The 51458-nt window shown below is 72.0% G+C and carries 44 protein-coding genes; 13 read left to right on the top strand and 31 right to left on the bottom strand.

What is annotated here, in order from left to right:
* From ACIPUC_RS36390 to ACIPUC_RS36405, 4 genes are all read right to left on the bottom strand, one after another.
* Positions 1 to 308 (bottom strand): antibiotic biosynthesis monooxygenase family protein (locus tag ACIPUC_RS36390; protein ID WP_446594675.1); only part of this gene is annotated, 308 nt, incomplete at its 3' end.
* A gap of 58 nt (positions 309 to 366) precedes the next feature.
* Complete coding sequence (locus tag ACIPUC_RS36395; RefSeq protein ID WP_446594676.1) at positions 367 to 693, bottom strand: antibiotic biosynthesis monooxygenase family protein; 327 nt, start codon at positions 691 to 693, stop codon at positions 367 to 369.
* Positions 694 to 745: 52 nt separating this feature from the next.
* Entirely contained in the window at positions 746 to 1060 is a 315-nt protein-coding gene (locus ACIPUC_RS36400) for an antibiotic biosynthesis monooxygenase family protein (protein ID WP_446594677.1), read from the bottom strand.
* 67 nt (positions 1061 to 1127) lie between these two features.
* Complete coding sequence (locus ACIPUC_RS36405) at positions 1128 to 2753, bottom strand: class I adenylate-forming enzyme family protein (protein WP_446594678.1); 1626 nt, start codon at positions 2751 to 2753, stop codon at positions 1128 to 1130.
* A gap of 444 nt (positions 2754 to 3197) precedes the next feature.
* Between ACIPUC_RS36405 and ACIPUC_RS36410 the strand changes: the two genes are divergently transcribed.
* Positions 3198 to 4613 carry a condensation domain-containing protein gene (locus ACIPUC_RS36410; RefSeq protein WP_446594679.1) on the top strand — a complete coding sequence of 472 codons (1416 nt, stop codon included), beginning with the start codon at positions 3198 to 3200 and terminating at the stop codon, positions 4611 to 4613.
* Between the two features lie 22 nt (positions 4614 to 4635).
* Here ACIPUC_RS36410 and ACIPUC_RS36415 read toward each other — a convergent pair whose 3' ends face one another.
* The 4 genes from ACIPUC_RS36415 to ACIPUC_RS36430 all read right to left on the bottom strand — a co-directional run bounded on the left by ACIPUC_RS36415 (position 4636) and on the right by ACIPUC_RS36430 (position 8954).
* Positions 4636 to 5919 (bottom strand): FAD-dependent monooxygenase, encoded by a 1284-nt coding sequence (locus tag ACIPUC_RS36415; protein WP_446594680.1) that lies wholly within the window; start codon positions 5917 to 5919, stop codon positions 4636 to 4638.
* A 78-nt stretch (positions 5920 to 5997) separates the two neighbouring features.
* A complete protein-coding gene (locus ACIPUC_RS36420; protein ID WP_446594681.1) occupies positions 5998 to 7257 on the bottom strand; it encodes a beta-ketoacyl-[acyl-carrier-protein] synthase family protein in 1260 nt (419 codons plus the stop codon).
* The gene (locus ACIPUC_RS36425) at positions 7254 to 7985 is read right to left on the bottom strand and encodes a thioesterase II family protein (RefSeq protein WP_446594682.1); all 732 of its coding nucleotides are present in this window, start codon (positions 7983 to 7985) and stop codon (positions 7254 to 7256) included. The genes ACIPUC_RS36420 and ACIPUC_RS36425 overlap by 4 nt, the downstream gene beginning before the upstream one ends.
* 147 nt (positions 7986 to 8132) lie before the next feature.
* Complete coding sequence (locus ACIPUC_RS36430; protein WP_446594683.1) at positions 8133 to 8954, bottom strand: AfsR/SARP family transcriptional regulator; 822 nt, start codon at positions 8952 to 8954, stop codon at positions 8133 to 8135.
* 245 nt (positions 8955 to 9199) lie between these two features.
* On the opposite strand from ACIPUC_RS36430, the gene ACIPUC_RS36435 reads away from it, so the two are divergent.
* Complete coding sequence (locus ACIPUC_RS36435) at positions 9200 to 10195, top strand: AfsR/SARP family transcriptional regulator (protein ID WP_446594684.1); 996 nt, start codon at positions 9200 to 9202, stop codon at positions 10193 to 10195.
* A 128-nt stretch (positions 10196 to 10323) separates the two neighbouring features.
* Here the strand turns inward: ACIPUC_RS36435 and ACIPUC_RS36440 are convergent, their stop codons facing one another.
* The 8 genes from ACIPUC_RS36440 to ACIPUC_RS36475 form a co-directional block, all read right to left on the bottom strand.
* Positions 10324 to 11184 (bottom strand): 4'-phosphopantetheinyl transferase family protein, encoded by an 861-nt coding sequence (locus ACIPUC_RS36440; RefSeq protein ID WP_446594685.1) that lies wholly within the window; start codon positions 11182 to 11184, stop codon positions 10324 to 10326.
* The gene (locus tag ACIPUC_RS36445) at positions 11181 to 13043 is read right to left on the bottom strand and encodes a beta-ketoacyl [acyl carrier protein] synthase domain-containing protein (RefSeq protein WP_446594686.1); all 1863 of its coding nucleotides are present in this window, start codon (positions 13041 to 13043) and stop codon (positions 11181 to 11183) included. The genes ACIPUC_RS36440 and ACIPUC_RS36445 overlap by 4 nt, the downstream gene beginning before the upstream one ends.
* A gap of 33 nt (positions 13044 to 13076) precedes the next feature.
* Positions 13077 to 13874, bottom strand: coding sequence for a phosphopantetheine-binding protein (locus tag ACIPUC_RS36450; protein WP_446594687.1), 798 nt, complete (start codon positions 13872 to 13874; stop codon positions 13077 to 13079).
* 19 nt (positions 13875 to 13893) lie between these two features.
* Positions 13894 to 14574, bottom strand: coding sequence for a ScbR family autoregulator-binding transcription factor (locus tag ACIPUC_RS36455; RefSeq protein WP_446594688.1), 681 nt, complete (start codon positions 14572 to 14574; stop codon positions 13894 to 13896).
* 91 nt (positions 14575 to 14665) lie between these two features.
* A complete protein-coding gene (locus tag ACIPUC_RS36460; RefSeq protein ID WP_257559680.1) occupies positions 14666 to 15505 on the bottom strand; it encodes an AfsR/SARP family transcriptional regulator in 840 nt (279 codons plus the stop codon).
* Positions 15506 to 15783: 278 nt separating this feature from the next.
* Positions 15784 to 16404 (bottom strand): ScbR family autoregulator-binding transcription factor, encoded by a 621-nt coding sequence (locus ACIPUC_RS36465; RefSeq protein WP_446594689.1) that lies wholly within the window; start codon positions 16402 to 16404, stop codon positions 15784 to 15786.
* 569 nt (positions 16405 to 16973) lie between these two features.
* Entirely contained in the window at positions 16974 to 18203 is a 1230-nt protein-coding gene (locus ACIPUC_RS36470) for a cytochrome P450 family protein (RefSeq protein WP_446594690.1), read from the bottom strand.
* Positions 18204 to 18304: 101 nt separating this feature from the next.
* The gene (locus ACIPUC_RS36475) at positions 18305 to 18997 is read right to left on the bottom strand and encodes a ScbR family autoregulator-binding transcription factor (RefSeq protein ID WP_446594691.1); all 693 of its coding nucleotides are present in this window, start codon (positions 18995 to 18997) and stop codon (positions 18305 to 18307) included.
* 268 nt (positions 18998 to 19265) lie between these two features.
* On the opposite strand from ACIPUC_RS36475, the gene ACIPUC_RS36480 reads away from it, so the two are divergent.
* On the top strand, positions 19266 to 21164 hold the full coding sequence (locus ACIPUC_RS36480) for an acyl-CoA dehydrogenase family protein (RefSeq protein WP_446594692.1): 1899 nt from the start codon (positions 19266 to 19268) through the stop codon (positions 21162 to 21164).
* Positions 21165 to 21303: 139 nt separating this feature from the next.
* Here ACIPUC_RS36480 and ACIPUC_RS36485 read toward each other — a convergent pair whose 3' ends face one another.
* From ACIPUC_RS36485 to ACIPUC_RS36500, 4 genes are all read right to left on the bottom strand, one after another.
* On the bottom strand, positions 21304 to 21693 hold the full coding sequence (locus ACIPUC_RS36485) for a DUF6009 family protein (RefSeq protein ID WP_446594693.1): 390 nt from the start codon (positions 21691 to 21693) through the stop codon (positions 21304 to 21306).
* Entirely contained in the window at positions 21690 to 23252 is a 1563-nt protein-coding gene (locus ACIPUC_RS36490) for a DNA primase family protein (RefSeq protein ID WP_446594694.1), read from the bottom strand. Before ACIPUC_RS36490 ends, ACIPUC_RS36485 begins: the two co-directional genes overlap by 4 nt.
* Positions 23249 to 24379, bottom strand: coding sequence for a bifunctional DNA primase/polymerase (locus ACIPUC_RS36495; protein WP_446594695.1), 1131 nt, complete (start codon positions 24377 to 24379; stop codon positions 23249 to 23251). The genes ACIPUC_RS36490 and ACIPUC_RS36495 overlap by 4 nt, the downstream gene beginning before the upstream one ends.
* Before the next feature lie 519 nt (positions 24380 to 24898).
* Positions 24899 to 26254, bottom strand: a complete 1356-nt coding sequence (locus tag ACIPUC_RS36500) for an AMP-binding protein (RefSeq protein WP_446594728.1) — start codon at positions 26252 to 26254, stop codon at positions 24899 to 24901.
* A gap of 201 nt (positions 26255 to 26455) precedes the next feature.
* On the opposite strand from ACIPUC_RS36500, the gene ACIPUC_RS36505 reads away from it, so the two are divergent.
* Together ACIPUC_RS36505 and ACIPUC_RS36510 are read left to right on the top strand one after the other, a co-directional pair.
* Positions 26456 to 26929, top strand: a complete 474-nt coding sequence (locus tag ACIPUC_RS36505; protein ID WP_446594696.1) for an anthrone oxygenase family protein — start codon at positions 26456 to 26458, stop codon at positions 26927 to 26929.
* Between the two features lie 189 nt (positions 26930 to 27118).
* Entirely contained in the window at positions 27119 to 27592 is a 474-nt protein-coding gene (locus tag ACIPUC_RS36510; RefSeq protein WP_446594729.1) for a GNAT family N-acetyltransferase, read from the top strand.
* Here ACIPUC_RS36510 and ACIPUC_RS36515 read toward each other — a convergent pair.
* The 3 genes from ACIPUC_RS36515 to ACIPUC_RS36525 form a co-directional block, all read right to left on the bottom strand.
* A complete protein-coding gene (locus tag ACIPUC_RS36515) occupies positions 27589 to 28602 on the bottom strand; it encodes an AraC family transcriptional regulator (protein ID WP_446594697.1) in 1014 nt (337 codons plus the stop codon). The two genes, ACIPUC_RS36510 and ACIPUC_RS36515, sit on opposite strands and share 4 nt — an antisense overlap.
* A gap of 1 nt (position 28603) precedes the next feature.
* Complete coding sequence (locus ACIPUC_RS36520) at positions 28604 to 29455, bottom strand: NAD(P)H-binding protein (protein ID WP_446594698.1); 852 nt, start codon at positions 29453 to 29455, stop codon at positions 28604 to 28606.
* A gap of 122 nt (positions 29456 to 29577) precedes the next feature.
* The gene (locus ACIPUC_RS36525; protein ID WP_446594700.1) at positions 29578 to 30129 is read right to left on the bottom strand and encodes a dihydrofolate reductase family protein; all 552 of its coding nucleotides are present in this window, start codon (positions 30127 to 30129) and stop codon (positions 29578 to 29580) included.
* Positions 30130 to 30455: 326 nt separating this feature from the next.
* Here ACIPUC_RS36525 and ACIPUC_RS36530 point away from each other — a divergent pair, with 326 nt between their 5' ends.
* Positions 30456 to 31007, top strand: a complete 552-nt coding sequence (locus ACIPUC_RS36530; RefSeq protein WP_446594701.1) for a flavoprotein — start codon at positions 30456 to 30458, stop codon at positions 31005 to 31007.
* A gap of 65 nt (positions 31008 to 31072) precedes the next feature.
* On the opposite strand, the gene ACIPUC_RS36535 is transcribed toward ACIPUC_RS36530, so the two are convergent.
* Both ACIPUC_RS36535 and ACIPUC_RS36540 read right to left on the bottom strand, forming a co-directional pair.
* The gene (locus ACIPUC_RS36535) at positions 31073 to 32239 is read right to left on the bottom strand and encodes an epoxide hydrolase family protein (RefSeq protein WP_446594703.1); all 1167 of its coding nucleotides are present in this window, start codon (positions 32237 to 32239) and stop codon (positions 31073 to 31075) included.
* Between the two features lie 267 nt (positions 32240 to 32506).
* Positions 32507 to 33271 (bottom strand): TetR/AcrR family transcriptional regulator, encoded by a 765-nt coding sequence (locus ACIPUC_RS36540; RefSeq protein WP_446594705.1) that lies wholly within the window; start codon positions 33269 to 33271, stop codon positions 32507 to 32509.
* Positions 33272 to 33361: 90 nt separating this feature from the next.
* Between ACIPUC_RS36540 and ACIPUC_RS36545 the strand changes: the two genes are divergently transcribed.
* The 6 genes from ACIPUC_RS36545 to tpg all read left to right on the top strand — a co-directional run bounded on the left by ACIPUC_RS36545 (position 33362) and on the right by tpg (position 40705).
* Entirely contained in the window at positions 33362 to 34633 is a 1272-nt protein-coding gene (locus tag ACIPUC_RS36545; RefSeq protein WP_446594707.1) for an FAD-dependent monooxygenase, read from the top strand.
* 166 nt (positions 34634 to 34799) lie between these two features.
* The gene (locus ACIPUC_RS36550) at positions 34800 to 35447 is read left to right on the top strand and encodes a ScbR family autoregulator-binding transcription factor (protein ID WP_446594708.1); all 648 of its coding nucleotides are present in this window, start codon (positions 34800 to 34802) and stop codon (positions 35445 to 35447) included.
* Positions 35448 to 35617: 170 nt separating this feature from the next.
* Positions 35618 to 36874, top strand: coding sequence for a ParA family protein (locus ACIPUC_RS36555; protein WP_446594710.1), 1257 nt, complete (start codon positions 35618 to 35620; stop codon positions 36872 to 36874).
* Complete coding sequence (locus ACIPUC_RS36560) at positions 36871 to 37800, top strand: ParB/RepB/Spo0J family partition protein (RefSeq protein WP_446594711.1); 930 nt, start codon at positions 36871 to 36873, stop codon at positions 37798 to 37800. The genes ACIPUC_RS36555 and ACIPUC_RS36560 overlap by 4 nt, the downstream gene beginning before the upstream one ends.
* A 136-nt stretch (positions 37801 to 37936) precedes the next feature.
* Entirely contained in the window at positions 37937 to 40147 is a 2211-nt protein-coding gene (gene tap, locus ACIPUC_RS36565; protein ID WP_446594713.1) for a telomere-associated protein Tap, read from the top strand.
* Positions 40148 to 40150: 3 nt separating this feature from the next.
* Positions 40151 to 40705: a telomere-protecting terminal protein Tpg gene (gene tpg, locus ACIPUC_RS36570; protein ID WP_446594715.1), complete on the top strand. Its 555-nt coding sequence runs from the start codon at positions 40151 to 40153 to the stop codon at positions 40703 to 40705.
* A gap of 226 nt (positions 40706 to 40931) precedes the next feature.
* Here the strand turns inward: tpg and ACIPUC_RS36575 are convergent, their stop codons facing one another.
* From ACIPUC_RS36575 to ACIPUC_RS36600, 6 genes are all read right to left on the bottom strand, one after another.
* The gene (locus ACIPUC_RS36575; RefSeq protein ID WP_257559655.1) at positions 40932 to 41309 is read right to left on the bottom strand and encodes a DUF6009 family protein; all 378 of its coding nucleotides are present in this window, start codon (positions 41307 to 41309) and stop codon (positions 40932 to 40934) included.
* A gap of 180 nt (positions 41310 to 41489) precedes the next feature.
* A complete protein-coding gene (locus ACIPUC_RS36580; protein ID WP_446594717.1) occupies positions 41490 to 43082 on the bottom strand; it encodes a DNA primase family protein in 1593 nt (530 codons plus the stop codon).
* Complete coding sequence (locus ACIPUC_RS36585; protein ID WP_446594718.1) at positions 43079 to 44173, bottom strand: bifunctional DNA primase/polymerase; 1095 nt, start codon at positions 44171 to 44173, stop codon at positions 43079 to 43081. Before ACIPUC_RS36585 ends, ACIPUC_RS36580 begins: the two co-directional genes overlap by 4 nt.
* A gap of 824 nt (positions 44174 to 44997) precedes the next feature.
* Positions 44998 to 45633: an alpha/beta hydrolase gene (locus ACIPUC_RS36590; RefSeq protein WP_446594720.1), complete on the bottom strand. Its 636-nt coding sequence runs from the start codon at positions 45631 to 45633 to the stop codon at positions 44998 to 45000.
* Positions 45633 to 46601 (bottom strand): alpha/beta fold hydrolase, encoded by a 969-nt coding sequence (locus ACIPUC_RS36595; RefSeq protein ID WP_446594722.1) that lies wholly within the window; start codon positions 46599 to 46601, stop codon positions 45633 to 45635. The genes ACIPUC_RS36590 and ACIPUC_RS36595 overlap by 1 nt, the downstream gene beginning before the upstream one ends.
* Before the next feature lie 2750 nt (positions 46602 to 49351).
* Entirely contained in the window at positions 49352 to 49843 is a 492-nt protein-coding gene (locus ACIPUC_RS36600) for a hypothetical protein (RefSeq protein ID WP_446594724.1), read from the bottom strand.
* Between the two features lie 800 nt (positions 49844 to 50643).
* Between ACIPUC_RS36600 and ACIPUC_RS36605 the strand changes: the two genes are divergently transcribed.
* Positions 50644 to 51120 (top strand): hypothetical protein, encoded by a 477-nt coding sequence (locus ACIPUC_RS36605; protein ID WP_446594726.1) that lies wholly within the window; start codon positions 50644 to 50646, stop codon positions 51118 to 51120.
* Positions 51121 to 51458 lie beyond the last annotated feature (338 nt).

A 51458-nucleotide genomic window follows, 5' to 3' on the forward strand; every position in this document is an offset into this window, starting at 1 on the left:
TAGGTGCCGTCCGCCTGCAGGCGCTCGCCCTCGGGGAGGGTCGTCCACGTGGCCGGCTCGGACTTCACCAGCGCGGCCAGCGGCGCGGCCAGGGCGCTGTACTCCTCGCTGCCCACGGCGGCCTCGAAGGCCTCCTTGTCGTCCCAGTGCGCGATGTAGATGAAGACGTTCGGCTCACCCAGGTTGCGCAGGGTCCGGCTGCCCACGTGCTTGGCCGTGCCGCCCAGGTACGCCGTCACCGGCTCCTTCGCGGCCAGGAACTCGTTGACGTCACCGAGCACGGTCATCTTGTTGATGAAGGTCAGCATGGCGGTCTCTCCTCAGATCAGGGGGTGGCGGGGTGGAGAACGGCGGACGGTCCGCGGATCAGGCAGCGGCCGGGGCGTAGGTGCCGTCCGCCTGCAGGCGCTCGCCCTCGGGGAGCGTCGTCCACAGGGCCGGCTCCGGCTTGGCGAGCGCGACCAGCGGGGCGACGAGGGCGCGGAACTCCGCGCTGCCCACGACGGCCTGGTGGGCGGCGTGGTCGTCCCAGTGGGCGATCTCGATGAAGACGTTGGGCTCATCGAGGTTGCGCAGGGTGCGGTTGCCGACGTGGCCGGGCTGGGCGCTCATGAAGGCCGTGAGCGGCTCCTTGGCGGCCAGGAACTCGTTGACGTCGCCGAACACGGTCAGCTTGTTGATGAAGGTCACCATGGTGGTCTCTCCTCGGGTCGGGGGGGCGCAGCGGCGGGGATGAAGACGGCGATCAGGCGTAGGTGCCGTCCGCCTGCAGGCGCTCGCCCTCGGGGAGGGTCGTCCACGTGGCCGGCTCGGACTTCACCAGCGCGGCCAGCGGCGCGGCCAGGGCGCTGTACTCCTCGCTGCCCACGGCGGCCTCGAAGGCCTCCTTGTCGTCCCAGTGCGCGATGTAGATGAAGACGTTCGGCTCACCCAGGTTGCGCAGGGTCCGGCTGCCCACGTGCTTGGCCGTGCCGCCCAGGTACGCCGTCACCGGCTCCTTCGCGGCCAGGAACTCGTTGACGTCACCGAGCACGGTCATCTTGTTGATGAAGGTCAGCATGGCGGTCTCTCCTCAGATCAGGGGATGCGGATGGGGACGGGATTGAAAACGAAGGACGGCTCGGGGATCAGGCGGCGGCCTCGGCCGCGGCCCGTGCGTGGAGGGTGCGGCGCAGGCCGCGGCGCTCCGGCTTGCCGACGGGGGTGCGCGGAACGGAGTCGATGACCTCGACGCGGCGGATCTGCTCGAAGGGCGCGAGCCGCTCGTTGGCCCGCACCACGATCGAGTCGACGAGGTCGAGCAGTCCCGGGGCGGTCGGCTCGCGCAGCACGATCCCCGCCCACACCAGGGCCCCGTGGACCGGGTCGGGCCAGCCCACGACCACGCAATCGGCGACGCGCGGGTCGTCGGCGAGGATCCGCTCGACGGCGGTCGGGGAGACGAGTTCGTTGTCGTACTTGAAGACGTCGCCGAGCCGGTCCACCAGGAACAGCACCCCGTCGGGGGTGACGTAGCCGACGTCGCCGGTGGAGAACCAGCCCTGGGCGTCCAGGTGCCCCTGGCCGTCGTCGCCGAGGTATCCGGTCATCACCTGCGGTCCGCGGACCTGGACCTCCCCGGTGCTGTACACGTCGACCGGCTCCCGGGCGGCGAGGTCGACGATCCGGCACTCGGTCCCGGCGACGGGGGCGCCGACCGAGCCGGTCAGCGGGTGCTCGGGGTCCTGGCTGTGGGCGAGCGGGGACAGTTCGGCCATCCCGTAGCCCTGGACGACGGGGACGCCGAGCCAGTCCTGGAGCTGCCGGGTGGCGGCGGGGGCCAGCGCGGTGCCGCCGGACAGGACGGCCTGCAGCCGCAGCCCGGCGGGCGGGGCGGGCAGGTCGGCGCCGTCCTGCCCGCCGGCGCGGACGGCGGCGGCGAGCTGGTGCAGGCGGGCCGGCAGCCCGTAGAAGTGCGTGGCTCCGGACCCGGCGGCCAGCTCGAGCGCGGCCGTCGGCGCCGGGTCGTTGCACAGCACCTGGCGGGCTCCCGCATAGATCGCCGAGTTGAGGTGCATGACGTGGAAGAGCGGCAGGTGGTTCAGGGTCACGCTGTCGCTGCCCAGGCCGTGCGCGTGGGCGGTCTGGGCGGCGTTGGCCACCAGGTTGCGGTGGCTGAGGCGGACTCCGCGGGGCAGGCCCGTGGTGCCCGTCGTGAACTGGATGCAGGCGTCGGCGGCCAGATCGGCGCTGCCGGCGCCGGCTGCGCCGGACCCGGGCGCGGCGGTGGGACGGCTCTCGGCCACCCGGTCCAGGGCGACGGCCAGCGGCACGGTGTCCGCGGGCACCACCCCGTCGGGCGCGTCGGTCACGATGATCTCGGCGAGGGCGGGCAGCCGTTCGCGCGCCTTGACGAGCAGTTCGGCCGTCGCCGTCGGGACCAGGGCCAGCTCCACCTCGGCCGTGGCGCAGACGTGCACCAGCCCGGCCTCCTTGATCAGCGGGTTGACCAGGACGACCGTGTTGCCGCTGCGGACGGTGCCGTAGTACGCGGCGGCGAAGTCCGCGTCCAGGACGTTGGCGACGCCCACGCGGGCGCCGCGGCGGCCGAGCCGCTGCTCCAGGCAGGCCGCGTAGCGGTCGGCCCGGTCGTCGAGCTCGGCGAAGGTGACCGCGCCCGAGGCCGCGGTGATGGCGCAGCCGCCGGGGTCGCGGACGGCGGCCCGGCGCAGCAGGGCGTCCAGCGGGAGTTCGGGATACGTGAATCGCGGCACGGCTTTCCTCACTGGTCGGGCGGCTGACGGTCGGATCGGTCCGGGGCGGGCGGCCGGCGGTGGGGCGGCCGGGTGGGCCGGGGGGCTTCTGCGGGAGGGTCGGGTACCACCGTCGGCATTCGTGCTCGAAGGAGCTTCGAAGCGTGCTCAAGCCGCGCCACAGGACGCGTCGGGATGGTTGTCGCGCGGTGATCGCAATCGACGACCGCCACGCGTGCGATCGACGGGCGCTCGAGGAATCGGGCCACTGCCCGCGGCTCGCCCTACCGTTCGCGTGACCTCGCACTACCCGGACCCCCGCCGGGGGTGCCGCGCCCGGCTCGCCGGGAAGGAAGGCGGCCGCTGCCGTGGCCTGGAAGGTCTGCCGGGGGTCGTGACCCCGGTGAACCCTCCCGGCCGCAGCACCGGCCCCACGGCGCTGATCGCCGAGGAGGCGTTGAACCGATGGTGACGACGGTACTCATGGACGAAGCCGGGGCCCCGGCCCCGCTGACGGCGGACGCCGATCCCGAGCACAGACCCAGACCGCAGCCGGAGCCGGACGCCCTCCCCCGGCTGCCCCGTCCGGCCGGCCCGGGCCCCTTGCGCTTCGCTGCCTCGCCCGGCCAGGAGGCGCTCTGGGCCGGCCTCCCGCACCGGACCCGCCCCCCGGTGGTGACGGGCACGCTCCGGCTGACGGGACAACTGGACGCCCAGGCCCTGGCGGCCGCCTGGCGGGCCGTCGCCGGCCGGCACGAGATCCTGCGCAGCCACTACCTGGTGCACGACGGCCGGCTCACCCAGGTCGTCGCGGCGCCGGACGAACTGCCCGTACCCGTCTCGCTGGCGGAGGTCCGGCCCTCGCAGGTACCCGCGGCCGTCACGGCGGAGCGGGAGCGGGCGTTCGACCCGGCGCGCGAACCGCTGGCCCGGCTGCGGCTGCTGCGCCAGGGCCCGGGCGACCACGTGGCCGTCTTCGTCCTGCACGAGCTGATCGCCGACTCCTGCGCGCTCGGTGTGCTCGTCGCGGAACTCGCCGCCGCCTACCGCGGTGTGCCGGCGGACCGCCCGGCCGCCCAGTACGCCGACCTCGCCGCCTGGCAGCAACAGCGCGCGGCGCAGGGACGCGTCGACGAGAGCACCGAGTACTGGCTGCGCCGGCTCAACGGCGCGGAACCGGCCGTCCTGCCCTGGGACCTCGGCGCGCCCGGTGCGCCCGGGCGCACCCCGGGCCCCGGGCGGGCGCTGTCCTTCCCGCTGCCGCAGGAGCTGTCCGCGAAGATCGCGGAGGCCGCGCGCCGGCACCGGGCCGGTGTGCAGGTGGTGGGCCTGGCCGCCTTCCAGCTGCTGCTGGCCTGCTGGTCGGGCCAGCGGGACATCACCGTCCGCGGGCCGGTCCCCGAGCGCGCGCGGGACGGGGAGCAGCGCATGCTGGGCCCGCTGTCCCACGCGGTGGCGCTGCGGGCCGATCTGACCGGCGCGCCCTCCTTCGGCGAGGTCGTCGACCGGGTCCGGCTCACCAGCGCGTGGGACTTCGCGCACCACGAGGTGCCGCTGGAGCCGGTCGCCGCGCAGTTGCGCCGGCCGCGGCTGGTGGAGCAGCTGGACGAGGTGCGGTTCGGCGCCGGACCGGCCGCCGGCGGGCCCCGGTGGGGTACGGCCTCCTGGGGCGGCCGGCTGCGCGCCGAGCCGTTCACGTCCGCTCCCGCCCCGGCGGCCCGTCCCCTGACCCTGCAGCTGCGGCACGACGAGCGCGCCGCGCACTGCGTGTTCACGTACGACCCGTCCGTGTTCTCCGAGGCCCGCATCCGCCAGCTGCGCGCCGACTACTTCGGGCTGCTCGGCGATGTCGCCGACCACCCCAAGGCCCGCTTCCGCTGAGCCCCGGGGCCTGTCTTTCGGGTCAGGCCGGGCGGTGCGCCGCCGACGCGGTGAACAGATCGGTGCGCACCGCCACCGGATCGGTCCCGAACGCGACCTTGCGCGTGATCTTCCCCCCGATGGGGGTGCGCGTGACCAGCCCGGCGGCGCGGGCCAGCGCGAACCGGGCGAACGCCCCGTCCGCCCCGAACATCGCGCGCGCCTGCATCCGCTGCATCCGGTGGACGGCCGCGGCCGCCGCCGCCCGGCGCCGGTCGTACGGTTCCAGGTCCGCCGCCGTGACCGCTCCCCGGCCCAGCGCCTCCACGAGCACGGGATGCAGGGCGGCGGCGTCCTGGAGCGCGAGGTTGATGCCCTGGGCGCCGATCGGGCCGTGCGTGTGCGCGCTGTCCCCGATCAGGACGAGGCCGTCGCGGGTCCACTGCTCGGCGTGCGAGGCGAAGACGTCGAGCAGGGTGAGCTGGTTCAGCGAGGTGAGCTGCTCGTGCAGAAGGTCGGCGAACTGCGGGAGCACCCGCGCCAGTTCGCCGCGGATCTCCTCGATCCCGCGGCCCGGCCGGCTCCATCCGCCGTGCGGCAGGGTCCAGCCGATCCGCAGCCGGTCGGGGTGGCTGTCCTGGACCAGGACGGCGCTGCCGCCGGCCCGGTGCACCCGGACCTTCCCGGTGGCCCGGCCGGGCGCGTGCAGCGAGAACCACACCACGTCGTGGGCGAAGGAGTCCGAGCGGCCGGCCCCGATCCCGGCCAGCGCCCGGGTCTTGGAGAACCGGCCGTCCGCGCCCACCACGGCCAGGGCGCGTACGGTGACGGGCTCGCGGTCGGGTCCCCGCGCGACGACCCCGGTGCAGGGGCTGCCGGGCCGCGTCTCCAGCAGGGCCGACACGCGGTGGCCCTCCAGGTGGGTGAAGCCGGGCAGCTCCCGGCAGGCGCCCAGGAGTTCGGCCAGCAGATGCGGCTGCGGCAGGGCCAGCAGGTGGTCGTACGGGGCGGGCAGCCGCCCGTAGTCGATGTCGAGCAGCACCCGGCCCTCGTCCAGCACCTGGAAGCCGGTCAGGGCGAGCGAGCCGCGGGCCCGCGCCGGTCCCAGGACGCCCAGCTCGTCGAGGATGCGCTGGCCGCCCGGCTGGAGGACCTCGCCGTGGAACTCCCGGCGCAGGGCGGTGGACCGCTCGATCAGCGTCACGCGGACGCCGGAGCGCAGCAGCATGAGGGTCAGTGCCAGCCCGGCGGGTCCGGCGCCGACGACGCACACGTCGGTCCCGGTCTCGGCGGCGGTGGTCGCGGGGCACGGATCGGGGTGGTCCATGGGGTGTCCCTCCGTCGTGGGTCGGTCCGGGCGGTCGGCCAGTGCTGTGGCCGGAAGGGTCTGCCGGCCGGCGACGGCCTAGGCGAGTGAGTCCGGACGGGTCAGCACGAGCGCGCTCTGGAACCCGCCGAATCCGCTGCCGAGGGCCAGCACCGCGCTCGTGTGCTGGTGACGGGCGGTCCCGGGGACGTAGTCGAGATCGCACTCCGGATCGGGCACCCGCAGGTGGGCGGTGGGCGGCACCGTTCCGTACTCGATCGCCAGGGCCCCGGCGGCGGCCTGGAAGGCACCGACCGCGCCGAGGGGGTACCCGGTCATCGAGGCGATCGCGCTGACGGGCACGTGGCGGGCGTGCCGGCCGAGCGCGCGCTTGATGGCCGCGGTCTCGTGCCGGTCGCTTTGCCGGGTGGCCGAGCCGTGCGCGCTGACGTACTCGACGGCGGACGGGTCGAGGCGGGCCTCGTCGAGCGCGGCGCCGATGGCCGCGGCCAGCTCCGCACCGTCCGGGCTCAGCCCCGTCATGTGCTGGGCGGCGGCCCGGCTCGCGTAGCCGGAGAGCTCCGCGTAGACCCGGGCGCCGCGGCGGCGGGCCCGCTCCCGCTCCTCCAGGACCAGGACGGCCGCGCCCTCGCCGAGCACGAACCCGTCCCGGGTCCGGTCGAAGGGCCGGGCGGCGCTCGCGGGCTCGGCGTTGCGCCGCGAGGTGATGCGGACGGTGTCGCAACAGGCCATGACCACGGGCGAGATCGGGGCCTCGGCCGCTCCGGCGAGCACCACGTCGGCGCTGCCCTCGCGGATCAGTTCGGCCGCATGGCCCAGCGAGTCCAGGCCGGCCGTGCAGCCGCCGGCGACGAACGAGACGGGTCCCTGCGCCCCCGCGTCCCGGGCCACTTCGGCGGCCAGCGAACCCGGTACGAAGTAGTCGTACAGCTGGGGCACCGCCCGGGTGTGGTCGACCAGCCAGCGGGCGCCGACGTGGCTGGCCACGGCGTACTCCAGGCTCAGCTCGGAGGCGCAGCCCAGCGCGCTGCCCAGGGCGACCCCGGTGCGCAGCGGGTCGAGCGTCGGCGCCGCCCCGCTGTCGGCGAGCGCCTCGCGGGCGCCGGCCAGCGCGAACTGCGTCACGCGGGCGAGGTCGAGGGCCTGCGCCGCGCTCAGCCCGTGCTCCAGGGGGTCGAAGTCGATTTCGGCGGCGACGCGCGAACGCAACGGCCGCGCGTCGAAGGAGGTGACCGCGCGGGTGGCGGAGCGCCCGGCGGTCAGCATCGACCAGAAGCCCTTGGTGCCGCCACCGCCCGGGGCGACCACCCCGATACCGGTGATGACCACGCGTTTCAACGCCCGGACCGCCCCACCGTCCGGCAGACCTGCCCCAGCAGTCTCGGCAGTTCGCCGTCGCGTACGAAGAAGTGTCCGCCGGGCACGGTGCGCAACTCGAAGCGCCCGGTGGTCCACTTGCTCCAGCCCTGGAGCACTTCGGGGGGTCCCACCGGGTCCTCGCTGCCGGCGACGGCCAGCAGCGGGACGGACACCGGGCCGCCGGCGACCGGATCCAGGGCGGCGGCGCGCAGCGAGGCGGCCAGCCGCAGGTCGTCGCGGAGCACGGGGAAGACGAAGCGGTGCCACACGCCGGGATCGATGCCGGCGGGCACGCCGTCGAAGCTTTCGAGGATGCGCATCAGTTCGTCGTCGGGCGCGTCGGCGGCGAAGGCCGCTCCCGCGAACACGTCGGGCGGCGGTACGGCGCCTATCACCAGCAGCTCGGGCAGCGGCAGTCCCGCGTCGTCGAGCGCGCGGGTCAGCGTGTAGGCGATCAGCCCGCCGAGACTGTGCCCGTACAGGACGTACGGGCCGGGCGGCTGCTCCTTGAACAGCTCGCGCAAGTCGTCGAGGAGCGCCTCGCGGGTGGTCACCCGCGCCTCGCGGCGCCGCCCGTCACGGCCCGGCAGCAGCTGGGGCTCGGGGGTCGCTCCGGGGCCGAGCAGATCGCTCCAGCGGTGGAAGGCCGAGGTCCCGGCTCCCGCGTGCGCGAAGCACACCAGCCGCACGTCCTGTTCCCGTGCCATGCCCCGTCCTTCCTCGGCCACCGTATCCACCCCACCCTGACCAGCCCCGCTCGAGGGAGGCTCGAGCACTCCCCGGATCCGGGTCACGCCACCGCGGACCGCGGCCTTCGGCCACCGTCCGCGGTCCCGGCGTCCCCGTGCCGCATCTCAGGCCGCGTACAGGTCGAACGTGGACCCCCGGCGCGGGCCGGCCGGCACGTCCAGCGCCGGATCCACCGTCAGCATCGCCTGGTGCAGGCGCTGCAGCTGCGGTGAGGGTTCGACCCCGAGGTCCTCGATGAGGCGCATCCGGAGCCTGCGGTAGACGTCGAGCGCCGTGGCCTGCCGGCCGGAGCGGTAGAGCGCCACCATCGCCTGCGAGTGCAGGCCCTCGTGCTGCGGGTGCCGGGCGATCAGCTCGGAGAGCTCGGCGATGAGCTCGGTGTGCCGGCCGAGCCGCAGGTCCACGTCGATGCGCCGCTCGACGGTCACCAGCCGGCTCTCCTCCAGGCGCATGACCTCGATCTCGAGGATCGGCCCCACGCGTACGTCGACCAGCGCCGGGCCCTGCCACAGGGCCAGCGCCTGCCGCAGCTTGGCGGCGGTGCGCTCGTCGTCGCCCTCCTCGAAGGCGCTCTGCCCGTCGGCCACCAGGCGCTCGTACTCGTGGACGTCCACGCTCTCCGGGGCGATCTGGAGCAGGTATCCGCCGTGCCGCGTGGCCAGCACCTCCTTGGCCCCGCCCGGGTCGCCCGGCCCCATGGCCGTACCGAGCCGCCTGCGCAGCTGGAGTATGTAGGTCTGCAGGGTAGTGAGCGCGCTCTGCGGCAGGTCGGTGCCCCACACCTCCTCCATCAGGGTCGGTACGGGCATCACCCGCCCCGGGTAGAGCGCGAGCAGCGCCAGAATCTGGCGCGGCTTGCCGGCCGTCGGAACAATCGAGCCCCCGTTGACTTCGGCACTCAACGGACCCAGAACCTGAATCTTCACGGTTTCCTCCGCACGTCGTCGAGTTCCCATCGATTTCAAGCCTTCGACTGAGGCACAGTAGCGGGACCCAGGGCAACACCCCTCAATTTCTTGAGTGCTTGTCGACCGCACCTCCAACTTCGGCGTTTGCGCACTTCAGTCAAACTGTTAGATTCCCTTGCGGGATGACTGCCGGAACGTAATTCAACGACCGTCCGTACAGGTCTTTTCCGCGATTCCCACCGGATCGCTGGGAGGAGTGACCGATGGAATGGGACGTACGTCAGAGCGACGGCCTGGACTTCCGCGTCCTGGGCCCCGTCGAGGTGCACGACCACCGGTCGGGCACCTCGATCGCGCCGTCCGGCGCCAAGCAGCGCGCCCTTCTCGCGGCCCTGGTCGTACGGGCCGGAGAGGTGCTCTCCACCGACCGGCTCATCGACGAGCTGTGGGGGGACCGCCCGCCCGCGGGCGCGGCCAACGCGCTCCAGGCCCATGTGGCCCGGCTGCGCCGGCTGCTGGCGCCCGCCGTCCTGCCCGGCCCCGGCCGGGGCGGTGCCGGCCAGGACGACCCCGACCGGGCCCTGATCACCACGCACCCGCTCGGCTACCTGCTGCGGCTCGGATCGGCCCGTACGGACGCCCAGCGCTTCCACCGGCTCTCCGCTCAGGGCCGGGCGGCGGTCGTGGCCGACCCCGCGCACGCCGCCGACCTGCTGCACCGGGCCCTGGAGCTGTGGCGCGGGCCCGCGCTGGAAGGCAGCGGACGGGGCCAGATCTGCGCTCGGGAGGCGGAGCGGCTCGAGGAGAGCCGGCTGACCGCCCTGGAGACGTACTACGAGGCGAAGCTGCGCGGCGCGCGGCACGAAGAGGTCACCGGGGAGCTGGAGCGGCTCACGGCGTCCCATCCCACCCGGGAGCGCTTCTACGACCTGCTGATGCTCGCCCTGTACCGGTGCGGCCGCAGGTCCGAGGCCCTGGGCGTGTACGAGCGGGCCCGGCAGCGGCTGCTCGGCGAGCTCGGCGTCGGGCCCGGGCCGGCCCTGCGGGACCGGATGGAGTCCGTCCTGCTGCGGGAGCCGGGGCTGGACTGCGCCGGGCCGCCGGCCGCCGCGGGCCTGGACGCGGCCGTACTGGGCCTGGGCGGGGAAATCGCCCGCCTCCGGGCCCGCATCGACGACATCGGCCGCGAACAGGAAGAACTCGTACGCCGTTTCACACTCCTGTCCGAAGGCGTCCGGCAAGCCTCGCCCGTCCTCTGACCGAATCGGAACGGCAGCCGCGCCACCCGGAATTCGGCTCGAGATATTCTCCACCGATATTCCAGCGGCCGCGGATATCCGCGGCCGGGGATTTCTCGAGAACGCGACGGCCGATTTCACGCACGAGGTCATACTCCGGCGAGTTCCGGCAGCACCAGTCGGCGCGGTGCGGCGCGCCCCCAGGGGAATCCGTGGTGCAGGTGGACCGCCGGCGGCCGGGCGGCGTCGACCTCCACCGCCACCGCAGCCAGCACCTCCGGCACCGGCTCGACCTCGAGGAAGCGCCAGCGCCTCGCCGAGTCGTCGGCGGGCGGCCGGAAGGCGAGGACGCCCTGGTCCTCGGCCAGGGTGAAGGCGAAGGAGTCGAAGGGCAGGGCGAGCCCCAGGCCGCGGGCCTTGGAGTAGGCCTCCTTCAGCGTCCACAGGCGCAGCGCCCGCCGGTCGCGCGGCCGCCCGGGTGCGGCGCGGGCGATCCACTCCTGCTCCTGGGGGGAGAACGTCGCGATGATGTTCTCCAGGCCGCGCTCGCCCCGGTCCAGCCGCTCGACGTCCACACCGATGCGGTGCTCGCGGGACACGCCCATCAGGTTGTACGCGTGGGCGTGCGAGAGGTTGAAGTCCAGCGTGTCCGCGCCGCGCGGCAGTCCTCCGGCGGGCAGCTGGAGGAACGGCCGCCCGCGCGAGGAGCGCCAGATGATCGCCTCGGCCTCGGGGATGCCGGTCTCCAGGGCCAGCACCCGGCGCACCAGGGCGTGGGCGACGAGGTACTGGCGGCGGTCGCGTTCGAAGAGGAAGCGCCCGGCGATCTCCTGCTCGTGCTCGTCCAGCCAGTACGAGGCCAGGGTGGCGGCGATCCCGGGGGCGAGGTCCTCGTTGGGACAGAACCACAGGTTGACCGGGCCGGGTCTGTTCCCGTCCGGCCCCGGGGGCCCGGCGGACGGCCCGGCGGACCCGGCGGGCCCGGCAGGCCCGGAAGTCAGCATGGTCATGCCCGTTCCTCCTCGCCGCCCAGCCACGACGGGGTGCGCAGGAACGCGGACGCGGGCAGCGGCACGGCCACGGCGCCCGCCCCGTGGGCCCGCTCCAGCGCGGCCCAGTCGACGTCCAGTCCGGCCAGCCACAGGCTCCTGACCTGGTGCAGGTGCCCGGCCCGCCACAGCGCGGCGAGGTAGTCGGCCGTTTCGGGCACGGCGCCCATGTCCAGCGGGTCGGCGCCGCCGTCCCGCAGGTCGGCGTACGGGCCGCCGTCCGCCAGGAACCGCTCCAAGGCCGCCGCGAGTTCCGCGGTGTCGCCGACGACGGCCGCGAACCGGCAGTCCATCGCGGCGCGCCCGGTGCGCAGGGCGCGGGCGAGCACGCCCAGCGCCGGCACCGGGCCCGCACCGCCCAGCAGCTCGGCGAACCGGCGTGCGGTGGCGGCGAGATGGGCCGGGGTGGGCGCGGACAGCACGAACAGCTCGGCTCCCCCGGCGGCCCCCGCGGCTTCGGCGGGCGCGTCGGCCCCGGCGGCGGGGAGGTACTCCTCCAGGATCACGTGCGCGGCACAGCCGCCGGCCCCGTGCGCCCCGACGGACGCCTGGCGCGGCGCCGACTCCCCGCCCTCCCAGGCCTGCGCCTCGGCCCTGCCCGGACCGGGCACCAGCACCCGGTGGCTGAGCTGGAGCACGGCCCGGGTCAGCGCGGCCGCCCCGGTCACGGCCCCGGCCTCGCCCACGAACGCCCGTACGGAATCGGTGTCCTCGTGGACGGCGACGGTGGAGGCGTCCACCCCGGCCGCCCGCAGCGCCGCGCGCGGCACCCGCCGCCCGTCGGCCGCCTCGTCACCGGCGGCCCGGGAGCCGCGGCCCGGTCCGGCGGCCGAGAAGCCCGGTGCGGTGTGGCCGACGGCGCTGCCGCGGATCACGCAGTGGACGGTGTCCCCGTCGGCCAGGGCCCGCTCCAGGGGCTTGAGCAGCAGCGCGCCGACGCCCTCGCCCGCGCCGGGACGGCGGCTGGCGGGGTGCAGCAGCAGCTGGACGCCGCCCACGAGCGCCGCGGCGCACTCTCCGGCGCGCAGGGCGGCCGCCGCCAGGTGGAGGGCGACGAGCACGGAGGACTCGGCGGAGTCGACCGACTGGCTGGGGCCGGTGAGGCCGGCCAGGGCCGAGAACCGGTTGGGCAGGCTCCAGTGGCCGCCGCGGGGCAGCCGCACGGGCCGCTCGCGCGTCCAGGTCCGGGCCGCGAGCAGTGCGTAGTCCGCGGTCCCGGCGCAGGTGAACACCCCGACGCTGCGCGGGGTCCCGTCCGCGGAGGTGAGGGCGTCCAGGCGGCCGCCGGTGCATCCGGCGTCCTCGAGGGCTTCCCACGCCGTCTCCAGGAAGAGCCGTTCCTGGGGGTCGATCAGGGCGGCTTCGGACCCGTCGATCCCGAAGAACTCCGCGTCGAAGTCCTGGACGCGCTCCAGGTAGTGGCCCCGCTCGTCACCGGGCCGCCCGGACGGCGGCGCTCCGGCGCTGCCGTGCCCCTCGCGCGCCTGCCGCCAGAACGAGGCGAGGTCGGGCGCGCCCGGGTAGCGTCCGGCCATCCCGACCACGGCGATCCGCTCGGTGGAGGACGGCCCCTGCGCGGCGCGCTCCCGCGCGGTGTCCGGCCGCGGGAAGGCCACGGGCACCGGAACCGTGCCGCCGGCGGCGAGGCCCATGCCCACGCCCGCGCCCATGCCGGTCCCGGCACCGGTCCCGGTGCCGCTCCCGGGGCCCGTACCGCCGCGGGTACGCGGGCCGGCGCCGGTGCCGGTCAGCAGCGCGGCCGCCTGTGCCCGGTCCAGATGGCCGTTCTTGAACCGGGTCAGGACTTCCTTCTCGTCCATCTGGACGCGCTCCTTCTGGAGAGAGAGACGGCTTCAGCCGCGTCGGGCGAGCAGCACCAGCGCCTCGTCCACGCTGAGCCGGTCCTCGCGGACCGCGTCCAGCAGGACGTCGAGGTCGCCCCGGGCCGCCGGGCGGAAGGCGAGCTCGGGCACCCGGGCGGGGGCCGCCTCGTGCCCGGAGGCTCCGGTGCGCACGGCGATGTAGGCGGCCATGGCTGCGAGATTGGGGTGTTCGTAGAGCAGGACGGACCGCTCCTTCATGCCGAAGGTGCGGTTGACGGTGGCGATGAACTCGGCGCCCACGACGGAGTCGACGCCCAGCACGTTGAACGGGGCCGTGGTGTCGATGTCCCAGGCGTCGCAGCACAGGATCGCCGCGAGCTGCTCGCGCAGCACCTCCGCGATCTGCTGCGCCGCGGGCGCGGCCGCGGGCGCCGCCGCGGGTTCCGGTGCGCGGACGGGGTCCACGGCGGGAGCGGCAGGAGCGGCAGGAGCGATCGCGACGGCGGGCGCCATCGGCGCGGCGGGCGCGGTCTCGGCGCCGGCCCCGGTGAACGCGGTGGCGGCCGGGCGGGCCTCTCCGCTGTTCATCGCCCGCTTGACCTCCCGTGCGAAGGACGCCGGGGTCGGGTAGTCGTACAGGTCGGTCGCCCGCACCCGCAGTCCGTACCGGCTGTTGACGACGGCCACGAACTCCACGACCAGCAGGGAGTCGAGCCCCAGGGTCCGGAAGGTCTGCTCGGGGTCGATCTTCTCCGCTTTGATCCGCAGAACGTCGCCGAGCACTCCGACGAGGTCGCTCAGCACGTCAGCAGGATGGTCGTTCGTCATCGATTGCTCCTCCAAGCCTTCAGTGGCACACGGTCCGGTATCGGTGGTCCGGCGCGCCGCCCGCGGGGCAGGCCGGGAGTTCGGGCGCCGGCACTTCGGAGCGGAACTCCTCCGCCGCGCCCTCGGGCACCAGCATCGGCAGCAGCAGCGACCACAGTCCGGAGACCCGGCGCTGCAGCTCGGCGTAGGGCATCGCGGTGCCGGCCATCGCCTCGATCCCGCAGGCCGCCGCGGCGACCAGCGATTCGACGCTCTCCCAGCGGCCCTCGGCGCGCAGTTCGCCCGCGTCGCGGGCCTGCCGCAGCAGCCCGCAGACCGCCGCGAGCCAGATCTGGTGGAAGTCGGCGACGGCCTGGGGAAGGCCCGCGCACTCCTTGGTGAGCCGGAAGCTCGCCGGGATCGCCGGCTCCTCCCGCAGGGTGCGGGCCATCCAGTGCGTGGTGTCGACCAGTGTCTGGAGCGGGGAGAGCCCGGCTTCGAGCCGTTCGCGCACCGACTCGTCCAGCAGGGCGCACCCGCGCTGCTGGACCGCCTCGGCCAGTTCGTCCTTGGAGGCGAAGTGGAAGTACAGCGCCCCCTTGGTCACTCCGGCGAACGCGGCGATCCCTCCGAGGGTGGCGTTCGCGTATCCGTTGCGGTGGAACATCTCGGCCCCCGCGTGCACCAGCTTCCTGCGGGTCCGCTCCGACCTCTCCTGCACCGCGGTTCCTCCTCGGCGACCTGTGGCTGTCCGGTCGCGCGGCCGCACCTCCGGGCCGTCCGCGGCGTGCCGGATGTGGTGTGCGGGCATCTCAGCCCACGCGTACGAGACGCTCGTTGCCGGTTTCCGCCACCCCCGCGGGGCTTTCGGGGCCCGCCATGAGGATCGAGCGCTGCAGCCGGCGCAGGGCGGCCGACGGCTCGAGCCCGAGCTCGCGCACGAGGACTCCGCGCAGCCGCTGGTAGACGTCGAGCGCCTCGCCCCGGCGGCCGGACCGGTGCAGGGCCAGCATGAACTGGCCGTGCAGGTTCTCGTGCGTGCGGTACCGGCTGGCCAGTACGGTCAGTTCGGCGAGCAGCTCGCGGTGCCGTCCGATCCGCAGGTCGGCCTCGATGCGCTGGTCGAGGGCGCACAGCCGGGTCTCCTCCAGCCGACGGGTCTCCATGTCGAGCTGTATGCCGCCCTGCACGTCGGCGAAGGCCGGCCCCGACCACAGGGACAGCGCCTCGCGCAGCAGCCGGGCCGCGCCCGGGAAGTCGCCCGCGTCCATGGCCCGGTAGCCCATGCCGGCGAGCCGGTCGAACTCGCGGACGTCGCTGGTACCGCCGCCGCTGTTGAGCAGGTAGCCGCCGGGCAGTGTGACGAGCACGTCCTTGGCCGTACGCCGGCCTTCACCGCCTTCACCCCCCTCGCCCTGCTCCAGGGCCGTCGCGATGAGGGTCCGCAGCTGCAGTACGTAGGTCTGCAGCGTGGTGCGGGCGCTGCGCGGCGGCGTCCCCGCCCACAACTCCTCGATGAGGGCCGACACCGGGACGACCTGGTCTGCGTGCAGGGCCAGCAGTGCCAGCACCTGTCGCGGCTTGGGGGCGGTCGGCGTTACGGAGACTCCTTGTTCCCGCACCGCCAGTGTGCCCAGTACTTCGATGTCCACGCCGTACTCCCCTGTCCGTGGATGAGCCTGACTCAGTAAAAAACAGGACTGGCGGTTTGTCAATACGAAACCGACCGCGCTGTTTTTATTTCTTAGCCCACCTAATGAGCCGTCTGACCTGCGCAAACGCGGGCCCGAGCCGCAGTGGGGCCGCCTCATGAGCCGCTCCACCTCCCCTCTAGAACGAGCTGAGAGGGAAGTCAAACAAACCGAGCGGTCTTGAACACCGAGAAGCCCCGGTCTTCCTGCGTGCGCAGGAAGACCGGGGCTCAGGGCCCCTACGGCGGGCAGCTCCCTTCGGAGTCGAGGTCCGAGAGAAGGGCCGCCTGTACGACCGTCGGCAGCAGCAGCCGCCAGAACCGGGTGACGGTGGAGGCGGAAAGCCACTCCGCCTCCCGCACCCCCAGCACCTCGAAGCCCACGGTGGCGGCCACGACAGCGCTCACCACGTCCGAAGCAGTGACATCCGGCCGCAATTCACCCTCGGCGTCTGCCTGTTTGAGCGTCTCCTCGACCCAACGCCGCCAGCACTCGCGCAGATCGACATGCGGCGGCCGGGACATCTCACCGCTCAGCTCGAACCCGGCCCGCAGCACCACGTCCCCGCGCAGCGCCGCCGCCAGCCGGTGGGTCACGTCGACCAGGAGCTGCATGCGGCTCGCCCCGACCCGGAGCACGGGCTCGGTGACGGCCAGCAGCCGGGCGAGCGCCGCCTCCTCGACCGCGTCGGTCAGCACGGCCTTGCTGGTGAAGTGGTGGTGCAGCGCGCCGTTGCTCACCCCGGCCAGCGTACTGATCGCGGTGAGTGACGCCACCGCGAACCCCTCCCGGTCGAAGATCTCGGCCGCGGACCGGATCAGGGTGTCACGCGTACGCAACGCGCGTTCCTGTTTGACCATCAACTACTCCGTCATTGCGAGGGGTTGCCACGCCTGCGGAAGGGCAGGCGGCGAGGGAGGCTGCCACGGAGTCAGCCGGGGAGCTGGACTCGCTGGCGCCCCCGGCACCACCGCTCACAGTCACACCAGGCCGCTCCCCACGATGCAGCGAGCCCCACTACTCGAGAGTCTAACAAACCGCTTGTGCGGTTTTAATGGCTTGGCAGAGCCGAACACACAGTTCAGCCGCAGTAGCGCTCCAAGCTCGGGCATGCGCATGCCCGACCGGGCTGCGCCTGCGACGCGCGCCCGGCCGGGCGGCAAAGCCCTGAACAACGGGGCAAGGCATCAGCAGACCCGGCAGCGCAAGCGGACGATGAAACGCTTCCGGGGCACCGGACACACCCGAAAAGCTCCCCAACAAACCGCTTATGCGGTTTCTGTACGTGGTTCGAAGAGGGCCCGTCGGCCACGGGAAGAAGGGGAAGGCGAAGCTCCCTGCCTACCGTCCGGAAACAACGGAAAGGCTCCGCGGCCGAGTTCGCCGCGGAGCCTGTGGCTCTGTCCCGTACGCCGTGCCCGGCGCCCGCTCAGGCCTGGCGCAGCACCACCGGAAGGGCCGCGTAGCCGTTCAGCAGGAAAGTGGGCAGCGGCTCCAGGTCCCCCGCCGGGCGGCCAAGGGCCATGTCCGGGTAGCGCTCGAAGAGCGCGGAGAGGGCGGTGGTGGCCTCTATCACCGCCAGCGGGGCGCCAAGGCAGCGGTGCACGCCGTGGCCGAATCCGAGGGTGTCGCGGTCGGTGCGCAGCAGGTCGAACTCTGCGGCGTCCGCCCCGTACCGCTCCGGGTCCGTGCCGCCGGCCGCGAAGGAGACGAGGATGGCGTCGCCCTGCCGTATCTTCACGCCGTCCAGGTCGATGTCCTCCACCGCGAAGCGCATGGGCGAGTAGCTCGCGGGGCTGTGGACCCGGATCGTCTCGGCGACCACGTCCCCCCAGCCGGCCCGGCCCTCCCGTATGTGCTCCAGCTGCCCGGGACGGGACAGCAGCGCGCCCAGGGCGTTGGTGATCAGCGTGGACGTGGTGTCCTGGCCTGCCGCGATCAACAGGAAGAGGGAGCCGAGAAGTTCGGACTCGGTCAGCGCCTCGCCGTTGTCCCGTGCCTCGATGAGCGAGGACGTCAGGTCGTCGCCCGGCTCGGCCCGCTTGGCCGCCACGTGCTCGGCCAGCAGCCCGAAGGCCGTCATGCGCGCGGCTTCCATCTCGTCCGCCGGGACCGTCGTGCTGAACACGGTGCGCAGCGCGGCCGACAGCGCGTCCCGCCTGGCGCCCCATTCGACTCCGAACAGCTCGCATATCACCTGCAGGGGCAGCACTTCCGCGAACGCGGAACGCAGCTCGACGGGCTCGCCGGCAGGTACGGAGTCCAGTCCGTCGAGCAGCGCGGCGGTCAACTCCTCGACCCTGGGCCGCAGGGCCGCGGACCGCCGTGCCGTGAACGCCCCCGCGACGAGGCGACGCAGCCGGCTGTGTTCCTCGCCGTAGGCGAACAGCATGTTCTCGTTGGCCACCCAGGGATAGAGCGGCCACTCGGGCGTTATCCGCCCGTCGACGAACTCCGGCCAGTGCCGTCTGGCGTCCTTGGACACCCGCGGGTCGAGCAGCAGGCGCTCGACGTACTGCTGGCCCACCACGGCCCAGGCGCGGACCCCGCCCGGGAGCTCCACCTCGACCGCCGGTGCCTGCTCCCGGAGCATCGCGACCTCACCCGCGATGTCCCGCCCCGTCACGTCCAACGCGTACGGGCAAGCAGCCATGTCCATCTGTGCACTCCGTTCGGTTTGTTTTTGCGTTGTCGTGCTCTGACACACCCACGCACACCGAGGAGAACCGCATGCCCCCCTCCCCCGTTCATTCGACGGCGCTATGCCGCCTCGTCCGCCGCCTCGGCCTCGGCCTTCGCGTCGCGCAGCCTGACGGCCGCCTCGTACACGCGCTCCGCGCGGTCCGCGGCGAAGTCCAGGCGCACCAGCACCCCGGGCGTGGCGATCGCGGTCAGCAGCGTACGCATCAGGTCGGTCACCCGGTCCACCATGTCCGCGTGCCCGGTCATGATCTTCGAGAGCACCTGGACGCCGGTGAAGCTGCCGGTGAACAGTTTGGCGGTGGCCTCGATGTCGACGTGCGGCAGGAGTTCCCCGCGCTCCTTGGCATGGGTGAGCAGCGCCGTGTTGTGGTCGTTCCAGCCCTGCATGGGGATGCGGCGGTCCAGGCCGTCGATCGGGGTGCCCTGGTCCACGGTGAGCCGCACGCTCCCCCGTACCAGCGGGTCGCCCTTGTGCAGCAGGTAGGCGAGGACCAGGGCCTCGTCCAGGTTCTGCTGCAGGAGCAGTTCCGTCTCCGGTACCGGCGGCAGGGCTCCCACCTGCCCGGCCAGTACTGCCTGGGCGAGCTCTTCCTTCGAGGTGAAGTGGAAGTAGAGCGCCCCCTTGGTCACCCCGGATTTCTTGAGCACCTCGGAGATCGTCGCGGACTCGTACCCGACCTCGTCGAACAGCTCCGCCGCCGCGACCAGGATCTTCTGCCGTGTACGAATGGCTCGCTCTTGCCGCGCCATACACCCTCCGCTGCCACTCGGGCCAAGAACAAACCGCGAGGTTCGCACTCTTGACCCGTGCTCACATGGCGTGATCATCGTGCCACGGTACGATATCACCCCTGGTCAGCCTATATACCGACCAAGTTACCCCCTCGACTATAGCGTCCGCCCTCCCAAAACAAAACCAGGCCACCGGTTTTTGCTCAGGCCTTGAAAATAAAACCGGTTAGTTCGTATCTTTGTCCCTGCGCAACCTGTACTTCGGTTCCTAACGGGGGATGGTCCGATGTCCGCACTGACGCATGAGTACGCGGAGACCCATCGACGCAGCTGGGGTGGCGGGGCTGACCGCCGCACCACGCAGATCGGCGTTCTGCCTGGTCAGCGGGGCTCGCTCAAAAAGCCCCGACCCAGATCTGCTGCACAGCAGCTGACCCACCTGCTCTTCGACCGCGACGACCGCGAGCGGGTCCACGGGGGCTGGCGGGGACTCCTCGCCGGCTTCTCCTACCTTCCGGACCTGACTCCGGGTGAGCGGACGGCGGTTTCCTACGACCGTCTGCGTCTGGTCAACAGCACGGTCGACGATCCGGTGGCGCTGGCGCACGACGCCCGCCTGCTGGCCGGGCTCCACGAGTGGGCCGGGTTCGTGGACGGGGGCCTGTGCACTCTGGCGAGCATCCACTACAACCTCTTCATGGGGAGCCTGCTCGACCACGAGGTCTACGGACGGGATCTGTCCGCCTTCACCTCCATGCAGCGCATCGGGACCTTCCTGTGCACCGAGCTGGCACACGGCAACGACGTCGCCGCACTGCAGACCGTCGCCGTCTTCGACCCGGCGACCGGCGGCTTCATCCTGAACACGCCCAATCCGGGGGCGCGCAAGTTCATGCCCAACACCAGCCTCATCGGCGGTCCGAAGAGCGCCGTGGTGGCGGCTCGGCTCCTGGTCGACGGCGAGGACCAGGGCATCTTCCTGTTCCTGACCCCGCTGAGCGACCATGACGGGCACCTGCCCGGGGTTACCGTCCGCCAGCTGCCGCAGCGCACGGGAACGCCGGTCGACCACTGCCTCACCTCCTTCGACCACGTATGGCTGCCGCGTGAGGCCATGCTGGAGGCCGACCACGGCCGGCTCGACGAGGACGGCACGCTGACCAGCGTGCTGGGAAACCGGCGCAAGCGCTTCCTGCGCTCCGTCAACCGCGTCACCATGGGCAAGCTCTGCATGAGCGCCGGCACCTTGGGCATGGCACGGGCCGCGCTGACCATCGCGGTGCGCTATGCGCACCACCGGCACGTCGGCGGCCCGAAGAGCGGCCAACGCATCCCCGTGGTCCGCCACCGCAGCCACCACGGCCGGCTGCTGCACTCCCTCGCGAACGCCTACGCCATGACCTTCCTGCACCGGACGGTCATGGACCGCTTCGTCGCGCACGAAGAAGCGGAACGCGAAGAGGTCGAGCGCCTGGTCGCCGTCGCCAAGGGCTGGATAACCTGGCAGGCGCGGGAGATCACGACCGAGTCCCGCGAACGGTGCGGCGCTCAGGGCCTGTTCCCGGCGAACAGGATCTCGGACCTGCCCGGGAACGTCGAGGGCGGGATCACCGCGGAGGGCGACAACCTGGTGATCTGGGTGAAGGCCGCCGCCGAGATGGTCTTCGGGCACCAGGTGGACCCCATCAGCTCGGACAGCCGGCCGGCCGCCGAACGCGACCTGTCGGACCTGCGCTTCCTGCGCGACCTGCTCGCCTCCGTCGAACGGACCTGGCAGGCACGCGCCCGCACCGCCCTGCGTCAGGGCCCCTCCGGGGACCCGGTCGGCCGCTGGAACGAGTCCTCCGGCGCCGCGCTGGAGATGGTCTCCGCCCATGCCGGCAGGCTGGCGGCCGACGCCTTCCTGGAGGCGGCGGGGCAGGCGACCGACCCCGCGACCCGCAAGCTGCTCACGAACCTGTGCTGGCTGTTCCTGCTCCAGCAGCTGCGCCAGCACACCGGTGACCTGCTCGCGGAGGAGCGGCTGACGGTGGAGCACGTACTCGGGCTGCACCAGACGATCGACACCGTCCTCGCGGAGCTCGCCCCGCACATGATGACGCTCGTGGACGCCTTCGACCTGCCGGACGAGTTCCTCGCCGAGGTCCCCATCGCCAACGTGGACTACCTCGACCACTACCGGTAGAGCGCCACCTCCTGACCCGGCCGCCGCGAGTCGCGCCGCCGACTCGCCGCTCGCGGCGCACGGGTGTCAGTGGGGGGACGGGACGGTGCTGTCAACTTGGCGAGCCCCCGGCCCCGCGGAGTGTGTCCGTCCAGCCGGCTTACGGCAGCAGTCCCCGCATGGCCGACGACATCGGGCCGCCCTCCGAGCGCTCCGTCTTGCGCCCCTTGCTGCCCGGGGCCAGGGTCCGCGCGTCCACGGCCTCCGCCGGCGCGCCCGTCGCGTACAGGCCGTCAGGGTCGGTGTCCCGGTCGTGCGGGAGCAGCCAGAACACCCGGCGCCGGAACGTGCCGGAGGAGCGGGACGGCTTGGCTCCCGGGCCCAGCAGCGCGTACCCGACCATCCGCCCGTCGCGGTGGTAGGCGGGCCTGCCGCGCCGGGTCGGCAGCCGGTCCAGGCTCTGCCGGACGTAGTCGAGCCTGCTGATGTCCTCGAGCCAGACGAGGTCCACTTCGTGGACGATCTCGTCCTCTGCGATGAGGGCGCTCATGCTGTCTCCTCGTCCGCGAGCAGGCCGATGCCCGGGTAGTACTTGCGCTGGTTGGACAGGATCATTTCCTTGGGCGAGGCCAGTCCCACCACCTCGCGGACGCGTGCCGCGAAGGCCCGGGACGAGATCGCCGGGGCGCCCTCATTGTGACACCAGGCCCTGTAGGCCGCGTAGAGCGTGGCCTGCTCGGCCCGCAGCTCGGGATCGAGCCGGCAGGCCTCCCCGATGAAGCGCCCGGTGTGGTCCTCGGTCTCGGCGTACGCCGTGGTCGCGATGCGCACCCGCTCGGGGCCCGTGAGGTCCTTGTCGCCTCCCAGGTAGCGGCGGGCGCCCTCGATGAGCCAGTTGAGGATGCCGGGGCCCTCCTGGGTGACGAGGACGTCCGCCAGGTTGTCGATCTTGCGGTCGTCGGAGACGACCCGCTCGAACGGGATCAGCCGCATGCGCCGCCAGAACGCGAAGCCGCCCGTGCCCACTTCGGGGCGGTGGTTGCCCAGCAGCCACAGCTTGTGGGTCGGCTCGAAGCTGAAGAAGTCCTGCCGCATCCGGCGGGCCTTGATCCGGTCGCCGCCGGTGAGCAGCTTGACCCGGGCCTCGTCGAAGCGGTCGCCCGGCTTGACCTCGCTGCACACGATCACCCGCCGGCCGTGCAGTTCGGCGAGGTCGGTCGGATGTCCCTCGTACGGGCGGGCCATCAGGAACCCGGGCGGGGCCGCGTCCGCGTAGTCGCCGAGCAGCTTCATCAGAACGTCCAGCAGGACGGACTTGCCGTTCTTTCCGGACCCGAACAGGAACGGCATCACCTGGGCGCCGACGTCCCCGGTGACGGAGTAGCCGAGCAGCAGCTGCAGGAAGTCGATCATCTGCGCGCCCTCCGGTCCCTGGCCGAAGGTGTCGGTCAGGAAGCGGTTCCAGCGCGGCGTGGGCATCGGCTGCGGCGCCGCCGATGTGGAGCGGGAGTGGAAGTCGTGCGCGGGGTCGGAGGGGCGGATGTGGCCGGTCCGCAGGTCCACGACACCGGCGGGCGTGCACAGCGCGTACGGGTCGGCGTCCAGCCGCGCCGCGTTGAGCACCATGCCCGGGGCGGACTTCGCCTGCGCGAGCATGGCGTTCATCCCGCTGGTGCTGAGCGCGCGACGGCGGTGCTGCTGGAGCGCGGCCGGGGTGTACACGCCGCGGGGGTCGGTGGTGGCGATGGACTCCGCCAGGTCGCCCGCGGCCCACACCGCGGTGTCGTCCTCGTCGATCTGCCAGCGGGTGGCGTCCCAGCGGAACCAGCCGATCCCGGGGACGTGCCGGTAGTCGTTGGAGTAGAGCTTGACGAACAGTTTGGCGTTGCCCCGGTCGGTGAGCGTGTCGGGCAGCAGTCCGTCCGCCGTCGCCTCGCCGTCGGAAGCGGGAGCACCGCGCTCCCCGCCGGACATCGCAGCCGGCGTGCCCGTACCCGACTGACCGCCCTCAGCCGGCGCCCGGGGCGCCGGGACGGGCTGCGCGAGGATCTGCGCCGCGACCGCCTGGACGTCGAACTCGGAGAGCACGCTCTCCTGGTCCGGGCTCATACCCGGCCTCCGGGGGACAGCGGGCGCGCCAGACCCGCACGCAGCCCCCCGCGGATGATGGCCCCGCAGCGGCTCCCCTGACCGGGCCGGGCCCCCTCGGCCGCTTCCCGCAGGGCCCGCGTGGCAGCGGCCTCCGTGAGGTGCCCGGAGGCGACCAGCCCGCCGGCCGTGTAGGCGGCCCGGTTCAACTTCTCGGAGAACGCCGCCCCTTCGGGTACGGTCGCGCACGCGGCGACCTCGGCGAGCACTCCCGCCAGGACCCGCTGCGCCACGCCCTCGCCCCCGCCGGCCGCGAGGACCGCCTGCCGGGCACGGGGCGGCACGGGCCGCGGCCCGGCGAACGCGGGCGCAGCCGCGGCCGCGGTCTCGGGAGCCAGGTGCCCGGTGCGCTCCAGCTCCCGCGCGAGCCAGTCCGGCAGCGGCGCGGGCTCGCGTACGGATCCCACGGCGCGGTAGGCGCCCGCGCGGGTCACGGTCCCGGGGGCCACGATGTAGCCGCCGTGGGCGCGTACGTCCACCTGCCAGGCGAGGGCCCGGCCGGCGCCCGAACCGGTGGAGCACTGCCAGCGCCGGCCGCCGCCCTGGTACCAGACGTGCAGCCCGCCCGACGGCGTGCGCACGCGCAGCGTCGAGGCGTCCTGCGCCGGGCTGGTGGCCCCGCGCAGAGCGGCCAGCACGCCAAGGGTGTGAAAGCCGTTGGCCAGCCCCGTCAGGTCGATCCCGGCGGAGATCCCGATGCCGGGCAGCAGCCGGTCGCGACCGGGCAGTTCCCGCCCGTGCGCGTCGACGTCGACGACCACCAGGTCCGCGGGACCGGTGGCCACGCCGACACCCAGATCCGGCCGCGGGCCCCACCACTGCCCGATCCGGTCCGCGTCGAGGGTGGCCGCGTGGAAACCGTGGCACCAGCGGCCCGCCCGGAGGCAGTCGCACGCCGTGCGGTCGTGTCCCGGTGCGCGGCACGCGTCGCAGTTGCCCACGGGCGTCTTGCGGCCCGCGGCGAGGGGGTGAACCGGCCACCCCTGCCGGGCACACCACATGGCAGTCGTCACAGGGAGCGCGGCGACGGGCGCAGTTCTCGTGCACTGCGCCGGGTCGCTGCGCGAATCCCGCAGCTCAGCTGCCATTCACATCCCCCATCAGCGACTGAAGCGACTCAACGCCCAAAATCAGATTAGCGAAACCCCCGGGAGGCGAGGGGCATATGAGCCAGAACAGATGTACGCCTCCCCCGGGCGGGGCAGCGACCGGCCGACCCACCTCCCAGCGACCGGTTCTCCTTCGGTCGCTCGTCGGGCTGCTCACAGAACACCAGGTCACAGGCGTACGCAAGCACGAACAGCGACTGAAGCGACTCAAGGTCCGTATATATGACGCACACACACGCACACGCGCACGCGCACGAATGTCTTCATATACCCGAACCTTGGGTCGCTTCAGTCGCTGAATGCCCCGTCAAACCCCTCTGACCTGGGGTTTCTTCCTACTGCTCGGAGCGACTCGGAGGGTCTTGAGTAGCTCGCGTCCGGTAGCTGCCCGCCCGTACCCGCCTTCCGGGCGCCCCCTACCCCTCCTGGGCCGGGCCTCGAGCGAAGAGCGAGCCGCAGCAGCCGGCCCGCCCTCCCCCTCCCGTTCGAGGCCCGTTTTCAGCCTGCCTGCGGGCCCGACTCCCCCGTCAGCAGCAGCTTCTTCTGCGGCTTGCCCATGGCGTTGCGCGGCAGCGCCGCGACGAACCGCACCTCCCGCGGGCGCTTGTGCACGGACAGGTGCGCGGCCACGAACTCGGTGAGCTCCTCGCCGGTCACCCCCTCGGCGACGACGAAGGCGACGATGCGCTGGCCGAGGTCCGGGTCCGGGACGCCGACCACGGCCGCCTCGGTCACCTTGGGGTGGTCCAGCAGGGCGTTCTCGATCTCGCCGGCGCCGATCCGGTACCCGCCCGACTTGATCAGGTCGATGGAGGCCCGGCCCACGATCCGGTGCACGCCGTCCGCCTCGTCGACGGCCGCGATGTCGCCCGTACGGAACCAGCCGTCCTCGGTGTACGCGGCGGCGGTAGCCTCCGGGCGCCCCAGGTATCCGGCGAACAACGTCGGCCCCGTGAGCTGGAGTTCCCCGATCTCGGCGCCCGGCTCGGCCGCGATCCGGGTCCGGATGCCGGGCAGCGGGGTGCCGACCGTACCGGGGCGGACCTCCCCGCCCGCCCGGCCGCTGATGGTGATCAGCGTCTCGGTCATCCCGTAGCGCTCCACGGGCCGCAGCCCGGTCAGCCGCTCCAGGTCCCGGAAGACGGGCGCGGGCAGGGCCGCGCTGCCCGACACCAGCAGCCGCGCCCCGGACAGCGCTGCGGCGGCCTGCGGCGCTGCCGCGATACGGGACCACACGGTCGGCACCCCGAAGTACAGGCTGCCGCTCGCCTCCGCGTAGGCCTCGGGCGTGGGCCGCCCGGTGTGGACGAGGCGGCTGCCGGTCCGCAGGGCGCCGAGCACGCCGAGCACCAGCCCGTGCACGTGGAACAGCGGCAGCCCGTGCACCAGGGTGTCCTCGGCGCTCCACTGCCAGGCTCCGGCCAGTGCGTCCAGGTCGGCGGCGAGGGCCGCCCCGCTGAGCACCACGCCCTTGGGCGCGCCGGTGGTTCCGGAGGTGTAGAGGATCAGCGCGGGGTCCTCGGGCGCCGGCTCCTTCCCCGACCAGCCGGAGGAGCGCCGGGCGAAGTCCACGTCGACGAGGACCGCCCCGGAGTCGCGCAGGATGTGCTCGCGCTCGGCGGGCCCGGCGTCGGGCGGCAGCGGGACGAGCGGCACCCCGGCCAGCAGCGCGCCGACCGCGGCCGCGACGGTCTCCAGCGAGGCCGTCGCGGTCACCGCGAAGGCCGGGGCTCCGGCCACGTCGGCCGCGACCGCCCGGGCGGCGCCGAGCAGTTCCTCGTAGGAGGCGGAGCGGCCGGCGACGGTCACGGCGTCCGGCCGGTCCCCGTACACCCCGTCGAGCGCGGTCAGCATGGTTGGCATGGTCGGCAACTCCCCTTCGCACGTGGCCTGCACGGCCTGCACGCCGGGCCCAGCCTACGGCCGGTGATGCCCCTATGATCGGCGGGACTCGACCGTTCGACGACTGCTCGACAAGTGCTTCGACGAGCATCTTCGACGAGCTTTTACGACGACTGCGGGGAGACCGGAGTGGAAACGGCACGGTTCGCATCCTTGATCGCCGCGACGATCACGACGGGCCTCGTGAGCGGCCTGTTCTACGGGTTCTCGGTGGCCGTGATGCCGGGCCTGCGGCGCACCGGCGACCGGGCGGTCATCGAGGTGATGCAGCGCATCAACGAGGCCATCCTGAACGGCTGGTTCCTCCTCGGCTACGTCGGCTCCCTGCTCTTCACCGGGCTGGCGCTCGGGCTGTCCCTCCCGGCCGGCGGCCGGGACGTGCTGCCCCCGGTGATCGGCGCCTTCGTCTGCTGCGTCCTGGCGATGGGCATCACGGCCAGGGTGAACATCCCGCTCAACAACGCCCTGGAGCAGGCCGGCCCGGTCGACCGGATCGCCGACCCGGCGGCCGTCCGCAGGGCCTTCGAGCAGCCGTGGGTACGGGCCAACGTGTGGCGGACGGTGCTGTCCACGGCGGCGCTGGGCCTGCTCGCCTGGGCGCTGGTCCTGCACGGGCAGAACGCCTAGACGGCCTGGCGCCACCGCACCAGGGCCGCCCGGTAGGGGTGGCGCGGCCGTTCAGCACCAGGGCGCGGGCGAGCGCGTCGCCCGCCGCCGGGCCCCGTGCGGGATCTCCGACCGGTGTGCACGCGCTGCGTCCTTGTCTCGGTCGCCGGAACGGCGTACGCGCGGGAGACGTTCTACGCTGAGGCCGTGATCAGTACCCGAACCCCCCGCCTCGAGCCCGTGACCGCCGAGAATATCGACGCGGTCTGCGCGATACAGGTGCGCCCCGATCAGGCGCACCTCGTCTCCCCGGTGGTGAAGTCACTGGCCGAGGCGTACGTCCACGGAGACGTGGCCTGGCCGCGGGCCGTCGTCGACGGCGACGAGGTCGTCGGCTTCGTCATGGCCTTCCTCGACATCCAGTGGGACCCGGCCCGCGACCCCGCCGACCGGCGCTCCGGCATCTGGCGCCTGAACGTCTCCGCCGCCCACCAGGGCAAGGGGTACGGCAGTTTCGCGGTCGGCGCGGTCGTCGAGGAGCTCCGCCGCCGGGGCGCCGGCCGCGCGTACGTCACCTGGGACACGGGCGACGGCACCCCCGAGCCCTTCTACCTGGGCCTGGGCTTCCGCCTCACCGGCGAGCTCAGCGGCGACCAGCGCGTCGGCGAACTGCTGCTGCACTAGGCCGTGTCCGGCAGGACCACGGTGCGCGGCGGCCCGCACACCTCCGCCGCCACCGCCGCGGCGGCCGCGGCCGCCGCCCCCGACCGGAACTCCTGCGGGCTGACGCCCCGTACCCGCTTGAAGGCCGCCGACAGCGCGAACGCGCTGCCGTACCCGACCCGGCGGGCCACCGTCGCGACGGTGGCGTCCGGTTCGCGCAACAGGTCCGCCGCCAGCGCGAGGCGCCAGCCCGTCAGATACGCCACCGGCGGCTCGCCCACCACGTCCGTGAACCGCCGGGCCAGCGAGGCCCGGGAGACACCGGTCTTGAGGGCGAGCCCCTCCACCGTCCAGCCGTACGCCGGGTTCTCGTGCAGCAGCCGCAGCGCCGGGCCGACCACCGGATCGCTCTGCGCCCGGTACCAGGCCGGGGCTCCCGAGCCCGGGGCGGCGAGCCAGGCCCGCAGCACACCGATCAGCAGCAGGTCGAGCAGCCGGTCCAGGACGATCTCCTGGCCCGGCTCGTCCCGGGAGATCTCCGAGGCGAGCAGGGCGATCAGGGTGGCGTCCGCGGCCCCCGCCGGGCGGACCACGATCGTGGGCAGCGCGCCCAGCAGCCGGCGGCCGATCTCGCTCGGCGCCTGATAGGTGCCGCTCAGCATCACCGCCGACCCCTCGTCCTGATGCCCCTCGCCCCAGGTCCGGACCCCCAGCAGCATGGAGTCGCTGACGTCCTCGCCCGCCTCCGTGCTGCACCGCTGGTCCGGGCCCACCCTGATCTGCACCGGGGAGTCCGGGGAGTCGGCGACCGTGTACGGCGCGGGTCCCCGCACGACGGCCACGTCTCCGGGGCTGATCCGCACTCCCTCCCCTTCGTCGGGCAGCAGCCACGCCGAGCCGCGCACCATCGTCACCACCGACAGCGGGGCGCGGTCCTCGATGCGCATGGCCCACGGCGGGTTGAGGAGGGACTTCTGGAGGAAGGCGCCCCGGGCGCCCGGGCCTGCGAGGAGACCGGTCAGCGTGTCCATATCAGGACCGTACGTCCCAGACTCCGGTGGCGGCCGCCTCCCGGGCGAAGTCGGCGAAGTCCTTGGGCGCGCGCCCCAGAACCTCCTGCACCCCGTGCACCAGGTGGGCGTTGCGCCCGTCCGAGATCAGCGTGAAGAGGTCGGCGAACTCCTGCGGCAGCCCGTTCTCGCGCAGCACCGCGCGGTAGTCCCCGTCGGAGACCGGGATGTAGGAGATCTCGCGGCCGGTCACCTTCGACAGCTCGGCGGCGACGTCGACGAAGCTGAGCAGGCGCGGGCCCGACAGCTCGTACGTCCTGCCGATGTGCCGGTCGTCGGTCAGGGCGGCCACGACCACGTCGGCGATGTCGTCGGCGTCGACGAAGGCCTCGACGGCCTGTGCGGTCGGCAGCGCGAGCTCGCCGGCCAGTACGGGCTCCAGGAAGAAGCTCTCGTCGAAGTTCTGGTTGAACCAGCTCGCCCGCACGACGGTCCAGTCGGCGCCGGAGGCCTTCAGCCGGTCCTCGGCCCGCTGCGCGGCCTCCTCGCCGCGCCCGGAGAGCAGCACCAGACGGCGCGCCCCGGCGGCCACGGCCACCTCGGCGAACGCGCCGACCTGCTCGGCTGCGCCGGGGAATCCGAGGTCGGGGTAGTAGGTCACGTACACCCGGTCCATGCCCTCCAGCGCGGCCGGCCAGCCCGCGGGCTCGTTCCAGTCGAAGGCCGGGGCCCCGCCGCGGGATCCGATCCGGACCGGGAGGCTCTGGGCGGTGAGCTTCTCGGCGACGCGCCGCCCGGTCTTGCCGGTGCCCCCGATGACGAGGGTGGTGTGCTGCGCGGGGCCCTGCGTGGGGTTGTTCGTCGTCTGCGTCATGAGGACAAGTCAAGTCCAGGTGCCCGAGACGGAACATAGCCGAAAAGCTCAACTCCATACGCGAGCGTCCAACGGGCGCCTGCCGCCGCTCTCGGCCCTGCTCCCGGCCCGTTTCTCTCCGCTCAGGCGGAGGCCGCGGCGGGGGCGTAGGCGTGCACCTGGGCGCCGCTGCCGAAGGTGGTGGTGCCGATCGGCCGCAGCGTCGTGACCGGGGAGTCCTCGCCGAAGAGCTTGCGGCCCTTGCCCTGCACGACCGGCAGGGTCCACAGGCGCAGCTCGTCGAGGAGGCCGTGCGCGAGCAGGGCGTTGACGAGCTGTCCGCTGCCGTAGACCAGCAGGTCGCCGCCGTCCTGGCGCTTGAGCTCCGCGACCTCGGCGGCGAGGTCGCCGGAAAGGAAGGTGGCGTTCCACTCGGGGGTGTCCAGGGTGCGGGTGGCGACGTACTTCGGCATCGCGTTCATCCGCTCGGTACCGGCGTCGGCGCCCTCGGCGCGGGCGGTCCAGGCCGGCGCCATGCCCTCGTAGGTCACCCGGCCCAGGAGCAGCGCGTCGGCGGCGGCGAGCTGCTTGCCGGCGAACTCCGCCGCCTCCTCGTTCCAGAACGGCATCGACCAGCTCGGGTCCTCGAAGACGCCGTCGACCGAGATGAAGACGGAGGCGATGACCTTGCGCATGAGGGTTCCCCTTTGATGTGTACGGCGTCCACATTGGACGTTCCGCAGCCTAGCCGAGGATGTGGACACCGTCCACATCTTTCGTTCCCGCAACCACAGGGGCAGACCGGGGCCACGCCCGAAACTCATCGCACACATCACGGAAAATCGAATGTTCTTCGGGCTGCGCAGACCGAACGCCCCGTCACCCCCGCCCGGGCACGCACCCCTTGCGCGACACCGGCGCCCCCGCCCCACGGCTCGCGGCCGTCGACCAGAGCGGCCACGGCGCCGCATCCCGCTCCCTCAAGCATGGTTGAGGTTGGAGAATATGATCATATGGTGACATGACCACGAAGACTCTCTACCTGCTCTGCTCCGCGGCCCCGCCCGTCTTCGACGTAGCCCATGTGATCGAGGACGCCCAGGCCCGCGGCTGGGACGTCTGCCTGGGGCTCACCCCCACCGCGGCGCACTGGGTGGCCGGGAGCCTCGACGGGCTGGCCGCCCTGACCGGCCATCCGGTGCGCTGGCAGTACAAGCTGCCCGGGGAGGACGACGTATGGCCGCCGGCCGACGCCCTGCTCTTCGCCCCGGCCACCTTCAACTCGGTGAACGCCTGGGCCCTCGGCCTCACCGACCGCTTCGCCGTCGGCGTCGCCGCCGAGGCCATCGGCAAGGGCACCCCCGTCGTCGCCATGCCCTGCACGAACGCCGCCCTCGCCGCACACCCGCAGTTCGACCAGTCCCTGGCCGTCCTGCGCACCGCCGGTGTCGAACTCCTCTACGGCGAGCCCGGCTTCACCCCGGGCCCGGCCGGCCCGGACACCCCGCCCCACTTCCCGTGGCAGGTCGCCCTGGACACCGTGACCCGCGCCGGCGCCGCCGCCCAGTCCTGACCCGGGTTCGCCTCCACTCCGCCGGATCCGCGTCCTCGACGTGGAGCGGCGCAGTTGCTCGTCGGTCAGGCCCGGAAGAAGGCGCGCACGTCCCCCACCAACAACTCCGGCACCTCCATGGCGGGGAAGTGACCGCCGCGGTCGTACGAGGTCCAGCGCACGATGTTGTCGGTCCGCGCGGCGACGTGCCGCAGCGGTACGAAGTTGTCCCGGGGGAAGTCGGCCAGGGCGGTCGGCGTCCGCGACACCTCGGGCGGCTGCCCGAAGTAGTCGGCGTGCGCCCGCTCGTAGTAGATCCGGGCGGCGGAGCCGACGGTCCCGGTCAGCCAGTACAGCATCACGTTGGTCAGCATCTGGTCCCGGTCGATCGGGCACCCGGGGTCGCTCCACTCGGCGAACTTCTCGCCGATCCACGCGAGCAGCCCCACCGGCGAATCGTTCAGCCCGTACGCGAGGGTCTGCGGCCGGGTCGCCTGGATGTCGGCGTACCCCTGCCGCTCGCGCGCCCAGACCCGGTACCGCTCCCAGGACGCGAGGGTCCGCTCCCGCTCGGCCGGGCTCAGCGCGGCCAGCTCCTCCGCGCCCGGCTCCTGGGTCGCCCCGCCCCCCGGCAGCAGGTTCAGATGCACCCCGACCACGTTCCGCGGCCGGATCCGCCCCAGCTCCCGCGAGATCGCGGCTCCCCAGTCGCCGCCCTGGACCCCGTACTCCTCGTACCCGAGCCGCTCCATCAGCACCCCGAAGGCCCGCGCGACCCTCTTGAACTCCCAGCCGGTCTCGGTCGTCGGCCCCGAGAGCCCGAAGCCGGGAATGCTCGGCAGCACCAGGTGGAAGGCGTCGGCGGGATCCCCGCCGTGCGCCCGCGGATCGGTCAGCGGTCCCGCGACCCGCTGGAACTCCACGAAGGACCCCGGCCAGCCGTGCGTCATCAGCAAGGGCCTGGCATCCGGCTCGGGCGACCGCAGATGCGCGAAGTGCACCCGGGCCCCGTCGATGACGGTGGTGAACTGCGGCCACTCGTTGAGCCGCGCCTCGGCCGCCCGCCAGTCGTACCCGTCCCGCCAGTACGCGACGAGCTCGCGCATCTCCCCGAGCGGAATCCCGTACGCCCACCCCACCCCGGGCAACTCATCGGGCCACCGCACCCGCCCCAACCGCTCGCCGAGATCGTCCAGCTCCCCCTGCGCCACATCGAGCCGAAACCTCCGCAGCCCTTCCCCAAGATCACTCATGGCCCGATGCTAGGCGCCGCCCCCGCATCCGTTAACGCCGTTAATGACCCCGACCGTTAACGCCGTTAACGCTCCGGCCCGACCCCGACCCCGACCGTTAACGCCGTTAACGCCGCCCGGCCACCCGGACCGGACCATTAACGCCGTTAACGCCACCGTCCCCACCTCCGTCCGACCGTTAACGCCGTTAACACCCCGTCGCTCACAATAGATCGTGCGCCCACCCTGCCAGCCGGACCGTTAACGCCGTTAACGCCGTTAACGGCGTTAACGCTCGGCCCCGCCCACCCGCCGCGCCACCAGCAACCCCAGCCCGTCCAGGATCCGCTCCAGTCCGAACTCCAGCGCCTGGTCCTGCCCCCCGTGCTCCCCCACCGAGGCCAACGCGGCCCCCAACGCCGGGAACTGCTCCCCGTGCGTCCGCATCAGCTCCCCCATCACCGCCACGAGCTGCGCATCAGGTCCGGCCCCCGCCGCCCCGGCCCCGGCCCCCGCCGCCCGCTCCTGCTCCGCAATCCCCCGTACATGCCCCGCCAGCAACACCACCGCATCCATCGCCTCGGCCCCGGTCAGCCCGCACCCGTCCAACGCGGCGAGGGCCCGCTCCATCCACCCCACCTCCCGCGGCCCCATCACCCGCGCCCCGACCGTCGCCTCCAGCAGCCACGGATGCCCGCGGAACCCGGCGAGCAACTCCCGCGCCCACGCCCGGAGCCGCCCCCGCCACCCCTCGGCCTCCGCCACCCGGGCCCAGGCAGCGTCGACCACCCCCGGATCCGGGATGGCGGCCTCCACCATCAGCGACACCAGCTCGGCCTTCCCCGGCACGTACCGGTACAACGCCATCTTCGTGACCGCCAGTTCTCCGGCCACCCGCTGCATCGATACGCCGCCCAGCCCCTCCGCGTCGGCGACGGCGACCCCCGCCCCGGCGATGCCCTCCAGCGTGAGCCCCCGCTTCGGCCCCCGCGCGGGCGTGGCCGGCGGTCCCCACAACAACCGCACGGCCGCGCCCCACTGCTCGTCCGTCATCGGATCCCCTTGCGCTCGCACAAAAACTGCGTCTACCGTACACGGTATCGCTTTAGTGTCCGCCGGACACAGTTACGCAAGGAGTCCCGCATGACCCAGCAGCACGCTTCCCGCCCCGGCCCGATGCCGGCTCCCCGCAGCGTCCTCATCTCCGGCGCGAGCATCGCCGGCCCCGCCCTCGCCCACTGGCTCGGCCGCCACGGCTTCCGCCCCACCGTCGTCGAACTCGCCCCCGCCCTGCGGCCCGGCGGCCAGGCCGTCGACTTCCGCGGCGAGACCCACCTCTCCGTCCTCCGCGGCATGGGCATCCTCGAAGAGCTCCGCCGCGTCCAAACCGGCGGCAGCCCCATGACCTTCGTCGACTCCGACGGCAAGCAGCTGCTCCACCTGCCCGCCGAGTTCGCGGGCGGGGACATCGAAGTCCTGCGCGGCGACCTCTCCCGCGTCCTCTACGAGGCCTCCCTCCCCCACACCGAGTACGTCTTCGGGGACTCCATCACCTCCCTCACCGAGACCCCCACCGGCGTGGACGTCACCTTCCGCACCTCCGCGCCCCGCACCTTCGACCTCGTCATCGGCGCCGACGGCCTGCACTCCAACGTCCGCCGCCTCGCCTTCGGCCCGGAGGCCGACCACGTCACCCACCTCGGGTACTACGCCGCCACCTGGAGCCTCCCCCACGACAACCACCTGGGCCTCCACCCCGGCAACGGCGACGGCCCCGGCCCGGGCCCCGGCTCCGTCGGCTACAACGCCCCCGGCCGTCTGGCGAGCGTCGGCGCGGACCACACCGACCCCACCCGGGCCCGCGCCTTCTTCGTCTTCGCCTCCCCCGAGCTCACGTACGACCGCCACGACCCCGAGGCCCAGAAGGCCCTCCTCCGCCGGGCGTTCACGGGCCTGCCCTGGCAGGTGGACCACCTCCTCGGCACCCTCACCACCGCCGACGACCTGTACTTCGACTCGATCAGCCGCGCCGACGTCCCCACCTGGTCCAGCGGCCGGATCGCCCTCGTGGGCGATGCCGCCTGCGGCGCGACCATCGGCGGCATGGGCACCGGCACCGGCATCGTGGCCGCGTACGTCCTGGCGGGCGAGCTCTCCCGTTCGCCCGAGGACCACCGGGCCGCCTTCACCCGCTACGAGTCCCTGCTCCGCGACTACGCCCGGGGCTGCCAGAAGAGCGGCGACCGTACGGGCCCCTTCCTCGCCCCGGCGACCGGGCTCGGCCTGCGCCTGCGCAACGGCCTGCTCGGCCGGCGCCGCATCCTCGGCTGGATGCTGAAGGCCGGCGCGGACGCGACGACCCTGCCCCTCCCCGGCTACCCGACCGCCCTGAAGGACGCCCGAACAACGGCCTGACCGTTAACGGCGTTAACGCCGTTAACGGCGTTAACACCGCCAAGCCCCCCACAGCCCACCCCTCGGCTCGCAAAAAAGTACCTGTCGACTGGTTTTTTTTACGCCGACCCGACTAGATTGACCCCCGGGGGAACCGCTCCCGCACCAGCAACCGGGAGATGCGTACGTGGCAAGGGCCAGGCAGGAACGGGCCGAGATCACCCGCCAGGCGATCCTGGACGGCGCGGCGATCGCCTTCGACCGCTTCGGTTTCGACGGCACCAGCCTCAGCGACGTCGTCCGGCACGCCGGTGTCACCAAGGGCGCCCTGTACTTCCATTTCCGGTCCAAGGAAGCCCTCGCCCGGACCCTGGTCGAGGAGCAGTTCCGGGTCGCCCAAGACGTTCCCGCCATCGAGAACCCCGGGCTCCAGACCGTCATCGACCTCACCCACCAGATGGCGTTCGGACTGCGCACCAACGTCCGCATCCGAGCGGGCATCCGCCTGGTCGTCGAGTTCGGCTCCTTCACCCGCCCCGACCCCGCCCCGTACAACGCCTGGATCGACACCTGCCACAGCTGTCTGACACCGGCCCAGGAACGCGGCGACGTCCTGCCGTCGCTCGACCCGTACGACGTCTCCACCTTCCTGGTCGGCGCGTTCACCGGCATCCAGATCACCTCGCACGTCCGCACCGACCGCGAGGACCTCCACTCCCGGGTCATCGACCTGTGGAACCTGGTCCTCCCCGGGATCGTCCCTGCGGACCGGATCCCCCAGTTCGACCCGGCGGGTTCGCCCGAGTGCCGGGCCGAACTCGCTCTGCCCGCCTGAGGGCGTTTCCAGGGCGGCCTCGCATACGCCGTGGTGAACCACGGGGGTGCTCGCTACGGCGTGTGCGAGGCCGCCCTGTCGCGCATCCGGAACCAGAACCGCGCCATTTCGTTAGCAAAACCCAAGCGTGGCGCTCACACGCCCCTCTGAACGTTAGTAAAGTCCCTCTCATGACTTCGCCCTCGTCTCAGAGCGACCGAGAGAAGGTCGTCTCCAAGCTTCCCCCGTGGCTGCGCCAGGAGTTGAAAATCCGCACCGCCCAACTGCGGGTGGACATCCAGGATGCCGTCCACCAGGGGATCAGCCACTGGAGCGCGCTCGCCTCCGCCCCCTCCCCCGTCGACACCTCCGGCGCCGAATCGTTCTCCACCTGGCTGCCCGCCGGCCAGTGGGAGTCCTTCCGCACCGACTCCAGGCACCGCGGTGTCTCCCTCATCCAGGGACTCGCCCAGGCCGTCAGCCTCTGGCTGGAGATGAACCCGGCCCCCACGGTCAAGCGGCCCTCCGTCGTACGCCGCATCATCGTGTGCAACCAGAAGGGCGGAGTCGGCAAGACCGCCATCACCGCCGGCACGGCCGAGGCCCTCGCCGAGGACCCCTCGACCCTCCACCCCGTGCGGGTCGCCCGCCAACTGGCCCGGCTCACGTCGGACGAGGACGCGCAGCCGGACCCGGCGTCCACCACCCTGGACCTGGAGGACCTCCCCGGCCTGGGCATGCGCGTGCTGCTGATCGACTTCGACCCGCAGGGCCACCTCACCAAGCAGCTCGGCCAGCAGCCGCTCCCGATCGGCGGCGACAGCCTCACCTGCCACATGGCCGGCGAAGCCAAGGGGCCGCTCTCCGATCTGATCGTCCCCATCGCGGACAAGCGCTTCGGCGACCGGCTGCACATCCTGCCCGCCTGTACGGACGCCTTCCTCCTCGACGTCCGCCTCTCCACCGTCCGCGCCCGCGAGGCCGCCCTCGAACGCGCCCTGGCCCCCGTCGAGTCCGACTACGACGTCATCCTCGTCGACTGCCCGCCGAGCCTCGGCCTGAGCATGGACGCCGCCATCTACTACGGGCGCCGCCGCGACACCGAGCAGCCGGGCGCCTCCGGCGCGCTGATCGTCGTACAGGCGGAGGACTCCTCGGCGGACGCCTACGACCTCCTCACCTCCCAGATCAACGATCTGCGCGACGACCTCAGCCTCGACATCGACTACCTCGGCCTCGTCGTCAACCTCTACGACGGCCGCCGCGGATACATCGCCACCTCCTCGCTCCAGGCCTGGATGGACATAAAGGATCCGCGGGTCGTCGCCGTCGTCCCCGACCTCAAGGAACAGCGCGAAGCCGTCCGCGTGAAGCAACCCCTCTTCGTCTACGCCCCCAAGGGCGACCAAGCGGTCGCCCTGCGCGCCCTCGCCCGGGAGATCTCATGAGCAGCAAGGCCGACAAACTCGGAGTCTCGGCGTCCTTCGCCCGGGCCCAGCCGGTCGGCGTCAGCTCCCGCCGCGCGGCGATCGCGGAAGCCACCGGCGCCCCCACCTCAGGTGTGGTCCCGCCGTCCGAGGTCCCCATCGAGGCCCTCGCCCACAACCCCTTCAACCTCCGCGAAGACCTCACGGAGATCGACGAGCTGGCCCAGTCCCTCATCGCCCGCGGTCAGCTCCAGCCCCTCGCCGTCGCCACCCGCATGGCCTTCATGGAGGCCCACCCGGGCGCCACCGACGGCCTGGGCCGCGCCCCGTACGTCGTCATCGACGGCAACCGCCGGCTGGCGGCCGCCCAGCGGGCCGGCCTCAAGACGCTGCACATCCACGTCAACGACGCCCTGTCCGCATCGGCGGCGGACATCCTCGAGTCGGCCCTGATCGCCAACGTCCACCGCGTGGACGTGGCCCCGATGGACCAGGCCCGCGCCCTCCAGGAACTCGTCGACGTCCACGGCTCCCAGGCCCAGGTCGCCAAGCGCCTCGGCAAGACGGCGGCCTGGGTCTCCCAGCGCCTGAGCCTCCTGAACCTCACCCCCACCCTCCAGGAGAAGGTCGAGACGGGCGAGCTCAAGGTCGAACCGGCCCGCCGCATCGGCCGCCTCCCCCAGGAGGCCCAGGAGGCCGCCGCGGAGGAGACGATCAACACCGTCAATCCCCCCCGCCAACGCACCCCCCAGCCCGTTAACGCCGTTAACGCCGTTAACGCCGTTAACGCCCCTCCGCCCCCGGCACCCCCCACCACCCCTCCCACCCCCTCCCCCCGCATCACGATCTCCACGATCTCCCCGGAAACGATCGCGGACGCCCTCACGGCACACCTCACCCCGGACGACCTGAAGGCCGTCACGGAACTCCTCATGCTGCGCATCTGAGCGGGGTATCCGAAGGCACCACCCACGCCGGGGGCGCTGACGCCGTTAACGCCGTTAACGCCGTTAACGCCCCCACGTGTGTTTCATGTGCGTTCAGCGGTGCGATTCGCATAGGCTGCCCCTCGGAGGTACAGCCATGCCGAACGAACAAGAGAGCCTCTTCGCAGCGGTCGACGCGCTGCTCGAGGAAGCCGCCCAGGACCCGCTCCCGCACCCGGACGAGCGCAAACGCCTCCGCGAGGCCGCAGGCCTGAGCCAGGACCAGATCGCCAAGGCCCTGCTGGTCCGCCGCGAAACGGTCACCTCCTGGGAAACCGGCCGCACCTCCCCCCGGCCCCCCAAACGCGCCGCTTACGCCCGCCTCCTGGAAGGCCTGGCCACCCTCCACCCCGTTAACGGCGTTAACGCCGTTAACGCCGCACCCCCTCACGCCCCCACGCCCGTTAACGCCGTTAACGGCGTTAACGCCGCCCCCCAACCCCCCGCCCGCATTAACGCCGTTAACGGTCCGGCTCCCCAACCCCCCACCCCCACACCGCCGACGGAGCCCCAGCCTCAAGAAGGAGCGGACAGGGCTGCAGCGCCGCAGACCCCCACCCCCCACCAGAGCCCCCGCCCCAAGCCCACCCCCACCCCCACCCCCCCGGCCCCGGCCCCGGCCCCGGCCCCGGCAGGAAACGGCCCCCTAGCCGTCCTGGACGGCACCGGCCAAGCCCACACCACCGGCGGCCTCATCCTCGACCACCCCACCGAGGACCTGCCCGCCCTCATCACCTGGGCCCTCGACCCGATCGGCGGCGCGAACCTCCGCTCCCCCCGCCTGCACCGCAACGGCAGGGACGGCGACCCGCTCCTCGTCCTCACCGCCCCCGCCGTGGAACGGCTCGGCCTCCCCCTCACCCTCGAGGACCGCCGCGGGCTCCGCCTCCCCGACAACCACCCCGTCATCAAGCAGCTCACCAAGAACAAGTGGCAGCTCACCCGCCGCGGCTTCGGCCCCTGGGCCCGCATCTACCGCCCCGCCACCCCCACCACCGGCCGCCAGTGCGTCCAGCTCGCGGTCCTGCCCTGGGGCGCCCTCGACCCCCGCGCCTGGGGCGAGGGCACCGCCGACCTCCCGGCCCCCGAACTCGCCGCGCTCCTCACCACGTACGCCACCCGCGTCCTCACCCCCCGCGGCTCCACCGCCGTCACCGGCCTCGAACTCATGACGGCCCTGCGTCCCCCCACCCGCGCCGCCCGCAACCCCGAGACCGACACCTGGGAATCCGCCCCCGTCGCCGGCTCACTCACCCACCCCGTCGACCCCGCTCCCCCGGAAGCCCCCGACGAGCACCCGGTGGTCGCCGCCCTCTACCCCCGCTCCCATCAGCGCACGCCGGACCAGGTCCTCGACGAGGAGGCGTACGACTGGATCCGCGACCCGGAGCTCCTCACCGACGCCGAGTGCGCCCGCACCCACGCCGTCGGCATCGACGTGAACATGGCCTTCGCCGCGGCCGCGAACCGCCTCACCGTCGGCCTGGGCCCCGCGACGCACCGTACGAACCCCCGCTTCGACCCGAAGACCCCCGGCTGCTGGCTGGCCGACCTCTCCGCCCTCCCCCTCGACCCCCGGCTCCCGAGCCCCTTCACCCCCCACGGCAAGGCCCCGACCGGCCCCGCCTGGTACGCCACCCCCACCCTCGCCTACGCACAGGAGCTCGGCCACGAGGTCCGCCCCGCCGAGGCCTGGCTCCGCCTCGACCACGGCCCCTACCTCGACGCCTGGTACACCCGCCTGCGCGACGCGTACATGGCCACGATGGCCGACCTCGGCATCACCCCGGCCCTCACGGAGGACGAGTTCCTCCGGGCGATGGCAGCCCGCTCGGAGCATCACAGCCCCGTCCCCGCGGCGGTCCTCTCGGCGATCAAGTCCACCGTCAAGGGCGGCATCGGCAAGCTCCGCGAACGCCCCCAGGGCGCCGGCTACCGCCCCGGCGAGCGCTGGCCCGCCCTCGAACGCCCCACCTGGCGTCCCGACATCCGCGCCGCGGTGATCGCCACGGCCCGCGTCAACATGCACCGCAAGATGAACAAGCTCGCCACCACGGCGGGCCTGCACCCCATCGCGGTCCTCTCGGACTGCGCCGTCTACCTGTCCGACGGCCCCAGCCCCCTCGACTTCCTCCCCCGCACCCCCGAGGGCAAGCCCCTCCCCGGCGGCTTCCGCCTCGGCGTCAGCCCCGGCATGGTCAAGCACGAGGGAACCCAGAGCCTGCTGTGGGCCGTCCAGATGCTCGACGAACACCTCAACCCCGCCCGCCACATCAAGGGCCACGACGCAGCGGCAGACGGCGAGTAACCCATGTCCGACATCTCAGACAGCCTGACCAAGGCCGACACACTGCACTTCACCCGCCCGATCCCCAAATCCGCGGGCGCCCAGATGCGGTTCCTGGTCAAACACCTGAAAAGCACCAAAGCCGTCGCGACGACGCTCGGCATCTCCCAGCGCACGGTCGAGCGCTACGTCAAGAACCAGATCAGGCAGCCCAAGCCGGAACTCGCCGCCCGCCTGGAGAACGAGGTACGGGTCCGCTGGCAGCCGCTGGTCCGCAAGCGCGCCCGCGACCGGGCCGCGACCACCACGGGCCTGGTCATCGAAACCCGCGCCCGCTTCGGCTTCACCGCCGCCCCCGGCACCACCGACGACGGCCGCATGCGCCGCATCACCCAGCACCTGCCCCCGGAGTACGCGGCACGCCTCTTCGCCGCCCAGGAAGCCGGCTCCGCCGAACCCCAGCTGCGCCGGATCGCGGCCGAAGCCCTCCAGGAGATCTACTTCAAGGACAACGGCGCGCGCGCGACGAGCCTCCTGGTCGAGTTCACGGACATCGACTACGTCGACTTCGCCTTCTGACCCGCATGAAGGGACCGGAGAGACTCAAGGGACCGGAGGGACTCAAGGGACCGGAGGGACTCAAGGGACCGGAGGGACTCAAGGGACCGGAGGGACTCAAGGGACCGGAGGGACTCAAGGGACCGAATTTCGCCATTGTCTTCGAACACTTCCAGCCGCCGGTAGCCGCAGGTAGCCGCGGCTACTCACAGGGACCAGAGGGACGGAAGGGACCAAAGGGACCGAATCACGCAACGGTCGGCGTGGACAGCCCCCGCTGCGAGCGCTCGGTCTTCCTGCCCACCTGCCGGGGCTCGATCGTGCGCGGGTCGACGGCCTCACCCGGCGCGCCCTCCCGGTACAGACCGTGGGGCTCGGCGTCCCGGTCGTGCGGCAGGAGGTAGAAGACGCGCCGCTTCTGCAGACCGCTGTCGGGGTCCGCCTCCGCCGTGTCACCGAGCTCGGTGAAGCCGATCATGCGCCCGTCACGGTGGTAGCGCGGCTTCCCCCGGCGGCGAGGAGTCTTGTCCAGGGCCTGGCGCACGTAGTCGAGCTCTTCGGGATCCTCCAGCCACACCACTTTGTCCTCGTGGGCGAGATCGCTTGCTGTCAGTAGCGAGCTCATGGCCTGGGTCCTTCCTCGTTCACGTCGGCCCTTCCGGGCCCCTGGTTCCTCCACGCCGCGAACGGCGCCGAATCCGGTATGCGGCAGGGCCTTGCGGGCCACAGCCGGCTGGTGGGTCTGTTCATCGTCCTTGTCCATCGTAGGCGTGCCCGCCCCGGGGCGGCGGCACACGTCGGCCAGTCAGGTCGTGCCTGCCCTGTTCGCCTCGCGCGGCGTCTGCTCTTCGTCGGCCAGGAGGGCCAGGCCGGGGTAGAACTTCTGCCCGTTCGAACGGAGCATCTCATTCGGCGAGGCGACGCCGACCTCGGCGCGGATGCGTGTGGCGAACGCGCGGGTGGTCGCGGGACGCAGGCCCTCGCCGTCGAGACACCAGGCACTGTAGGCGCGGTAGAGGGCTCCCTGCTCGACCTTGAGGTCCCGAGGATCGGGCAGATCCGCCCCCGTGGTGCAGCATTCGGCGAGAAACCGCCCGATGTGGTCCTCGGTGGTGGCGTACGCCTGGGTGGCCGTACGCACCACGCTGGGCCCGGTCAGCGCCGGCTTGGTGGCGAGATAGGCCTTGGCTCCCTGGATCATCCAGTGGAGGATGCCCGGGCCCTCCTCCTGGACGAGGGCCTCCGCCAGGTTGTCGATCTTGCGGTGGTCGGGGACGACCTTCTCGAAGGGGATCAGCCGGATCCGGCGCCAGAACGCGTGGCCGCCGGTGCCGACCTCCGGACGGTGGTTGCCCAGCAGCCACAGCTTGTGCGTCGGCTCGAAGCTGAAGAAGTCCTGCCGCATGCGGCGGGCCTTCAGCCGGTCGCCGCCCGTCAGGAGCTTGACGCGGGCCTCGTCGAACTTGTCGTGCGGCTTGAGCTCGCTGCACACGAACAGGCGCCGGCCGTGCAGCTCCGTCAGCTCGGTGGAGTGCTCGTTGAACTTGCCGCGTTCCATGAGGAAGCCCGGCGGGGCCACGTCCGCGTAATCGCCGAGGATCTTGATGACGACGTCCAGGAGAGCCGACTTCCCGTTCGCGCCGACGCCGTAGAGGAACGGCAGGACCTGGCCGCCGACGTCACCGGTGATGGAGTAGCCGAGCAGGAGATGAAGAAAGTTGATCATCTCCTTGCCCTTGTCGTCGTCGCCGAACGTCTGGTGGAGGAACAGGTGGAACCGGGGCGTCGGCATGGCCTCGGGCGCCAGATGCGTGGCGCGCGAGTGCAGGTCCCGGGTGGGGTCGGGCTTGTGCAGATCGCCCGTACGCAGGTCCACGACACCGGCCGGGGTGCACAGGGCGTACTTGTCGCCGTCCAGGGTGTCCGGGTCCAGGGCGAGTTCGGGCGACGCCTTCGCCTGGGTGAGCATGGCCTTCACGCCCGAGGTGGACATGGCGCGCTTGCGGTGGTTGGCCAGCTCCCGGTCGGTGAAGTGGCCGCGCGGGTCGTGGGTGGGCAGGTCCTCCGCCATGTCGCCGGCCGCCCAGATCGCGGCCTTCTCCCCGCCGGTGCGCTTCCACCGGTACTCGTCCCACACGTACCAGCCCAGTCCCTCCACGTGCCGGAACCGGTCGTGGTGGAGGTGGGCGAACAGCTTGGCGTTGCCGCGGTCGGTGAGGTTCTGCAGCAGACCGGCCCCGATGAAGTCGCCGGTTCCGGCTCCGGCGGCGGCCGCCGCCGGAGCTGCGCTCTGCTGGGCGGGCAGCCGCCGACCGGGCGCGGCGGCCTCCGTGGTGAACGCGGCGAGCTGTTCGGCCGCGGCCTGGGCGTTGAACCCCGTGCTTCCGGCGTTGCTCATGGGCGTTCCTTGGGGTGGATCGGGCGGTCGCTTCCGGCTCGGAGCCCTGCTTCGACGATGAGGACGTTGCGGCGCGGCTGGTGGGGTCGTGCGTGGTCCGCGGCTTCCAGGAGCAACTCCCTGCACTCCCCGGCCGCGAGGTGCCCCGCGGCGACCAGCCCGCCGGCCGTGAAGGCGGCCCGGTTGAGCTTCTCGCTGAAGGCGGTCCCCTCGGGACTGGCCCCGCAGGCCCGCACTTCGTCCAGCAGGGAGCCGAGCACGCGCCTCCCGCCCCCTCCGGGCCGACGACCCTGCGGGCGCGCCGCAGAGGCCGCCACAGGGGCCCCTGCGGCCGCCGCAGGGGCCGCTTCGACACGGTGCCCGGTACGGGAGAGTTCGGCGGCCAGCCACAGCGGCAGGGCCGCGGGCACCCGGGCGCCGGGCAGCGGCTCGTAGACGCCCGCGGCCGTACGCGTCGTGGGCGCCACGATGTAGCCGCCGATGGCGCGGACATCGACCTGCCAGGCCAGCGCCACCTTGGAACTCGAGCCGCTGGAACACCGGAAGCCCGGCCCCTCCTGGGGCGCCCGGTACCAGATGTGCATCCCTCCGGACGGCGTGCGCACGCGCAGCGTCGACGTGTCCTCGCAGGGGTTGGGCCGGGAACGGTACGCGGCCAGGAGCGCCAAGGTGTCGAATCCGCTCTGCAGTCCGGTCAGGTCGACACGGTCGTCGATGGGGATACCGGGCAGCAGTCGCTGCCGGTCGGGCAGGGTCGCCGCGTGGGCGTCGACATCGATCACCACGAGTCCGGCAGGACCGCAGGACACCCCGATGCCGAAACCCGGCTCGGCCTGCCACCACTGCCGCACCGTACGCAGGTCCGTGGTGGCCGCGTGGAAACCGTGGCACCAGCGGCCCTGCGCAGGGCACGGGCACTCCTGCGGCGTGTGCCTGCTCCCCCGGCACTCAGGGCAGTTCGCAGCCGGCGTCTTGGTCCCTGGAGCCAGCGGATGCACCGGGTAGCCCCGCGAGGCCATCCAGGTCGCCACGTCCAACGCCGTCCCGCCGCCACTGACACCGCGTGACGGCTGCTCGGAATAGACGGGCACTGGCTCTTCCTTGACGCGCGGTGAGGGACGGTTTCCTCCTGTCCCGGACCCTGCGTCTCAGGGACCAGAGGGACTGAAGATTCACTATCTCGGAGATTACCGCAGAGGCCGTAGCCGGTCGGGCTCGATATCCGCTGTATCGAGACTTGAGTCCCTTCAGTCCCTCAGTCCCTGAAGTTCTACCCCGGTACCTCCGCAAAGGCTGTTTCTTCCACCACAGGACACGCCCGGGCGTGTCGCGGCCCCTCTCGGCTCGGCAACCGCCGGACCGACCCCCGCCACTTCCCACCCCTGCTGCCTTCAGTCCCTGCCCCACACCAACCGCCCGGCGGCGGTCCGACACCGCTCCGGACCCGCCCCAGGTACCGAACCGCCCAGACCCCCGTTCAGTCCCTCGCTCTTCAGTCCCTGAACAAACACGCAGGTCAGAGCCCTCCGGTTCCCGACTCAGGGACTGAAGGGACTCAGAATCACTACTTCCAGCCTTTACGTGTGTGCGTGTATGCGCGCCCGTATATGGATCTTGCTTACGCATATGTGGCTTATAACTGCGAAGTTGAGTCCCTTCAGTCCCTGGCAACGATGGTGCACCCCGCTGACCTGCAGGTTTGTGCAGTGACTGAAGGGACAGGGACCGAAGGGTCCGAACCGGGCTTCAGCCCCTTGTCGGGGAGGGAGTACCGAGGGAGGGACCGCCCCCATGAAAACCGAGCAGGGACTGAACACCCCGCGGACTCTCCGTCGCGGACGCGGGACTCACGCTCTTGACGACACCGGCCCCGCTGCACGGGCGCAGCGGGGCCGGTCGGTTCGGCGGCAGGTCCTCAGCGCAGGACCGGGATCACATCCCGCGTCTCGTCCACCTCGATGCCCGCGATACGGGAGCCGAGCGGTCCCGGCGGCGTCTCGTCCGCACAGACGGTGCCCCGAGCGGGCAGCGCCAGGGTGGCCAGGTACTCCGTGACCAGGCCGCTGACGCACGCGCTCCGGTTGTACGCGGTGTGTCCCTCACCGGCGAAGGTCAGCAGCCGCCCGTTCTCCAGCGTCCCGGCGAGCGCCACGGCGTCCTGGTACGGGGTGTCCGGGTCCCCCGTCGTGCCGAGGACCAGGATCGGGGCGGAATCCGACGCCCGGTAGGAGCCCTCGAACCGGCTGGGGCGCTCCACCGGCCACTGGGCGCAGGTGGGCGCGTGGTTGTGGTCGTAGGTGGGCGGCCCCAGACCGATCGCGGGCCCCAACAGCGGAGCGGCAGCGGCCTCGGCACTGACCAGAGCGCTCAGCAGCAGCCGGCTGGCCGGATAGACGCGGTCGGCGCACTCGACGGCCAGGTTGACGCTGAGGAAGTCGAAGGAAGCAGGCGAAGGCGGCGACAGCAGGAACGACCCCTGCCGCGCCTGCGCCGCCCGCAGCGCCTGCCCCAGCTCGGGCCAGATCTCCTTCCCCGCATTGATGTTGAACATCAAACGGTAGGCGAGGGTGTAGCCGGTGGCCGGGCGTCCGCTCGCGGTGATGACGGGATCGGCGTCCAGCGCCCGCTTGAGCTCCTCGAAGGCCTCCCGCGGCCGTCCCTCGCCAATCCGCAGACGGCGGCATTCAGCGCACACCAGTCCAGGAACCGGCCGACCGCCGCGTCCAGCGCGACGAACTGCGCGGCGTCGTAGGCGTACGGCACATCGGCGTAACGCCGCGGATCGTACGCCCCGTCCAGGACCATGGCACGCACCCGCCGCGGGAACTGCGCGGCGTAAACAGTGCCGACGTAACCCCCGAAGGACCGGCCGTAGAACGAGAGCGTCTCCTCACCGAGCGCCTGCCGCAGCAGATCGATGTCCCTGGCGTTCGACCCGGTGCCGATGAACGGCACGAGCTCACCGGACCGCTGCTGACAGGCCGTGGCGAACTCCAGTCCCTGCCGGACAGCGCCCTGCACCGCCCCCGGCCCGGGCACCCCGCGCGCGGCGTCCACGGCGGCGGAGTACTCCTTGTCGTCCCAGCACTCCACCTGCCCGCTGCGCTTCACACCGCGCATGTCGTATCCGACCACATCAAAGGGGTCCCGCAACGAGGCGGGCAGCGCTTCGTAGCTGTTACGGGCGAAGTCCACACCGGAGTTCCCCGGCCCGCCCGGATGCAGCAGCAGAACACCGGTGCGGCGGTCCCGGTCACTCGCGAGCCGCCGGGTCACCGCCAGCGGGACCGTACGCCCAGTCGGCTGCCGATAATCCAGCGGCACCCGGGCCGTCGCACACTCGAACCCGTCCCTGGACCCGTCACAGGGCCCCCAGACCAGAACAGGAACAGACGGCCCGCCAAGCGCCGCGGCCGCCCTCGCCGGCGCGACCCCCAGCACCGCACTGACCGCGACCAAAACAAAAACGATCCCCCACACCACACGCTCGCGCAGGTCATCAGCTGAACGGCTCTGCATCCGGCGACCCTCCGTCACGATTGCTGCGAACAACCGCCAACGTAGACCCACCCCCCACCCAAGTCAGCCCACCAGCAGCCGACTCCCCCTACCCCCAGCGTTGTACCCACCCGCACGCCCCCGGCAGGTTCGGACTCGGCCGGGAGAGGCGCCCAGAGGAGAACGCCGCAGGTGATCCATCGGGCCGAGCCGCATACCGCCAGTCACGTGGTGCGAGGGCGGGAGATTCCAGAGGTCGAGTCTCTGGCCGATGACGCAACCCGAGTGCGCCGTCCACCAGCCGTTGCGCCTTCAGCAGCGTGCCCCGACGAGAGCGCCACCCGGGATCTGCTGCCCCACGGCAGCGACGGCTGACCGGGGGCGAGCCGGCGGCGAGGCACGAGGCGTTGTGCGGCTGCCAGCGGGCCGAACTCGGTCGTCTCGGTGTCCTGTACATACCGCCGGGCCGGGCTGTGCCGGTCCAGCCGCCGTAGTCGATGCGGTTGCTTGGGCTGCCTCCGGTCCAAGTGCTGGCGGACTAGCCTCCGATCATGTCCCCGATGTCGTGGAACCGGGTCTTTCCCGAGGCGTCGGGGTTTTCGATGTCGATGGTGGTGATCATGAAAGGGAGTCCTTGCGGAGGCAGGTGGTGGTGCTGTCAGTTCTTGATGCCGTGGCGTGTCCATTGAGCCAGGGGTTGCGGTGACCGGTCATGGCCCGGAATTTCGTGGCTTGACAGCGCCGGGCTTGCGGCCTCGTGGGGGTCACTAGCCCCTGGAACCGCGTTGCCGCGCGGCACACGGTGCCTGCGCGCCGCCTTCGGGCCCTTCGGGCGAGGGGGCGAGGCTCATTGCGGTCACCGGCGGAGGGCATCGCGTTCCGCGCTCTGCCGGCCAGCGTGACCTGGCGGATGTGGTCAGGACTGGTGTGGCGTGGGGAAAGGGCAGGAGTCTGGCGGACCTGCCATTTCTGCGCTCGAGTGAGCGCGCCGAGGCCACGAACAGGGGCCGACCGCAGCGGTGGCTAAAAGCGGCTCACGTTCTCGTTCTAAGTCGAGGTGGCTATCGCTCCGTCGTCTGAGGGCGGCGGCTCGTACCGCGTGATGAGGCATCCTCACTCCACCGTCCGATGAGGCCGCCACTGCACAGGACGTGGTCGTGTTGGCGGCGTCTCACCTGGATGCCATGTGATCCAGTTTCAAGCTGCCATTGCTTTTGAAGCATCCGGTGTCCGTAGCTCTCTGGCGATGTTAGAGACGATCCCACAGCGGCTGCGGTCACGCGGGCTGTTGGCCGCGCCGTTGTTCGCTGCTGGATCCCAGGTCCCGCACTCGTCCTGAGGAGAAGAGACCGCTCTGAGAGGGCGGACTGTGCTGGTTGTGCTGTTGGAGTTAGGTGTTGGAAGTTTGCTGACATGGGGTCATGAACTCGGAGGGAGCCAAGAGGGAAACGCGGAGCTTTGCCGAGGGCGCGGAGGTGGGCTTTTGCTGCCTGCCTTCTTGGTGACCGTCCGTACTGTTGGGGTGCGTCTTTGGTCTTCCTCTGAGCCTCGCTTTCCTCGCTTCATGGCACGCCGACGGAGTTCGCGGAGCTCCATCGAGTCCGATCCCGGTGGATCGGTTGGAAGTGGTTCGGGTCCGGCCAAGAGAGCGCACAGATCCGCGGTTGGTTCAGAGCGCCTGCAGGTGGCCGACTGCCCCGTATCCATGCTGCATCTGGCAGCTGCGCTGAAGGGGCCGGGGCCTTGAGAGGCCGCATGCTGAATGGGCTCATCCTGCCTGACCGCCGTTGTGGCTGGCCAGGCCCCGCGATAGCGGGGCTATGGGTCGGGGGGTGAAGGCCCCATTGGGCGGAATGGGGAGGTCCGGGTCGTACGATCTCCGACGTGATCCGTCCTCTGTCAGGTCCTCCTAAGTGGAGGCACCCCTTTGCTGCATTTGCGCTGACTCTTCTGATAGCCGTCTGCTGGTATGGGCTACAGCCGGTCTATCCGGACTGTGTTTTCTTCTCCAGTGCTCCTCCCGGGAAGTCGCTGAGCCCGAACGAGGCGCATCAACGGGCAATCGAGTCAGGGCAGTGCGAGCCACCCCATGCGCTCTGGACCACCTGGACCGATTGACCTCCCCCAGCAGCAGGAGGAGCCAGCCTCACTTCTGCCAGCCGCCGCGGAGCGGGCTGGTCCTGGAGGCGGAGCCGGAAGGTCCTGGCGTGGGAGCGAAGCGGACACCCAACGGGCCTAAGGCCCGGACCCCGTGGAACAGCGTCATCCAGGCAAGCGAAGCGGGCCGTTCGAGTGGAGCGGAGCGGTACCTGCCCCCTGTCCGGAGCGAAGCGTAGGACTCCGGCCGAAGGCCGGCCATGGCTTCGGCGAAGCCGAGCCCCGCCGAGCGAAGCGAGGCGGTTCGTTGGCGCAGCGCGCAGCGCTGCGGGGCCCGAAGCGAAGCGGAGGGCCGGCCCCCGAAGGGGGCTTCGGGCGAGCAAAGCGAGGCCGGTCTCTCCTGAGCGCGCAGCGCTCAGGCACCCGCTCGATCTATCTGCATGCTCAGTTCGAATCAGATCGCCGTAACGGCTGGGGAGGGGCTGTTAATCCTGAAGCCCGGCCCCGCCGAGCGTAGTTGGGCGGTTCTCTCCTGCGCGCGGGTTGCGTGTAGGTATCCGCTGCCCAAACCTGTGGTCTCACGCTCCGTCATCCGGTCCGGGTAACGGTCGGCCCATTTTCAGGCGCGCAGCGCCCTGGGGTCCCAGTCAGGCTGCTGCACAGCTTCTCGAGTCTTATTCCTGTGGGAACAGGATGTAGCCGTGGGTGTTGAACCGGCTCAGTACGGACTCGGACACCCCGCCTTCGGGGGCCATCTGCTGTTTCCAGTCGCCCTCGTGCCAGCGCGCGGTCATCAGTACCGTCGTCACAGTGCCTCCCGGGTTGCGGTACGCGATGTCGATGACGGCGGCGTCCGGGGTGTAGGTGACGAGTTTGTACCCGGCCGGCACCATTCGGTTCGACTTCTCGGGGTAGTCGGGCTGGCCGCTGCGGTTCGCCGCCGTACCCTGTTCGAACACGTCCTTCGCGGCGTCGGGGAAGACCTGCTGCTTCACGACCTTCCGCCAGTCCGGGCCGTTGGAGGCCCGGGCGCTGATGTTCACCAAGGCGAGGACAGCGCCGCGCGGGGTACGCGCATAGCAGCGGGCGACCTGGCCCTCGGTGACCGCCGGGCCTGAGGTCTTTGACGCGGGCAGGCGCAGCGGGCCGAAATCGGTCCATCCCATCCCCGCTGGGGCCACATCATCAGCGCTCGCGGCATCGGTCCGGTCGTCCGCCAGTGGCGGGCAGGAGGTACCGGCGTGCGGCGATGCAGTCCGGCCCTGGTCAGCTCCCGCCACTGTCCCGGCCGGGGAACTGCTCTGGCCGACCCCTGGGCTCTGGGCAGCGTCGACACTCTGCCTGCCGGAGGAGTTCCCGCATCCGGCGAGCAGCATGACGGCAATTGCCGCGACGGCACCCGCGGCCTTCCGGCTGTTTCCCACTGTTCCTCCTCGGTGGCCCCGTTTCTACGGGCGGTTCACAGGAACCAACCATGATCATATGGGTGTTCGATCCGACCTGGGCTGTCTTCTCGGCCTGCACTGCTGGTCCGGGAAGGGCGAAGCCCGGAAGCTTGAGGGCCCGCAAAGCGGGCAACCCGTGTGAGCGCAGCGGACACGGGAGCGGTCCGAAGCGAAGCCAAGGACCCCGGCTGATGATCTGTGTTTGTTTGGCAGGGGTGGTTCAGCGTTGTGATGTGAGTGGGCTGGGGTCTTGGAGGGGGAGTTGGAGGGATCGGGGTGGGGGAGTGGAGCGGACCTTGCCTAATGGGTCGATGTGCCGGGTTCTGTGTAATGGGGTCACCCTGGTTTGTGGGGCGGGGTGTTTGGGGTGGAGGGAAGCGGATCCTGGAATCGTCGCCGGTGGTTGTGGGTCTTTTGCCGTGGTTGTGTTCGGTGTTGGCCTGTGATATCGGCGTCAGGTGGGTGGGTCCTGAGTGTCTGTACTCAGGACTTGGGCCGGTCGGGTTGTGAGCCTCGGGTGTATGAGCAAGGTTTACGGGGTTTTGGCGGGATGCGTGATTGGTGGTGCGGTCACAGGTTGGATGGCGAGGGTTTTGTGGTTGTGGTCGATTGTGGAGGGCGAGCGTAGTTGTGCGGACATTGCGACGTTGTGTTTCTCTCTCTACCGGCTTGCGGGGATCGGGTTGTGGGTGTTTCTGGTTGTGCCGGTGCTGCTGCTGACTGTGTGGTTGTTGGAGGTGCGGCCGTTGAAAGCGACGGTCATGGCGTCGTTGGCTCTGCAGTGGTTCGTCATCGTCGTTCTCGCCGGCCTTTCGCGGCAGGATCTCCCTGAGTCCACGGCCTTGAACGTGGGGGTCATGGCGGTGGGCCCGGTCCTTGTCGCGGTCTGCGCGGATCCGGCGCGGCGGAAGGTGGGGTTGGTCGCCGTGGGCGTGTTGGTGACGGTGTGTCTCTCTCTTGTCTGGTTCTCCATCCAGGTGAGCGGATACTTCCTCTGAACGGCCGAGGCTCCTCGCCCGAAGGGGTACTCGAAGACACAGGTGGCTGCCGAGCCGATCCCCCACTTCCCCGCTGGCAGCCGCCCGCTTAGCGGGCTGGTCCTGGAAGCGGAGCTGGAAGGATCCGGGGTGGGGGAGTGGAGCGGACCCGCCCAACGGACCGAAGACCCAGTTCCCGTGAAACGGGGTCACCCTGGGGTGGGCAGTAGGCCGTTCGGGTGGAGCGCAGCGGAACCCGAACTAGTCAGGAGCGCAGCGCAGGCACCGGTCAGAAGGGCCGACTGCTCGGCGGAGCCGAGTCCGGCCGAGCGAAGCGGAGCCGGTTCATTGCCCTGGAG

Source organism: Streptomyces sp. LARHCF249, from assembly GCF_052871255.1.

Excerpts from the sequence above, each read along its gene's own strand:
- ACIPUC_RS36395 (WP_446594676.1), bottom strand. The coding sequence starts at position 693 with ATGGTGACCTTCATCAACAAGCTGACCGTGTTCGGCGACGTCAACGAG.
- ACIPUC_RS36400 (WP_446594677.1), bottom strand. The coding sequence starts at position 1,060 with ATGCTGACCTTCATCAACAAGATGACCGTGCTCGGTGACGTCAACGAG.
- ACIPUC_RS36410 (WP_446594679.1), top strand. The coding sequence starts at position 3,198 with ATGGTGACGACGGTACTCATGGACGAAGCCGGGGCCCCGGCCCCGCTG.
- ACIPUC_RS36415 (WP_446594680.1), bottom strand. The coding sequence starts at position 5,919 with ATGGACCACCCCGATCCGTGCCCCGCGACCACCGCCGCCGAGACCGGG.
- ACIPUC_RS36425 (WP_446594682.1), bottom strand. The coding sequence starts at position 7,985 with ATGGCACGGGAACAGGACGTGCGGCTGGTGTGCTTCGCGCACGCGGGA.
- ACIPUC_RS36435 (WP_446594684.1), top strand. The coding sequence starts at position 9,200 with ATGGAATGGGACGTACGTCAGAGCGACGGCCTGGACTTCCGCGTCCTG.
- ACIPUC_RS36440 (WP_446594685.1), bottom strand. The coding sequence starts at position 11,184 with ATGACCATGCTGACTTCCGGGCCTGCCGGGCCCGCCGGGTCCGCCGGG.
- ACIPUC_RS36445 (WP_446594686.1), bottom strand. The coding sequence starts at position 13,043 with ATGGACGAGAAGGAAGTCCTGACCCGGTTCAAGAACGGCCATCTGGAC.
- ACIPUC_RS36450 (WP_446594687.1), bottom strand. The coding sequence starts at position 13,874 with ATGACGAACGACCATCCTGCTGACGTGCTGAGCGACCTCGTCGGAGTG.
- ACIPUC_RS36465 (WP_446594689.1), bottom strand. The coding sequence starts at position 16,404 with ATGGTCAAACAGGAACGCGCGTTGCGTACGCGTGACACCCTGATCCGG.
- ACIPUC_RS36470 (WP_446594690.1), bottom strand. The coding sequence starts at position 18,203 with ATGGACATGGCTGCTTGCCCGTACGCGTTGGACGTGACGGGGCGGGAC.
- ACIPUC_RS36475 (WP_446594691.1), bottom strand. The coding sequence starts at position 18,997 with ATGGCGCGGCAAGAGCGAGCCATTCGTACACGGCAGAAGATCCTGGTC.
- ACIPUC_RS36480 (WP_446594692.1), top strand. The coding sequence starts at position 19,266 with ATGTCCGCACTGACGCATGAGTACGCGGAGACCCATCGACGCAGCTGG.
- ACIPUC_RS36485 (WP_446594693.1), bottom strand. The coding sequence starts at position 21,693 with ATGAGCGCCCTCATCGCAGAGGACGAGATCGTCCACGAAGTGGACCTC.
- ACIPUC_RS36490 (WP_446594694.1), bottom strand. The coding sequence starts at position 23,252 with ATGAGCCCGGACCAGGAGAGCGTGCTCTCCGAGTTCGACGTCCAGGCG.
- ACIPUC_RS36495 (WP_446594695.1), bottom strand. The coding sequence starts at position 24,379 with ATGGCAGCTGAGCTGCGGGATTCGCGCAGCGACCCGGCGCAGTGCACG.
- ACIPUC_RS36500 (WP_446594728.1), bottom strand. The coding sequence starts at position 26,254 with ATGCTGACCGCGCTCGACGGGGTGTACGGGGACCGGCCGGACGCCGTG.
- ACIPUC_RS36515 (WP_446594697.1), bottom strand. The coding sequence starts at position 28,602 with ATGGACACGCTGACCGGTCTCCTCGCAGGCCCGGGCGCCCGGGGCGCC.
- ACIPUC_RS36520 (WP_446594698.1), bottom strand. The coding sequence starts at position 29,455 with ATGACGCAGACGACGAACAACCCCACGCAGGGCCCCGCGCAGCACACC.
- ACIPUC_RS36525 (WP_446594700.1), bottom strand. The coding sequence starts at position 30,129 with ATGCGCAAGGTCATCGCCTCCGTCTTCATCTCGGTCGACGGCGTCTTC.
- ACIPUC_RS36530 (WP_446594701.1), top strand. The coding sequence starts at position 30,456 with ATGACCACGAAGACTCTCTACCTGCTCTGCTCCGCGGCCCCGCCCGTC.
- ACIPUC_RS36535 (WP_446594703.1), bottom strand. The coding sequence starts at position 32,239 with ATGAGTGATCTTGGGGAAGGGCTGCGGAGGTTTCGGCTCGATGTGGCG.
- ACIPUC_RS36540 (WP_446594705.1), bottom strand. The coding sequence starts at position 33,271 with ATGACGGACGAGCAGTGGGGCGCGGCCGTGCGGTTGTTGTGGGGACCG.
- ACIPUC_RS36545 (WP_446594707.1), top strand. The coding sequence starts at position 33,362 with ATGACCCAGCAGCACGCTTCCCGCCCCGGCCCGATGCCGGCTCCCCGC.
- ACIPUC_RS36555 (WP_446594710.1), top strand. The coding sequence starts at position 35,618 with ATGACTTCGCCCTCGTCTCAGAGCGACCGAGAGAAGGTCGTCTCCAAG.
- ACIPUC_RS36560 (WP_446594711.1), top strand. The coding sequence starts at position 36,871 with ATGAGCAGCAAGGCCGACAAACTCGGAGTCTCGGCGTCCTTCGCCCGG.
- tap (WP_446594713.1), top strand. The coding sequence starts at position 37,937 with ATGCCGAACGAACAAGAGAGCCTCTTCGCAGCGGTCGACGCGCTGCTC.
- tpg (WP_446594715.1), top strand. The coding sequence starts at position 40,151 with ATGTCCGACATCTCAGACAGCCTGACCAAGGCCGACACACTGCACTTC.
- ACIPUC_RS36575 (WP_257559655.1), bottom strand. The coding sequence starts at position 41,309 with ATGAGCTCGCTACTGACAGCAAGCGATCTCGCCCACGAGGACAAAGTG.
- ACIPUC_RS36580 (WP_446594717.1), bottom strand. The coding sequence starts at position 43,082 with ATGAGCAACGCCGGAAGCACGGGGTTCAACGCCCAGGCCGCGGCCGAA.
- ACIPUC_RS36590 (WP_446594720.1), bottom strand. The coding sequence starts at position 45,633 with ATGTTCAACATCAATGCGGGGAAGGAGATCTGGCCCGAGCTGGGGCAG.
- ACIPUC_RS36595 (WP_446594722.1), bottom strand. The coding sequence starts at position 46,601 with ATGCAGAGCCGTTCAGCTGATGACCTGCGCGAGCGTGTGGTGTGGGGG.
- ACIPUC_RS36600 (WP_446594724.1), bottom strand. The coding sequence starts at position 49,843 with ATGGGATGGACCGATTTCGGCCCGCTGCGCCTGCCCGCGTCAAAGACC.
- ACIPUC_RS36605 (WP_446594726.1), top strand. The coding sequence starts at position 50,644 with ATGAGCAAGGTTTACGGGGTTTTGGCGGGATGCGTGATTGGTGGTGCG.